Origin of the sequence: Heyndrickxia sp. NPDC080065 (genome assembly GCF_050281185.1) — a bacterium.
In the GTDB taxonomy this organism is placed as follows: domain Bacteria; phylum Bacillota; class Bacilli; order Bacillales; family Bacillaceae_C; genus Heyndrickxia.
In genome coordinates, this window is sequence record NZ_JBNNWS010000027.1 from 1 (window position 1) to 54898 (window position 54898).

52 protein-coding genes, 2 tRNA genes and 1 rRNA gene are annotated in these 54898 nt (G+C 35.1%); 3 read left to right on the forward strand and 52 right to left on the reverse strand.

The genetic code is table 11. From position 1 onward, the window contains the following. Nucleotides 1-336 precede the first annotated feature (336 nt). The 16 genes from lysS to spoIIE all read right to left on the reverse strand — a co-directional run bounded on the left by lysS (nt 337) and on the right by spoIIE (nt 18141). Complete coding sequence (lysS, locus tag ACQKP0_RS23145) at nt 337-1824, reverse strand: lysine--tRNA ligase (protein WP_427408182.1); 1488 nt, start codon at nt 1822-1824, stop codon at nt 337-339. 160 nt (nt 1825-1984) lie between these two features. Beyond that, on the reverse strand, nt 1985-2968 hold the full coding sequence (dusB, locus tag ACQKP0_RS23150) for a tRNA dihydrouridine synthase DusB (RefSeq protein WP_427408230.1): 984 nt from the start codon (nt 2966-2968) through the stop codon (nt 1985-1987). A 39-nt stretch (nt 2969-3007) separates the two neighbouring features. Then, the gene (locus ACQKP0_RS23155; protein ID WP_427408183.1) at nt 3008-3217 is read right to left on the reverse strand and encodes a helix-turn-helix domain-containing protein; all 210 of its coding nucleotides are present in this window, start codon (nt 3215-3217) and stop codon (nt 3008-3010) included. After that, nucleotides 3208-3696: a 2-amino-4-hydroxy-6-hydroxymethyldihydropteridine diphosphokinase gene (gene folK / locus ACQKP0_RS23160; protein ID WP_427408184.1), complete on the reverse strand. Its 489-nt coding sequence runs from the start codon at nt 3694-3696 to the stop codon at nt 3208-3210. Before folK ends, ACQKP0_RS23155 begins: the two co-directional genes overlap by 10 nt. Further along, nucleotides 3689-4057 carry a dihydroneopterin aldolase gene (folB, locus tag ACQKP0_RS23165; protein ID WP_427408185.1) on the reverse strand — a complete coding sequence of 123 codons (369 nt, stop codon included), beginning with the start codon at nt 4055-4057 and terminating at the stop codon, nt 3689-3691. The genes folK and folB overlap by 8 nt, the downstream gene beginning before the upstream one ends. Further along, complete coding sequence (gene folP, locus ACQKP0_RS23170; protein ID WP_427408186.1) at nt 4050-4883, reverse strand: dihydropteroate synthase; 834 nt, start codon at nt 4881-4883, stop codon at nt 4050-4052. The genes folB and folP overlap by 8 nt, the downstream gene beginning before the upstream one ends. A gap of 359 nt (nt 4884-5242) precedes the next feature. Continuing rightward, nucleotides 5243-6169 carry a cysteine synthase A gene (gene cysK, locus ACQKP0_RS23175; protein ID WP_427408187.1) on the reverse strand — a complete coding sequence of 309 codons (927 nt, stop codon included), beginning with the start codon at nt 6167-6169 and terminating at the stop codon, nt 5243-5245. A gap of 330 nt (nt 6170-6499) precedes the next feature. Further along, nucleotides 6500-7384: a peptidyl-prolyl cis-trans isomerase gene (locus tag ACQKP0_RS23180; RefSeq protein ID WP_427408188.1), complete on the reverse strand. Its 885-nt coding sequence runs from the start codon at nt 7382-7384 to the stop codon at nt 6500-6502. Nucleotides 7385-7399: 15 nt separating this feature from the next. Then, entirely contained in the window at nt 7400-8278 is an 879-nt protein-coding gene (gene hslO, locus ACQKP0_RS23185; RefSeq protein WP_427408189.1) for an Hsp33 family molecular chaperone HslO, read from the reverse strand. A gap of 13 nt (nt 8279-8291) precedes the next feature. Continuing rightward, a complete protein-coding gene (locus tag ACQKP0_RS23190; RefSeq protein ID WP_427408190.1) occupies nt 8292-9062 on the reverse strand; it encodes a type III pantothenate kinase in 771 nt (256 codons plus the stop codon). 453 nt (nt 9063-9515) lie between these two features. After that, nucleotides 9516-11525, reverse strand: a complete 2010-nt coding sequence (gene ftsH / locus ACQKP0_RS23195; RefSeq protein WP_427408191.1) for an ATP-dependent zinc metalloprotease FtsH — start codon at nt 11523-11525, stop codon at nt 9516-9518. A gap of 141 nt (nt 11526-11666) precedes the next feature. Further along, entirely contained in the window at nt 11667-12212 is a 546-nt protein-coding gene (gene hpt / locus ACQKP0_RS23200; RefSeq protein ID WP_427408192.1) for a hypoxanthine phosphoribosyltransferase, read from the reverse strand. After that, a complete protein-coding gene (gene tilS, locus ACQKP0_RS23205) occupies nt 12209-13633 on the reverse strand; it encodes a tRNA lysidine(34) synthetase TilS (RefSeq protein WP_427408193.1) in 1425 nt (474 codons plus the stop codon). The genes hpt and tilS overlap by 4 nt, the downstream gene beginning before the upstream one ends. Before the next feature lie 235 nt (nt 13634-13868). Continuing rightward, nucleotides 13869-14861 (reverse strand): protein kinase domain-containing protein, encoded by a 993-nt coding sequence (locus ACQKP0_RS23210; protein ID WP_427408231.1) that lies wholly within the window; start codon nt 14859-14861, stop codon nt 13869-13871. Next, complete coding sequence (locus tag ACQKP0_RS23215) at nt 14830-15567, reverse strand: VWA domain-containing protein (RefSeq protein WP_427408194.1); 738 nt, start codon at nt 15565-15567, stop codon at nt 14830-14832. The genes ACQKP0_RS23210 and ACQKP0_RS23215 overlap by 32 nt, the downstream gene beginning before the upstream one ends. Nucleotides 15568-15660: 93 nt before the next feature. After that, nucleotides 15661-18141, reverse strand: coding sequence for a stage II sporulation protein E (gene spoIIE, locus ACQKP0_RS23220; protein WP_427408195.1), 2481 nt, complete (start codon nt 18139-18141; stop codon nt 15661-15663). Between the two features lie 458 nt (nt 18142-18599). Between spoIIE and ACQKP0_RS23225 the strand changes: the two genes are divergently transcribed. Together ACQKP0_RS23225 and ACQKP0_RS23230 are read left to right on the forward strand one after the other, a co-directional pair. Continuing rightward, nucleotides 18600-18673, forward strand: a tRNA-Met gene (locus ACQKP0_RS23225). A gap of 61 nt (nt 18674-18734) precedes the next feature. Further along, nucleotides 18735-18806 (forward strand) — tRNA-Glu (locus tag ACQKP0_RS23230). A gap of 165 nt (nt 18807-18971) precedes the next feature. On the opposite strand, the gene ACQKP0_RS23235 is transcribed toward ACQKP0_RS23230, so the two are convergent. The 26 genes from ACQKP0_RS23235 to metG form a co-directional block, all read right to left on the reverse strand. Beyond that, nucleotides 18972-19382 (reverse strand): S1 domain-containing RNA-binding protein, encoded by a 411-nt coding sequence (locus tag ACQKP0_RS23235; protein WP_427408196.1) that lies wholly within the window; start codon nt 19380-19382, stop codon nt 18972-18974. Between the two features lie 74 nt (nt 19383-19456). Next, on the reverse strand, nt 19457-19861 hold the full coding sequence (locus tag ACQKP0_RS23240) for an FtsB family cell division protein (protein WP_427408197.1): 405 nt from the start codon (nt 19859-19861) through the stop codon (nt 19457-19459). Nucleotides 19862-20037: 176 nt separating this feature from the next. After that, complete coding sequence (yabQ, locus tag ACQKP0_RS23245) at nt 20038-20676, reverse strand: spore cortex biosynthesis protein YabQ (protein WP_427408198.1); 639 nt, start codon at nt 20674-20676, stop codon at nt 20038-20040. Continuing rightward, complete coding sequence (gene yabP / locus ACQKP0_RS23250; RefSeq protein WP_427408199.1) at nt 20673-20978, reverse strand: sporulation protein YabP; 306 nt, start codon at nt 20976-20978, stop codon at nt 20673-20675. Before yabP ends, yabQ begins: the two co-directional genes overlap by 4 nt. 252 nt (nt 20979-21230) lie before the next feature. Then, nucleotides 21231-21497, reverse strand: a complete 267-nt coding sequence (locus tag ACQKP0_RS23255) for an RNA-binding S4 domain-containing protein (RefSeq protein WP_427408232.1) — start codon at nt 21495-21497, stop codon at nt 21231-21233. 22 nt (nt 21498-21519) lie between these two features. After that, complete coding sequence (mazG, locus tag ACQKP0_RS23260) at nt 21520-22980, reverse strand: nucleoside triphosphate pyrophosphohydrolase (RefSeq protein ID WP_427408200.1); 1461 nt, start codon at nt 22978-22980, stop codon at nt 21520-21522. 14 nt (nt 22981-22994) lie between these two features. Beyond that, entirely contained in the window at nt 22995-24587 is a 1593-nt protein-coding gene (locus tag ACQKP0_RS23265) for a putative polysaccharide biosynthesis protein (RefSeq protein ID WP_427408201.1), read from the reverse strand. Nucleotides 24588-24918: 331 nt separating this feature from the next. Then, on the reverse strand, nt 24919-25455 hold the full coding sequence (gene spoVT, locus ACQKP0_RS23270) for a stage V sporulation protein T (RefSeq protein WP_427408202.1): 537 nt from the start codon (nt 25453-25455) through the stop codon (nt 24919-24921). 332 nt (nt 25456-25787) lie between these two features. Further along, on the reverse strand, nt 25788-29318 hold the full coding sequence (gene mfd / locus ACQKP0_RS23275) for a transcription-repair coupling factor (protein WP_427408203.1): 3531 nt from the start codon (nt 29316-29318) through the stop codon (nt 25788-25790). A gap of 329 nt (nt 29319-29647) precedes the next feature. Further along, complete coding sequence (locus ACQKP0_RS23280; protein ID WP_427408204.1) at nt 29648-29878, reverse strand: anti-sigma-F factor Fin family protein; 231 nt, start codon at nt 29876-29878, stop codon at nt 29648-29650. A gap of 73 nt (nt 29879-29951) precedes the next feature. Continuing rightward, nucleotides 29952-30509: an aminoacyl-tRNA hydrolase gene (gene pth / locus ACQKP0_RS23285; RefSeq protein WP_427408205.1), complete on the reverse strand. Its 558-nt coding sequence runs from the start codon at nt 30507-30509 to the stop codon at nt 29952-29954. Nucleotides 30510-30702: 193 nt separating this feature from the next. Beyond that, entirely contained in the window at nt 30703-31344 is a 642-nt protein-coding gene (locus ACQKP0_RS23290; RefSeq protein ID WP_427408206.1) for a 50S ribosomal protein L25/general stress protein Ctc, read from the reverse strand. Nucleotides 31345-31480: 136 nt separating this feature from the next. Next, the gene (locus ACQKP0_RS23295) at nt 31481-32437 is read right to left on the reverse strand and encodes a ribose-phosphate diphosphokinase (protein ID WP_427408207.1); all 957 of its coding nucleotides are present in this window, start codon (nt 32435-32437) and stop codon (nt 31481-31483) included. Nucleotides 32438-32455: 18 nt separating this feature from the next. Further along, nucleotides 32456-33829, reverse strand: coding sequence for a bifunctional UDP-N-acetylglucosamine diphosphorylase/glucosamine-1-phosphate N-acetyltransferase GlmU (gene glmU / locus ACQKP0_RS23300; protein WP_427408208.1), 1374 nt, complete (start codon nt 33827-33829; stop codon nt 32456-32458). Nucleotides 33830-34230: 401 nt separating this feature from the next. Next, entirely contained in the window at nt 34231-34524 is a 294-nt protein-coding gene (gene spoVG, locus ACQKP0_RS23305) for a septation regulator SpoVG (RefSeq protein WP_427408209.1), read from the reverse strand. Between the two features lie 297 nt (nt 34525-34821). Further along, a complete protein-coding gene (locus ACQKP0_RS23310) occupies nt 34822-35196 on the reverse strand; it encodes a RidA family protein (RefSeq protein WP_427408210.1) in 375 nt (124 codons plus the stop codon). Continuing rightward, nucleotides 35193-36041 (reverse strand): pur operon repressor, encoded by an 849-nt coding sequence (gene purR, locus ACQKP0_RS23315; protein ID WP_427408211.1) that lies wholly within the window; start codon nt 36039-36041, stop codon nt 35193-35195. Before purR ends, ACQKP0_RS23310 begins: the two co-directional genes overlap by 4 nt. A gap of 82 nt (nt 36042-36123) precedes the next feature. Next, complete coding sequence (ispE, locus tag ACQKP0_RS23320) at nt 36124-36990, reverse strand: 4-(cytidine 5'-diphospho)-2-C-methyl-D-erythritol kinase (protein WP_427408233.1); 867 nt, start codon at nt 36988-36990, stop codon at nt 36124-36126. Between the two features lie 343 nt (nt 36991-37333). After that, entirely contained in the window at nt 37334-37516 is a 183-nt protein-coding gene (locus ACQKP0_RS23325) for a small, acid-soluble spore protein, alpha/beta type (RefSeq protein ID WP_427408212.1), read from the reverse strand. 457 nt (nt 37517-37973) lie between these two features. After that, on the reverse strand, nt 37974-38234 hold the full coding sequence (gene veg, locus ACQKP0_RS23330) for a biofilm formation stimulator Veg (protein WP_427408213.1): 261 nt from the start codon (nt 38232-38234) through the stop codon (nt 37974-37976). A gap of 317 nt (nt 38235-38551) precedes the next feature. After that, nucleotides 38552-39430, reverse strand: coding sequence for a sporulation peptidase YabG (gene yabG, locus ACQKP0_RS23335; RefSeq protein WP_427408214.1), 879 nt, complete (start codon nt 39428-39430; stop codon nt 38552-38554). Nucleotides 39431-39548: 118 nt separating this feature from the next. Further along, nucleotides 39549-40433, reverse strand: coding sequence for a 16S rRNA (adenine(1518)-N(6)/adenine(1519)-N(6))-dimethyltransferase RsmA (gene rsmA / locus ACQKP0_RS23340; protein WP_427408215.1), 885 nt, complete (start codon nt 40431-40433; stop codon nt 39549-39551). After that, complete coding sequence (gene rnmV / locus ACQKP0_RS23345) at nt 40426-40986, reverse strand: ribonuclease M5 (RefSeq protein ID WP_427408216.1); 561 nt, start codon at nt 40984-40986, stop codon at nt 40426-40428. The genes rsmA and rnmV overlap by 8 nt, the downstream gene beginning before the upstream one ends. A gap of 158 nt (nt 40987-41144) precedes the next feature. Continuing rightward, on the reverse strand, nt 41145-42338 hold the full coding sequence (locus ACQKP0_RS23350; protein ID WP_427408217.1) for a ubiquitin-like domain-containing protein: 1194 nt from the start codon (nt 42336-42338) through the stop codon (nt 41145-41147). 222 nt (nt 42339-42560) lie between these two features. Further along, nucleotides 42561-43331, reverse strand: a complete 771-nt coding sequence (locus tag ACQKP0_RS23355) for a TatD family hydrolase (RefSeq protein WP_427408218.1) — start codon at nt 43329-43331, stop codon at nt 42561-42563. 637 nt (nt 43332-43968) lie between these two features. After that, complete coding sequence (gene metG, locus ACQKP0_RS23360) at nt 43969-45918, reverse strand: methionine--tRNA ligase (RefSeq protein ID WP_427408219.1); 1950 nt, start codon at nt 45916-45918, stop codon at nt 43969-43971. 599 nt (nt 45919-46517) lie between these two features. On the opposite strand from metG, the gene ACQKP0_RS23365 reads away from it, so the two are divergent. Next, complete coding sequence (locus ACQKP0_RS23365; protein ID WP_427408220.1) at nt 46518-46799, forward strand: AbrB/MazE/SpoVT family DNA-binding domain-containing protein; 282 nt, start codon at nt 46518-46520, stop codon at nt 46797-46799. Between the two features lie 170 nt (nt 46800-46969). Here ACQKP0_RS23365 and rsmI read toward each other — a convergent pair whose 3' ends face one another. From rsmI to rrf, 10 genes are all read right to left on the reverse strand, one after another. Next, a complete protein-coding gene (gene rsmI / locus ACQKP0_RS23370; protein ID WP_427408221.1) occupies nt 46970-47848 on the reverse strand; it encodes a 16S rRNA (cytidine(1402)-2'-O)-methyltransferase in 879 nt (292 codons plus the stop codon). Nucleotides 47849-47850: 2 nt separating this feature from the next. Further along, entirely contained in the window at nt 47851-48600 is a 750-nt protein-coding gene (locus ACQKP0_RS23375) for a tRNA1(Val) (adenine(37)-N6)-methyltransferase (protein WP_427408222.1), read from the reverse strand. Between the two features lie 408 nt (nt 48601-49008). Then, nucleotides 49009-49386 carry a DNA replication initiation control protein YabA gene (yabA, locus tag ACQKP0_RS23380; protein WP_427408223.1) on the reverse strand — a complete coding sequence of 126 codons (378 nt, stop codon included), beginning with the start codon at nt 49384-49386 and terminating at the stop codon, nt 49009-49011. Nucleotides 49387-49397: 11 nt separating this feature from the next. Further along, on the reverse strand, nt 49398-50219 hold the full coding sequence (locus ACQKP0_RS23385) for a PSP1 domain-containing protein (protein WP_427408224.1): 822 nt from the start codon (nt 50217-50219) through the stop codon (nt 49398-49400). Next, nucleotides 50212-51219, reverse strand: a complete 1008-nt coding sequence (holB, locus tag ACQKP0_RS23390) for a DNA polymerase III subunit delta' (RefSeq protein ID WP_427408225.1) — start codon at nt 51217-51219, stop codon at nt 50212-50214. Before holB ends, ACQKP0_RS23385 begins: the two co-directional genes overlap by 8 nt. A 53-nt stretch (nt 51220-51272) precedes the next feature. After that, nucleotides 51273-51602: a cyclic-di-AMP receptor gene (locus tag ACQKP0_RS23395; RefSeq protein ID WP_427408226.1), complete on the reverse strand. Its 330-nt coding sequence runs from the start codon at nt 51600-51602 to the stop codon at nt 51273-51275. 296 nt (nt 51603-51898) lie between these two features. Continuing rightward, nucleotides 51899-52531, reverse strand: coding sequence for a dTMP kinase (tmk, locus tag ACQKP0_RS23400; RefSeq protein WP_427408227.1), 633 nt, complete (start codon nt 52529-52531; stop codon nt 51899-51901). A 306-nt stretch (nt 52532-52837) separates the two neighbouring features. Then, nucleotides 52838-54271, reverse strand: coding sequence for an aminotransferase class I/II-fold pyridoxal phosphate-dependent enzyme (locus ACQKP0_RS23405; protein WP_427408228.1), 1434 nt, complete (start codon nt 54269-54271; stop codon nt 52838-52840). A gap of 162 nt (nt 54272-54433) precedes the next feature. Beyond that, entirely contained in the window at nt 54434-54637 is a 204-nt protein-coding gene (locus tag ACQKP0_RS23410) for a sigma factor G inhibitor Gin (protein ID WP_427408229.1), read from the reverse strand. A 167-nt stretch (nt 54638-54804) separates the two neighbouring features. Beyond that, nucleotides 54805-54898 (reverse strand): 5S ribosomal RNA (gene rrf / locus ACQKP0_RS23415); the annotation flags it as partial.

The following is a 54898-nucleotide window of genomic DNA, read 5'->3' on the forward strand; positions in this document are numbered from 1 at the left end:
CCAGGATCAAACTCTCCAAAAAGATGTTTGATATAGCTCATAAAAAGTTAATTAATTGACGTTTCGTTTTGTTCAGTTTTCAAAGATCAATCGTCATGTCGTTTTGTTAGCGACTTTTATATTTTACTATTTAAAATCACTATTGTCAACAACTTTTTTTATTTTCTTTTTAACACTTCGTTGTCCTTTTTGTGGGGCAACGAATAATAATATACCACCTTTTTATTCATGATGCAATAGTTTTTTTATAACAAAAAATATTATTCTAAAATACTAATATTCATTAAGAAAAAAAAGAGCTTCTACCTAGAAAATACAGGTAGAAGCTTATAAATATTAGTCGCGGTTTTTCATTAGCGGGAACAACAGAACATCACGAATTGATGCTGAGTTTGTTAACAGCATGACAAGACGATCTACCCCGATTCCAAGACCACCTGTTGGAGGCATACCATACTCTAACGCTTCAATAAAATCATCATCCATCATATGGGCTTCATCGTTCCCTTGCTCACGTTCTTTTAACTGAGCTTCAAAACGCTCACGTTGGTCGATTGGATCATTTAACTCTGTAAAGGCATTTGCATGCTCGCGACCAACAATGAAGAGTTCGAATCGATCTGTAAAGCGCGGATCTTCATCATTTTTCTTAGCTAAAGGTGATATTTCTACTGGGTGACCAAAAATGAATGTTGGTTGAATTAATTTCTCCTCAACCTTTTGTTCAAAAAATTCATTTACAATATGGCCATATTGCATATGTTCAGTAATTTCTACCCCATGATCATTTGCTAGCTGACGAGCTTCTTCAACAGTTGTCACATTCCAAAAGTCTACACCAGTAAATTCTTTAACTGCATCAACCATATGTAGTCGACACCACTCCGGTTCAAGATTAACTTCATATTCACCATACTGAATAGTTGTTGTTCCAAGTACCTCTTTGGCAATATGGGCAACAAGGTTTTCTGTTAATTTCATAATATCTTTGTAATCAGCGTAGGCTTCATATAATTCTATCATCGTAAATTCAGGATTATGTCTCGTTGATACACCTTCATTACGGAATACACGGCCTATCTCGTATACCTTCTCTAATCCACCAACAATTAAACGTTTTAAATGCAACTCAATAGCAATACGCATATAAAGTGGTATGTCTAATGCATTATGATGGGTGATAAACGGTCTTGCTGAGGCTCCACCAGCAATAGCATGCATCATAGGAGTTTCTACCTCTAAGTACCCCTGATTATCTAGATAACGACGCATCGACTGAATAATCAAGCTTCTAGTAATAAATGTACGTTTACTTTCATCACTCATAATTAAATCCAAATATCTTTGACGATAGCGTTGCTCAATATCTTTTAATCCATGAAATTTATCAGGAAGTGGGCGAAGTGATTTGGTTAACAATGTGAATTCTTTAACTTTAACAGACAGTTCTCCAACTTTTGTTTTAAACACTGTACCAGTTACGCCAACAATATCTCCAAGGTCAACTGTATCAAATAATTCGTATTGTTCATCCCCGACACTATCTTTCCGAACATAGATTTGAATTTGACCATTTAAATCTTGCACATGGGCAAAACCAGCTTTTCCTTTTCCTCTTTTGGTCATGATCCGACCTGCGATGGTTACTTGGACGTCTTTTTCATCCAACTCTTCCTTAGTAAACTCCTCATACTGCTCTTTAATGAGTTGTGTATTGTGAGTTCTATCAAAACGCTTACCAAATGGATCCATGCCTTTTTCCCGGATAGAATTCATTTTTTCTCTTCTAACCTGTAATTGGTCATTTAATTCTTCAAAACTCATTTATTGTCACTCCATCCTAATTATTAAAGCTTATCTACATATTTTCTTAATTATACTTTATTATTGTACACAATTTCACATTTTCAGACATCCTAAAAGAATAGTTTTTTACTTATGTAAGAAAAAACCACCAGTACTAACTGGTAGTTTACAATAGAAATTAACCAACTTTTATTGCACCCGACTCTACTTCTTCCACAAAATTAGATAGTAGTTCGACAAGTTCAGCGCGAGTATTACATGCATTTATGCCATTCCGAACCTTTGCATTTCCTCGCATGCCTTTTAAATACCATGCCGCATGCTTTCGCATTTCTCTTACTGCAATATTTTCATTTTTAAGGGATATTAAGCGATCTAAGTGTAAAATACAGACATCAATCTTTTCACGAACAGATGGTTGTTCTGCAAGTTCTCCAGTTTGTAAATAATTTACGGTACGATAGATCATCCACGGATCTCCAAGTGCTGCTCGTCCAATCATTACACCATCTACACCTGTCTCATCTAACATACGTTTCGCGTCTTCAGGAGTTTCCACATCCCCGTTTCCGATTACAGGAATATTTACTGATTGTTTCACTTCACGTATGATATCCCAATTTGCTGTGCCTTCATACATCTGAACTCTTGTACGGCCGTGTAATGAAACAGCTGAACCACCCGCACGCTCCACAGCTCGTGCATTTTCAACAGCAAATATATGATCTTCATCCCAACCTGTACGCATCTTAACTGTTACTGGTTTTTCAACTGCATCAACAACCGCTGAAACCATTTCATAAATCTTATTTGGGTCAAGAAGCCATCTTGCTCCTGCTTCACATTTAATAATTTTATTAACAGGACATCCCATATTAATATCAATAATATCCGCATTTGAATTCTTATCAACAAACTTTGCTGCTTCTACTAGTGTTTCTTTCTCCCCGCCAAATATTTGTAGACTTAACGGATATTCTCTATCATCTATATATAACATATTCATTGTTTTTTCGTTTTTATTAACGATCCCTTTATCACTAATCATTTCCGCACAAACTAATCCTGCACCGAATTCCTTTACTGTTAGCCGGAAAGCAGAGTTACAAACTCCTGCCATTGGAGCTAAAACGACAGGATTATCCATCTGGATATTTCCAATTTTAAGCGTCGGTTAATCCTCCTTTCGTATTTTTTATTTCTATTTTTCTGGAGGAGTTAGATCCTCCACTTCTATTCCAAGCAGATTTGCCACCTTTTCTAAAAAATCCTCAGTAGGCAAACGACTACCTCTCTCTATTTCTCCTAATATAGAAACTGATATCCCCAATTCTTTAGCTAGATTTTCCTGAGTATATCCTTTTAATTTTCGAAAAGCGCGAATGCGTCTTCCCCATTTATCTATCTCCATAACCGAACTCCTTCTTTATCAGGTATTTCGTCTAGAATATGATGCAACGGGGTTGTTGCACTTGGTAACGTAATAGTCGGATCTACTTCTAATAAAGGTACTAATACAAATGCTCTTTCAAGCATACGAGGATGAGGAACAACTAGTTTCTCTGTTTCAATATTTTCGTTATTATATAACAAAATGTCAAGGTCTATCGTTCTTGGTCCCCATCTAATTTTCCTAATTCTCCCCAATTCAACTTCTATGTTTAAACACTTATCTAACAGCTGTTCCGCGAATAATTCCGTTTCAACCTTAACAACAATATTCAAAAATTTACCTTGTTCAGTAAATCCAACAGGTTCAGTCTCGTAAATAGAAGAAATAGCTAGTATTTTTATGTCTCTATCATGATCTAGCAAATCACAGGCATCTTTTAAATACTTTTCTCGATCATCAATATTTGAACCAATTGAAATGTAGGCAATGTTATTCATTTATTCTTCTCCTTGAAATTTCAACCGCTACAGATTCATAATGTCCACGTATTGGAGGATCGGGTTTTATCATCTGAACAGTTACTTGATGAATAGTTGGGTAGGTATTTAAAATTGTGTTAGAAATTTTTTGCGCAACAGCTTCTAATAATTGAAATGGCTTTCCTTCAACAATATCTTTACAAAGCTCATATACTTCCGCATAACTAACAGTATCATTTAAATTATCGGATAGCCCAGCTTTTTGTAAATCTAGCTCAAGTGTTAGCGTTACACGAAATCGTTGTCCTAGTCGATTTTCCTCAGGCAAAACTCCGTGATACCCGTAGAACTCCATTTGATTAATAAATATTTTATCCATTTAGACCACCTTTACCGACTAAAACATCCATCATCTTCGTCATTCGACTTATTTCTTTCACATCATGTACCCGCATAATTTGGCATCCTTTTTCTACACCGTAGCAAACGGTTGCCCCTGTTGCTTCCATTCTTTCTTCAACCGGCAGATTCATAATATGACCAATCATTGATTTTCTTGAGGTTCCCAAAAGAACAGGAAACCCTAGGCCAACTAATTTATCTAGGTTTTTCATCATTTCTATATTTTGCTTAACATCTTTTGCAAAGCCAATACCTGGATCTAAAATAATATTTTCATCCCGAACCCCGGCTTTTTTTGCAATGGATATACTTTCAAAAAGATCTGTTAATACATCTCGGATAAAGTTTGTATAATCGAGGTTTTCTCTATTATGCATAAGGATGATAGGTACTTCATATTCAGCTGCCACATTTGCAATTTCAGGGTCTTTTTTTGCACCCCATATATCATTAATAATATGTGCGCCAGCATCAATGGCTTCTTTTGCAGTTTTAGCTTTATAAGTATCAACTGAAATTGGAACATTTACTTCTTTTGATAATCTCTTAATTATTGGAATTACTCTTGTAATTTCCTCATCAGCGTCAACAGGTGCATGACCTGGCCTCGTTGACTCCCCACCAATATCAATAATATCTGCACCATCTTCAACCATTTGTTTCGCTCGCCCAATCGCTGTATCTATATTAAAAAACTTTCCACCGTCAGAAAATGAGTCAGGTGTAATATTTAATATCCCCATAATTAATGTCTTGTTTTCGTAATCTAGCTGATGTGATCTACATTGAAGAATTCGATTCATTAATTGTTCCCCTTCCAACACTCGACAAATTCATTATAATTACAGTCTACCGCTTTAAAGTTACATTTATCAAGTGCATAGAGTAATTAAAAGGGGTTATCGGATAGGTTGTTGTTTTCGGATAAATTCTCAGGGCTAGAATAATTTAGTTACGTGCTCTTTTCCCCATATAATAATTCTTTTATTCAAATGGGACGATACATTAGAACCGGAAAAATCCTAGTAGATATTTACTTCGTAAAATCTTTGCCGATTTTTACTTGATGTAAAAAAAAACGAAGTTTACGAAAAGAGCTAATTAAAAAAAGGCAAACGGAGCTTCCGAATGCCTAGTGTGTTTTAATCTATATAAATTTTTTCTACTCTTCAAATTGATACAGTGCTGTACTCAAATAGCGCTCACCATTATCCGGGATAATAGCTAATACTTTTTTACCTTTTCCAAGCTCAGCAGCCACTTTTAACGCAGCATGAATCGCCGCCCCCGCTGAAATACCGCCTAATATTCCTTCTTCTTTAGCAACTCTTCTCGATGCCTCGAATGCCTCTTCAGTTGCTACATGAATAATTTCATCGTATATTTCCTTATTTAAAGTATCTGGAATAAAGTTTGCTCCAAGTCCCTGAATTTTATGAGGGCCTGGTTTACCGCCTGCTAATATTGGTGAATCTTTCGGTTCTACAGCAACTATTTTTATATCCGGGTACTTTTTCCTTAAAACCTCACCAGCACCTGTTATCGTTCCACCTGTTCCAATTCCGGATACAAATGCATCTAATTGCTCACCCATTTGTTCAACAATTTCTTTCCCTGTAGTTAATCGGTGAATTTCAGGATTTGCTTCATTTTTAAATTGTTGTGGCATAAAATAGCCGTTTTCTTTTGCTAACTCTTCTGCTTTACGGACAGCTCCATTCATTCCTTCGGGACCAGGGGTTAAAACTAAATCAGCCCCATATGCTCGTAGCAGGTTTCTTCGCTCTAAGCTCATCGTTTCCGGCATTACTAAAACAGCGTTATATCCTTTAACTGCAGCAACCATTGCTAGACCAATTCCAGTATTTCCGCTTGTTGGTTCGACAATTGTATCCCCTGGTTGAATTTTTCCTTCCTTTTCTGCAGATTCGATCATGGCTAAAGCAATACGATCTTTTACACTACTGCCTGGGTTCATATATTCAAGTTTAAGATACACTTCTGCTTGATTTTCATCTGTTAAGCGATTTAATTTAACAACTGGTGTTTCACCTACTAATTGTGCTATTGAATTTACTACACGTGCCATTTCCCTCACCTCAAATTCCGAGTATTTTTATTGGTTTAATTATTTCAAATTTACCACTCAAAATTTTAAAAGTCAAGACCAAAGCGTAAGCGCCTTGCTCATCGACGTACGGACTGGAGGGACTTCGACTGAGATAAAGGAAACACGATGAGCCAAAGGCGAATCGATGTTGACTTATCGTAGGGAGGAGTCCTGAAGTCCGCTAGTCGATAGGCGCTGGAGCTAGACGAAACCTCGCTCTTCAAAGTTATACACATTACAAATATTTAATAATTTCGCTGACCAATGAAAAAAAGACATAAGTCATTACATACTTATGCCTTAGTTAATCTATTTATCCTTCCCATAGAACCATTTAACTTTAGCTTCTTGCCAAAAGGATTCTGGTGTTATTGGTGTTTCTAATGATTCCAAGGCGATTTGTCTACGTATTTGATCTTTTACTTGATCAAACGAATAACTTTTTCCGTTAATTTTATCTTTCAGAATAATAATTGCATAATGATCTTTGTATTCCACAGGGCCGCTAACTTCATCAATTTTTAAAGAACCCACCGTTTTCATATAGTTCACAGGAAAAGAATGATTGGTTTCCGATACATAGCCAAGATCTCCACCTTGTGGACTAGTCGATGAATCAATAGATCTTTCCATAGCCAGCGCCTCGAAATTAGATCCACTATTTAATTCTTCTATAACTTTTTGAGCTTCATTTTTTGATTTCGCCACAATTTGGGAAATTCTATAAGTAGTTGGAATATTATATAACTGTCGATTATCCCTATAATATTGTTTTATTTTATCCATAGGGACGGTTACATCTTTTGTAATTATCTTTTCAAAAAGTATACTGGATTTTATTTTTCTTTTTAAAAGATCCTCGTTTTCAAATATTGCTTGGTCATTCGATTCAGAGACTGTTTTAATCATTAAAAGTTCCTGTTCTATCTCCTTTTCACTGACCTTTATTCCAAATTTTATCGCTTTTTGTTCAACTACCTTATCATCAACTAACTGTTGAAGTATCTCTTTCCCATACTGTTTTTCCATATCTAGAAGCCAATCTTCACGGGAAATCGCTGTATTGCCGACGGTAGCTACTGTTTCACTTATCGAAGAACTCGACTTTTTATCCCCTATTAAAAAATATGTAAGAGTAATAATATTAAGTAGAACTAAGCCAACAATAATAATTATAAGCTGTTTCTTCCCCAATTCCCCGCTCTCCCTTTAATTAGCTTCTTTAAATAATTCCTCTAGTTCTTCTTTGGAAAATAGGTATTTTTCATTACAAAAATGACATTGAGCTTCTGCTTTTCCATCTTCATTAATCATTTCTTCAATTTCACTTTTCCCTAAGCTAATAATAGCAGCACCAAAGCGTTCTTTAGAGCAATTGCACTTAAATTGAATTGGCATCGTTTCTAATATTTTCACATTGTCTTTCCCTAGAATGTTTTCCAATATTTCTTCCGGATTCAGCCCTTTTTGAATAAGCTTAGATATTGGTTCTGTAGATTGGAGTCTTTTTTCAATTTCATTAATAATATTCTCTTCTGTTCCTGGTAATAATTGAACAATAAAACCGCCTGAAGCAAGGATAGAATTATCAGGATTTACAAGTACTCCTACCCCCACAGATGAAGGAACTTGTTCTGAAGCTACAAAATAATAAGTAAAATCTTCACCCAGTTCACCAGAAACAATAGGAACTTGCCCTGAAAAATGTTCCCTTAACCCTAAATCCTTAACAACGGTTAAAGTACCTTCTGCTCCAACAGCTCTTTTTACATCGAGCTTACCATGTTCATTTAAGTCAAAATGTACTTGTGGATTCGTCACATATCCTCTGACATCACCTTTAGAATTACTATCGACAAGAATGGGACCAACTGGACCATTTCCTTCAATTTTGATCGTTATTTTCTCCTCGCCCTTTAACATAGCACCCATCATGACCCCTGCTGTCATCGCACGCCCAAGCGCAGCGGATGCAGTTGGCCAAGTGTAATGGCGGCGCACAGCTTCCCCAACTGTATCTGTACTTTTTACCGCATATGCACGAACTTGATCGTTATATGCTAATGCTTTTACTAAATAGTCGCCCATTATGAACTTCCCTTCACTCATTTGTATTTTTCTTGTATATTAATCGCAAGCCTTTTAATGTTAAAAACGGATCTACTATATCAATTGCTTTCGATTCACTAGCAATCATATTTGCATGACCACCTGTAGCAATTACAATAGGTTCCTTCTTACTGTTTGCTTTCATTCGGTTAACAATACCTTCAACTTGTCCAACATAGCCAAATACAATACCAGCTTGCATCGCTGCAACTGTATTTTTTCCAATGACTCCATCTGTTCTTGCAATTTCAATCCTTGGAAGTTTAGCAGCTTTTGAATATAAGGCTTCAGCTGAAATTCCAATTCCCGGTGCTATAGCACCACCTAAATATTGACTAAATTCATTAATATAGCAGAAAGTAGTTGCTGTACCAAAATCAACGATAATAAGCGGACTTCCATATTCATGGATTCCTGCTACAGCATTAACAATTCGATCGGCTCCAACCTCTCTCGGATTTTCATATTTAATATCTAAACCTGTTTTAATACCAGGTCCTACCACTAGAGGTTTAACATGAAAATATTTATTACACATTCTCTCCAACGTGTACATAATCGGTGGAACAACTGTTGAAATAATAATCCCATTAATATCTTTAAACTCTATTCCAACATGTTGAAACAATGATCTTATGACCATTCCGTATTCGTCCTCTGTCTTATGTCGGTTTGTTTCGACCCTCCAATGGAATTTAAGTTCATCTTTATCGTATACACCCAATACAATATTTGTATTTCCTACATCCAATACGAATAACATTTTCTCACCACTTTTATTAATGTAAATTACATGCCAACATCATACCACAATCTTTATCAATATGGCTTTGTTAAGATTACTCAAATCAGTTGTATTGTATATGCAAAACAATCTCTTTGCGTTAAAAACTAGCTGAACCCATATCATACATCGTTTATAAGCAACAACCACATTGATTAACAAAACCATCAACGAATAAGAAAAGCGCAAGCGCCGCAGCTCTAGCGTACGGATTTCGTAGTCTTCGACTGAGATAAAGGAGACACGGCGAGGGACGAGCCGATGTTGACTTATCGTAGGGAGAAGACGGAGAAATCCGCTAGCCGATAGGCGCTGGAGCTAGACACTGCAGACACTTTTTATATCTAATATCCCTAGTAAATTTTATACTTTCTTACCTTTAAATAAAAGACATCGATATTATATAATATCGATGTCTTTTTAAGAAATTATTTATTCTTTTGGATCTTGTTTATTTTCATGATCAGGAGCTTTCGTAGGTCCAAATTTCTCTGGACGATCCTCTTCAGTTGGTTTTTGAATATTCTCTTGTTTCTTTTGAATATTTACCTTTAAAGGATCAGCCGTTCCTTCTCTATCGATTGTTGAAGAATCAATTGTTGGAACCTTTCTATCAGGTAAAGTTCCATGATCATATATATGTCTAATTTGTTCTGCATCTAACGTTTCAACGTCTAGCAATGTTTCAGCAATAATCGTGAATTTTTCACGATTTTCAAGAATAATTTTTCTAGCTCGTTCATAACACTCTTTAATAATGTCTTGAATTTCAGTATCGATTTCATATGCGATTTTATCTGAATAGTTTTGCTCATTATTAAAGTCTCTGCCTAAAAATACTTGACCACCTTGTGTTTGGCCGAATTGTAAAGGCCCGAGCTTATCACTCATACCATATTCAGTGACCATTTTTCTTGCAATATTAGTAGCTCGTTGAAAATCATTTGATGCACCAGTGGATACTTCACCAAAAGTAACTTCTTCAGCAACACGTCCACCTAATAAACCGGTAATTTTGTCTAAGAGCTCCGGCTTAGTCAATAAGTAACGATCTTCTTTTGGAAGCATAACCGCATAACCGCCTGCTTGACCACGTGGAACAATCGTTACTTTATGAACCATCTCTGCTTCATCTAAGACAAGTCCGATAATAGTATGACCACTTTCATGATAAGCAACAATTTTTCTTTCCTTTTGGGAAACTACACGGCTTTTCTTCGAAGGTCCGGCAATTACCCGATCAGTTGCTTCATCGACATCTGTCATATCAATCTTTTTCTTATCTTGCCTTGCAGCAACCAATGCTGCTTCATTTAATAAGTTTTCCAGATCTGCACCTGAAAATCCAGGTGTTCTTTGGGCAATCGCTTTTAAATCAACAGAACCATCTAATGGTTTATTTCTAGCATGCACACGCAGTACAGCTTCACGACCATTTACATCAGGTCGGTCAACAGTTATTTGACGGTCGAAACGACCAGGTCGTAATAATGCTGGATCTAAAATATCAGGTCTATTTGTTGCAGCAACAATAATAATTCCTTCATTCGCACCAAAACCATCCATTTCAACAAGTAACTGGTTTAACGTTTGTTCACGTTCATCGTGACCGCCGCCAAGACCTGCACCGCGTTGACGTCCAACGGCATCAATTTCGTCTATAAAAATGATACATGGAGCATTCTTTTTAGCATTTTCAAATAAATCACGAACACGAGAAGCACCGACACCAACAAACATCTCAACAAAATCAGAACCACTAATTGAGAAAAATGGCACTCCTGCTTCGCCTGCTACTGCACGAGCTAATAATGTTTTACCTGTACCAGGAGGTCCGACAAGCAAAACACCTTTTGGAATTCTTGCACCAAGTTCAGCAAATTTCCGAGGATCCTTCAAAAATTCAACTACTTCAACTAATTCTTGCTTTTCTTCATCTGCACCCGCAACGTCACGGAAGCGAACCTTTTTCTTATCATCATTATAAAGCTTAGCTTTACTTTTCCCAAAATTCATTACACGGCCACCGCCGCCTTGGGCTTGATTTAATAAGAAGAAGAAAAGGATAAAAATAATGACAAACGGAATAATTGATGTGAAAAAGGACACCCAGCCATTTGTTTCTTTCGCTGGCATATTATTCACTTTAGTCCCCTTTGCAGTCGCTGCCTTTTCTATTCGATCAAGAGCTGTTGGACTATTCAATACATAAGTAAGAAAATTTGTCTTATCTTTATCGTTTAATACACCTCTTACTTCATATACGCCTCTTTCAGGTTGCGCTGAATAGTTCTTCACTTCCCCTTTTTCTAAATGGGAAATAAATTGATCATATGATAAATCTTTTGTCGGCTCATTGTTATTGTTAAAATAACTTACAATCCCAATAAGGACGAGAAATAGTAATACATAAAAGATTGTATTTCTAAATATTCTACTCATTCCTTACCTCCTCCCACGGTCAAAAAACTATATTCAATAGTATCATAGAAATTCTTAGCTTTACAACAATTTGCATTTTTAGTTAATCTCTAGGATGTATCATCGGGTAAAACAAATTTTTTTACTTACCTTATTTTAATCTTATTCTCCTTTGTTATACACTGCTGGTTTAAGTACACCTATATATGGAAGGTTACGGTATCTTTCAGCGTAATCTAATCCATATCCAACAACAAAGGCATCCGGTACTATAAAGCCTACATAATCTGCTTCAATATTTGCCTTTCTGCCAGAAGGTTTATCTAACAAAGTAACAATTTTTATGGACTTTGCTTTTCGATAACGGAAAAGCTCTACTAAATAACTTAATGTCAGTCCGCTATCAATAATATCTTCAATAATTAAAATATCTCTGCCCTCAACAGAAGTATCAAGGTCTTTTAGAATTTTCACTTCTCCTGAAGAAACCATGGATTTCCCATAGCTTGAAACATCCATAAAATCCATTTCCAAATAGGTATCCACTTTCTTTAATAAATCTGACATAAACAGTGTGGCACCTTTTAATACACCAATAGCCAAAGGAAACCGATCCTTGTATTCAACGGTTAACTGCTCAGCTAGTTCTTTCGTTTTTTGTTGAATTTCTTCTTCGCTTATTAATACCTTTTCAATATCTTGTTTCATTGAAATATTTGCCCCCTAGGAGATGTTTGCTTTATATAGTAATGTAAAATATAACAAGGTTGCTCAGGATTAGGCAAAATATCGTAAACGGATTTTTTTAAATTTGGAATCCATAATACATTGCCCGTGTGGTCTGTTACAATTGGCCACATTTCCCTTTTATCTAGTGGTATTTTTTCATCAATAAATATATCCTTCACTTTTTTTGTTCCATTTAATCCTTTTACCTTTATTCGATCTCCAGCTCTTTTGTTTCTAATAATTAACGGGAGGTGAATATCATCCAAACGTAAATAGATTTTTTCCTTTTGAGGTTGTGGGTCCAAAACCTTACCCTCTGTAAGCATTATGCTATAACCGTTTGGTAGGTTTACTTCTTTATTTAAGGATAATTCGATTTCGTATGTATTAGACTGCTTCTCTTTTTTAAAAGAGAATATGCATTTTTCATAAGATCTTCGCACCTGCAAACCTTGCGGAAGATCCAATTGTCCTGATGGTCTTCCGTCCCTAAGTAGTTTCAGAATAGCATCAGTATGAACAGCAGTTACAGTAGAAGGATTTTCATTGTAAAGATAGTTTAATATTAGTTTAATCCCTCTTCTTTGTAAAGGCAAAGGCATTTCAATAAACGATAAAGCATCTACCGTGATTTCATTTTTATTTTTCTTCCATAACTTATTCATTTTTATTAACGTTAATTCCTGCAAATAAACTTCATCTTCTAATATTTCTTCACTAAATCGTTGGAAATGTTCATGCACATGAATATTCTCTCTTTTCAAAAAAGGGAGAACTTTTAAACGGAAGCGATTTCTTGTATAATCTAGCTTTTGATTGCTTGGATCTCTTCGAGGATCCAAACCATAAAAACAACAATACTCTTCAATTTCCTCTTTATTCAAACAAAGAAGAGGTCTCACAATTTCTCCGTTTTGCATAGGTCTGCGGACAGGTATACCTGCTCTTCCTTTACCTGAGCTTCCACGAGTTAATCTCATCAATATCGTCTCTACTTGATCGTCTCCGTGATGGCCCAGTAAAAGTTTCTTGTGTTGATACTTAATCATTATTTCCTCAAAAAAACGATATCGAAATATTCTTGCCGTTTCTTCAAAACCTTTATTTAAAATTAGCATTTTTTCGTTAATATTAATTCTTGCTGATTCACATGGAATATTCCATTGATCACAAAGATTATGGACAAACTTAAGGTCATTATATGATTCCTCGCCCCTCAACATATGATCTACATGTACAGCTCTAATTGAAAGGTTATAATCAAACTTTTTTTGTACTAAATAATGGAGTAAAGCAATGGAATCCGGACCTCCTGATACACCCACTAAAACAGAATCCCCATATTCTAATAATCTGTTTCTTTTAATAAAATCAGCTATTTTTTTTTCAAACGATAGCATCTAAATTCGTTCCTTTTCACTCTTGATAGAAAACTCCAAGTGCCTTAATTAGCCCCGTCTGCTCTTCGGTTTCATTGGTATTTAGTTTTTAACATCAATGGTTCTGCACAATCCTTAAAATAAAATGTTTGATCGCTAACCTTAATTGTACCAAGCTTAGGTTAGGAATAAACGATATATTTGTGAAAGATTTGTTTAGAATTATATGTCCACAATAAATTTAAGGATAACTCCATTATAACAATTGGTTATAGATATATAAAATGTAAAGAAATGATACAATCATAATAATGCATGCAGTCTCAATTACTCGGGAAGCTTTTTTCTGCTTTCGTTTTTTTTGTCTTGTTTGCTTAATTGGTGTCATAGGTTGGGTAGAATTTTTAATATGCCCGGGATTTCTAGAGCTACTTATCCCAACCGAATCATTTGATAAAACCTTTAACATATCATTTCTCATTTCTAATGCTGATTTGTATTCCCCATTAATCCCCTTCAAAAGAACATTTTGATAAACATTCATTTCAGACTTTGCTAAAATGACCTTTTTCAAATATTCGATACCTTCACCTTTTTTTGTAAATCTTGCTGGGAAAAATAAGTTTATGATGACCATAGACACTGCAAACAGATCGTATGAAGGTTCTGCTTTCCTCGTTCCCGCCCCCCAGTAACCACGATCAAAAAATTCCGTGAACTCCTTTATTGCTCGTCCTTTTAGTGTAGTTCCACCTACATCTACACATCTTATTTTTGTCGGTGAATGAGTAATAATAAGGTTTTCCGGCTTTAAGTCCCCAAATACCCATCCTTCCTGATGAAGACGATGAAGGTCATTCAAAAGTTGCAACATTAAAACACCGGTCCAGGAATGCCCTTTCCTTTGAATAAAATCTAATAAATTTGGACCTTGAATATATTCCATGACATAAAAAGGGATCTTTGTTTGTTGCGTTTCCCAATCATCGATATCTAATAAAGAAGGTCCGAGGGTAGACCCTTGGACCTTTGCAAATGCTTTTAAAACATTAACCTCTGATGTAACTGACATCGTGTTATCACTCATTTTTAAAGCCACATAATCACTATGGCTTTTGGCCAAATAAACAACGCCATTAGCACCTGATCCAAGTTCCTTTACTAGTGTATAACGATGATGATGCCATTTCCCGGTGACAGATGTTCCAACAGGAAAATTATACAGACTCTTCAAAGTATTGTTCATCATCATTAGAAAGCAATCCCCTTAAAGATCGTTTTTTATTAAAATAAGCTAAAGCTTCTTTAATGGCTGGCCCTGTTGGTGTTATACCGCCAACACTAAGCTTTGAAAAAATGCTTGTTAAGGATTCGAGTTTAGGCGTCCAATCCAGCAATTTTTCGACATCTTTCCTTTTCCCGGGAAATACAAAGACAGAGAATTGATTATTTCCCATTCTTGCATTTAAGCTTAAAGACAGATCCAACAAGGCTTCTTTAACGGTTTGCAGCTTATGCTTCATACTAGCACTAGTATCGACAAGAACCAACAAATTTAGATCTACTGTTTCACCTAATTCATCTACAACCTCCATCACTTCTCCTCTTTGCTCAGGTGGAAGCTCATCCATTAAAACTGATTTCCCTAAAATTTGTTGCAGTTCTTTGTTCACCACTCCTTGAAGAGTTTGTGTCATCGCCTTTCTTGTTACCATCTGAACAGTCTGTGATAACGTTTGCGAGTAAACAATTTGACTGACACCGCCTCCAGACATAGCAATGCCTTCTATTTCGTTCATTCCTTTTTCATCAATCACATCATTTTCCATTACCCCTATCACGTTGACAGTAATTCCTTGCTCATTTGCCAATGCTGCCATTGCCACTGGATCTTCACCTTGATTCGAACATCCGTCAGTAATTAACAAAATCTGTTTCAACGTACCAGTTTTCATAGGTTTCCCCTCCTACTCATTCTTGATCATTATCATTAATGAATCATTTCTACCAACCATCTTCGACGATAAGGAGGGATTTTATACTAATCTTTAAGAAATCTTTGCTTTTCTTTTTCCTATAGGAATAGCTGCCCATTTAGGAGTGTTATGCTCTACTTTAGCCACTACAATCGTCATATCGTCCTCAATCATACCAGACCGAGTTCGAATAACTTCCTCCATGATTAAGTCAGCAATTTCTTGAGGATCTTTTGTTTCGATCTCACGTATTTTCCTTCTCATCCATAAATCGTAATTTTCTACATGCTTCGGCCCTTCAAAAATTCCATCGCTCATCATGATTAAAAGATCTCCAGCCTTCAGCTGCTCTGAAACAACATCTACATCAAACTCGTGTATAATCCCCATAGGTAAATTACTAGACTCAATTTTCATTACCTTATTTCCACGTTTTATATAACTAGGTGTAGATCCAATTTTTAAAAATCTTACACTTGCATCCTGAAGATCAATCATCGCTAAATCCAGTGTTGAAAAGATTTCGTCGGTTGTTCTTAATGACAATATCGAATTAACGGATTTAATAGCCACCTTCTCTTCAATTCCTGACTGCAGAATGGTTTGTAGAAGGCGAAGTGTTTCATTACTTTCATGATGAGCGCGTTCCCCATTACCCATTCCATCACTAATAGCAACAGCATATTTCCGTGTTCCTAAATCAATGGTTGAATAACTATCCCCAGAAACAAAACCTCCTCCTTTTGCTGCATGTGCAACACCCGTTTCGACGACAAAGCTTTGCGCAGATCGGAAAGTTACATAACAGAATCCATTAGAATATGGGGTACATTCTTCTTTTTGAACGATAATGGTTTCTCCCAAAATATCAGAAAGCAATGGCGCAATAATCTTTTCACTTTCCCCATGGCCGTTACAATAAGGGACCGTCATATCTATATCTACATTTCCAACATTTAAACTATATATCTCGACTTGCTCAATATCTAAGCCAAAATCCTGAAGCGCGTCTAATATCATTTCTTCTTGCTTATGATGATTTTCTCGTTCACGTTGTATTTCTTTTGCAAAATCCCCCATTACTTCTGAAACTCCGCGTAATTGTTCTGCTACAAGCTTCCTGCTCTCCTTCACTTGTAGTTTTAATTTTTGGTTTGCCTGAAAAAATGTAAGCTCCTGAAGAATAGCATCTTCTACCTTTCTTGATTTTGCGCAATGTTTATCAAATTCCCGATGAACTCTTTGTGGAATAGCTCCCTCTCCTTTTTCCGTTTCATGGATGACCTTTTTCATTAAGTCATATGTCTTATTAAAATTTTTAGCCCAGCAATGTTCTTTTTTAAAGCAGCTTTGGCATGTCTTTTCCGTTACATTACTTAAGAAATAATCTAATTCCCTTTCTTCTTGATCATGCTCTCTCCACTGGTCATATTGGGAAAAGCTTTTTGAGAGAGCTTGGAATACGGATGAGAATTGCTCAACTCGATGCACTGTAATATCTCGAATCTTCCGAATGTATTGTTGCTGTTCATGGGCATGTTCATTTGTTCCGGGTATGTGTTTAGCAATCTTAGAGGTTAAGCTTTGAGGAGTTAAAAATAAAAGAAAGATAGCCACAGCTGATTCATATAAATTGACGACTAATGGAATTTTACTTTCTCCATACATACCAATAAGTAAAGTAGCAATAAGTAGACCCATGGCTGAACCAATTTTTTTCCCTTCTTTTAGAAGACCACCTAGTAAACCTGAAAAAGCAAGCAAACTCATTTGGTAAAAGCTCGAAACATTTGCCAAACTAAATATCAGCCCAGTTACTACACCTACTGTAGAACCAACTGTTGCTCCTGCAACATAGGCGAAAAGAAGAACTAAATAACGTGATAAAATGTGCTCAATGGACAAATCATACATGGACCAGCCAATCGTACCGGTTAAAACAGAGGCTAACAATATGATTAGACTAACTACTTCTTCAGTCTTAAGTGTTTTTTTTCTTTTTCTGAGTGATAAAAATGGAATACTCTGCATAAAAATGAGAGTAAGTATAAAAGTTAGACTAGCTTCCACAGCAGCCATCATACCATCATACATAGAAATATTTTGCAGGTGCTGTATGTAAAAGAAACCGCATTTAGACACGAAAGAAATGGATAGTACATAAAAGGGGATCACTTTCATTTCATCTTTATGAATCCTGCCAAATATTTTAAATACTATTAAAAAGAGAATGCCAGATATAAGAGTATAGATTGCATTGCCCATCGAGACTGTCAGTGCCCCAGCTGCTAAACCAATTAAAACAATGGGAGCCTTTTTCCTTCTCATCATGTAAACGGAAGCAAAAAACGGCAATGAAAAAGGGGTTAAGTGAGATAAAATTAACGCTCGGCCTAATAAAAATCCAATTAATAATAACGCGACACCCTTTTTTAGAAATATTACTCCTAGCTTCAGTTGAAGTCGCTTTATTCCTTCGGAAAATTCCATTTTTGTTTCCTTTAAAGTTACATTTCGGCCCGGCTCAATAAAGCTGTGTTCCACTTTCGCCATATTTTAAACACTCCCTCATTCATTTTCTTGTTTTTCATTATAAAATGGACGAGCTTAAAACTTTGTCAAAATAGAGGGGTGAATTAATAGAAAAGTTCGACTACTTTCAGCGAAAACTTTAAAAACTAAACAAGATTTGAAAATCACGCAAACAACTTTGATAGTGTGCAACATTGTTAAATGAGTGATCTAATGTGTCTACATTTTGTTAAAATCTCAATATACAGAATTAACTTGGTCATCACAACACTATATATTGAATTGAAGAGTCTATTATGTATCTTTTGGATCAACTACTTTAATCTTTTTCAAATTCCATGTACTAAGAAAAGATCTCAAAAAATGTTATATTAGGTAATCGATTTTTGCATAATCCTACAAAATCCACAAAAATATATTGACATAATTTAATTCCCTATGTAATATAAACATTGTGCTTTAAAAGACACAACTCATTTGGCGGTGTAGCTCAGCTGGCTAGAGCGTACGGTTCATACCCGTAAGGTCGGGGGTTCGATCCCCTCCGCCGCTATAAGAAGTCTTTCAAAATGTAAGAATCCAGATTACATAATTAATTAACTAGACCTCCACGTGGCCCGTTGGTCAAGCGGTTAAGACACCGCCCTTTCACGGCGGTAACACGGGTTCGAATCCCGTACGGGTCATAAATTAAAAGTTTTAAAAAAGAAATTGGTGAATTCGCCAATTTCTTTTTTTGTCATTTTTGGATGATAAAATATTCGTTTATTAAAGAAAACAGGCAGGACTGATATACAGTCCTGCCTGTTTTACATTAAACCTGCTATATATATATAGGAATAGACAGCAAGTTAGCCTCGTCTAGCACCACGGCCACCACGTTTTGATTCAGTATTACGCTTTAATGATGACAATCGATCCTCGCTATCCTTTAAGAAGCGAGCCATTTTTTGCTCAAAGTTTTCCCTTGGGCGGTAATTATTGTTTGGTTTGTTTTGGCGTTGTCGATGTGGTTGGCTTTGAGCTTGCTCTTTCGCTTTACGTATGGAAAGTCCGATCTTACCGTCCTTCTCAACATTAATAACCTTTACTTGTACTTCATCGCCGACTTTTAAATGTTCATTGATATCTTTAACATAGTTATCGGCTACTTCACTAATATGAACAAGACCTGTTGAGCCTTCTGATAGTTCGACAAACGCTCCAAAATTTGTGATGCCTGTTACCTTTCCTTGTAACTTGCTGCCTACTTCGATTGACATAAAAAATTTTTTCCTCCTTAAAAAGATAAAAAATAAACCTTACTCTATATTATAGCCAACGTTAAAAAAGGGTGTCAATAAGACAAATCTTCTTCTTCATTCTTCTCTTTAGGCTTAGGAATATTAAAAATGATTTCCCCATCATCGGAGAGGAAATACTCACTTCTTGCGAGTTTTGCGATATATTCTTTATCATTTAACTTCACTACTTCATCCTGTAACAGAGTGCGCTTTTTATCTAATTTAGCCAATGACTTCTCGAGCTTTGCTTTTTCCCTCTTTTTTTCCGTAAGAAGATCGTTTCTAGAAATGAGTGTAGATGTCAGGAAATAAAAAATGGTACTCGTAAGTATAACAAATAAAGTTAAACGACGAAATAGCAGTTTTCTTCTCCTTACTAAGGCTCTTTCTTTTACTTGCTGCTGTTTTATATAATTATTTTCCATCGGCGCAATATTTTTCCTTGCCCTTTCACCCATCTCTAAACCTCCTTTTTTTCAAAGCTCCATCAATCATAATTATTAAAAAGTCTTGCTGCGAGGCATGCGGACAGCTTTTTTCTATGAATGGATATTCGACTGAACGCGTGTCTCGTAGCTTTTATTATAACAAAAATATAGTATATATGAGCATCTTTTCATAAACTAGTTGTTTTCTATTTATTCTTAAAGATTTTGAAAATAAATTTAAAACCTTGTATACATTTATTCGTTCCTTTTTTTACATTACCTTCAATAATTTTAGAAAACTTTTCGATATATTTTTTAATTGATTTCGGGAAAACTCGCCAGCAAATACGTCCTCCCCAAATAATTGGTTTAAATAAAATCTTTACCAACAATAATAACACCTTAAGAATAGTTTTTACAAGGGCATATAGACCTTTTCCTATACCAAAAGTAATAGTGATCAGCAAAAGCAGGATCCATTTGATTGGGTTGTATATTAGAGTTTTAAATAAATTGATTAAAAATTTAGTAATGGTTACCGTAAGATATATAATTGTTTCTAACAATTTTAGATAAGTAGTTTTCATAAGTGCTTGATAGGCTGCAAATCCGCAAACAAGGGCTACAAAAATATAAAATCGAATTTCCCCAAAATTAACTAAAAATAAAATATAAAAAATAAGTAGACCTTGTAATAACCAAAATAAAATATCATTAACAAAAACGATCCAGCGTTTTCTTTCCCCTCGTTTTAAAAATCGATTATACGTATCAAGGGTGGCACCAAAAAAGCTTCCCATGGAGATCATGGCAAGCATGGTATAAAATTGGGTCGCCAAACTCATCGGAATATTTTGCTAAAGAATCCTTTAGCTTTCTCTCCATGATGATCATCTAAATACACTAGATCGAAAACCTTCCCTTTTATTGATACGATTCCTTTATCGACATCGAGGTTTTTCATTTGCAAATTTTGCCCGCGGATAGCTAAGAATCCCATGACTGTTTCCAGCAAAAACTCCTCATTATCAAAACTCTCTACTTGTTTCACTCCTGTAATGTCTAAAAGTTTTCGACCTCTCATCATTACATCATGTTCTTGAGAGGACGTTTTACTATTTGCCGAGCTATCATAATATTGATTCAACATACTCCCCCACTTTCATTACCAGTTCATAATTAAGTCTCTTTTAAATGCCGTTGCATTAGCATCATAAATAACTGTTTACATGTTTTAAATGTAAAAACTCTTAATGAAAAGCTGCCCGAAACCTAACCAAAATTGAAGTAATAGCAACAAACAATTAGAAGACATCCATATTGAACAAGCTTTGTATATGTGTATGACAAGCTATATAAAAAAAGAACTCCCTGATGTAATATCAGAGAGTTAGATCGTTTATTGATTCACGTCAAGGCGTTCTTCTTTTATTATAGAAAACATATTAGCTGCATCCTCTTTACGAGTAGATTCTTGGAGATTTAAAATTTTTACCGTGACGAGTTTTTGGCCAAATCGAACATTTAACTCATCTCCTACTTTTACATTTGAGCTTGCTTTTGCTGTTTGACCGTTAATCGTGATCCTCCCTTGATCTGCCACTTCTTTAGCCAAGGTTCTTCTTTTGATTAACCGTGAAACCTTTAAAAATTTATCTAAGCGCATAGTTGACATTTATATCACCTCATTACAATCCTTCTTTTTTTGCTAAATCCCAAAATCGATCCAATTCTTCTAAATTAAAATCTTGAAAGGTTTTACCGCTCTCCTGCACTTTTTCTTCAATATAAGAAAAACGTCTTAGAAACTTTTGATTAGCCATTTCAAGCGCTTCCTCTGGATGAATGGATAAAGCCCGAGCTGAATTAATCACCGCAAAAAGCAGGTCACCTAGTTCAGAGAGCTGATTTTCTTTATTTCCATTCGTCATTTCTACTTCAAATTCCTTTATTTCTTCATGAACTTTTTTCCATGCTTCAGTTGCTTCATTCCAATCAAATCCTTGTTTAGCGGCATATTTTTGTATGTTATATGCACGTATAACCGCCGGAAGACCTTTTCCCGCCTTGTCCATTATGGATGTGTGAATCTTTTCTTCTCCCTTTTCCTCCGCTTTAATTTGATTCCAGTTTTTCAAAACATCCTCCGTATTCGAAACAATAGTATCCCCAAACACATGTGGATGTCTTCGAATCATTTTATCTGATAGACTCTCGATCACATCTTCTATCGAAAACATACCTTCATCTTCACCAATTTGAGAATGGAGCATCACTTGCAATAGAACATCGCCCAATTCTTCAATCATATGGTCGATGTCATCCTCTTCAATTGCCTCAAGTAATTCATAGGACTCTTCAATAAGATATTTCTTCAGGGAATGATGGGTTTGTTTTTTATCCCATGGGCATCCATTTGGTCCACGTAATGTAGCAATAATTCCCTTCAATGCCGTAAATTCCTTTAGTGATAATGTTTTCATTGGAGGTACATAAAGACTTGTTAAATTGTTTAATGTAACTTGTCGATCTAATTCATATAAAGGAACCTTTTTTAGTGATTCTTCAGCGCTGCCTGCAGCGGTTACAATAATGACTTCATATTCATCTGGGTACTTTTCCATAAGTGTTAGTTTTACATCTGATGCAACAAGGGCATCATAAACTTGACCAATAATAAGATGCTGATTTAAACGGAGATCGTCTTTTTGTAAAGCTGTTCCATCTAAAAGCTGGAATCCTTCAATGGGATCCGCTTTAACTGCAGTAAAAAGGGCATCAATAAAGCTCTGACCTCCACCAATTTTGATACCAATATTTTTCCTAGGACCTTCCTCCAACAATAATTGTACAGTTCTTTCAGCAACTAAAGGATGCCCTGGAACCGCATAGACAATCTCTTTTGCTTTTGCTGCATCTAAAAGAAGATTCGTGATTTCCTTATAAATATCCTCAAATTGATCATTCTTTTCATATACATCGTCAAAACTCGCAAAGGTAATTTCCTCCTTCTCGAATTCTTGAACAATAGGATGCTCTTTCGTACGTAAATATAAATCTGTTGTATTCTTTAATGTTTTATAAACACCTAATGGCAGCTGATCTAGATCGCCAGCTCCTAATCCAACAATAGTAATACTTCCGTTCATGTTTTTTCCTCCGTTTATTTAAATCTCATTCGAAGCAGAAATTTTCCAAAAGGTATATTATTCAATTCTCTTTCGTTTAGAAGGTTAAAAGTTCCAATCATAAATAAATAAAGAGCTCCCCCGACACAAACCCCGCCTAAAGCATCGACAATACTCCAAGCTCTTGTTGTTAAGTGGAATAATTCAAAAAAACTTGTCCAAGCTCGTAATATAATGGCCATTAAGAACGCACATATAAATATTTTCATATAAAATAGACCAGATAATAATTTTATCCCTATACACTTGAACTTATAAATACATAAACCGAGAATCACCATTAAAGCAAGTATAGTTGAAATGCTTGCTCCCATCGTACCGAGCTTTTGAACCAATACATAATTCCCGATAAATTTGCAAAAAACTCCAATAATAATATATTTTGCAGGAGCCAGTAAGTATCCAAAACCTTGGAGGATACCTATCATAGTTAAAATCATTGAACTAAATAAGACAGATATAGCAAATACTTTTAGTACATCAGATCCTTCATTATTCGAAAACAGCATCGTATTCGTTGGCTCCATTATACAAATCATTCCAACCGTAGCCCCTAATCCTACAATGATACTAAATTTTATCGAAATATTAACTTTTTCAGCAATAGCATATTGACTATCCTTCCTCCTATTAGAAGTTAACACAGGGACAAGTGTTAAAGAAAACGATGTAGCAACTACAGTTCCTAATTGAATCAATGGCTGTCCGCGGTCAAAGACACCTTTAAGCTCCATTGCCCGTTCTATTTCAACACCTGACTTAATTAAAAGGGTAAAAATATTTAATGCATCAACAAATTGAAATAAAACTAACAATGCCCCGCTTATACAAACAGCTAAACCCTGTATTAATAGTTTCTTAGCCACTACTTTATACACGCCTTTAAATTTTAGTGAGGTTATCTTTTTTCGTTTGTTTCGTAAATAAAAAATGAATAATACTAATAAAGCAGTCAAGCTTCCTATAACAGAGCTGAGGATTGCATTGCTGCCAACTTCATATAGGGAAGCGCCTTGCTTAACTAAAATAAAGGATATTAAAAGAATAAGGGTTACCCTAATAAATTGTTCCTGTACCTGAGAAACGGCCGTCGGAAGCATTTCACCCTTTCCTTGAAAATACCCTCGTATCGTTGAAATAAATGGCATAAGTAAAAATGAAAATGCTACTACCTTTATAAGAGGAGCTAAATTAGGATCCCCCATCCAAGTTGATATAAGGGTAGAACCGAAAAAGACGATAGAAAAAAAGAACAATCCCAAAATACCTAAAACAATGAATGAAGCTTGAACAATATGATGACTATCAAGCTCTTCTTTTGCCTCAGCATCAGCAACCATTTTAGATATAATGACAGGAAACCCGTACGTTGCTAACGCAATGGCTATCCCGTATATTGGATAAACTTGCTGATATATGTAAAATCCAATATCACCTACAATATTTTGAAAAGGCACCCGGTATACTGCGCTCAATATCTTTGTAATTGTTGCAGCTATCGTTAAAATAAAGGCACCCTTAAGTAATAATCTTGAATCATCTGAAGGCACTGTTTTTCGACCTTTCATCTTTTATTTAGGCTCTTTTCTTATATTTTGTTGCTATTTGTAACAAAGTAAAAATCAGCAGTAGGATTTTTACGGTTGTTTTTGCGTTTTTATAATAAGTATGGGATGAAGAAAAGAGCACGAAACCAATTTAGTTAAGTATTTGAGCTATTTACGAAAAGCAACAATCTTTATGAAAAGAGCCTTTATTTAAATCTTTAGTATTATAGCATACCCTAATATATAGCGCCTGTTGATTTAAAGTCCAATAAAAAGAAACGAAGCCTTCGCTCCGCTCCTTAAACTTACAACTATTTCTTTTACGTAATTAATATGTCTTGATTTTTCAGGTTTATTGTTCCATTTGTCTTGCTAAAAATCCTGCAGCGGTTTCTGCTGCTTTTTGTTCTACTTCTCCAAGAGTACGATCTTTTGAAAAAATGATGACAGCTCCTATAGGATCACCATTTGCAACTATTGGAGATATCGTATAAGAGGATAGATCCTCGTCCACCCCTTCAATTAGTTCTACTTGTCCTTTTTGTGTAACAAGCTGAGGATTTCGGTCTTCCATAGCTTTTTCAACTTGTGCTCCGATGTTCTTATTCAAATAATCCTTTTTCGACCCTCCTGCAACCGAAATGACCGCATCCCTGTCACAAATTAATATTTGACAGGCTAGACTGTCATACAATGCCTCGGCGTATTCTCTTGCAAAATCACTTAATTCACTAATAGGCGAGTATTTTTTTAGAATGACCTCTCCATCACGATCAACAAAAATTTCTAACGGATCGCCTTCACGAATGCGAAGAGTTCTACGGATTTCCTTTGGAATAACCACTCTTCCTAAATCATCAATTCGACGAACAATACCAGTTGCTTTCATCTTATGTTGCCTCACTTTCATCAGATGATTTTTTATTAAGGCTCTTTTCTTAAACTTTTTGAGGAAAAAAGTACATTTCCTCCTTGTTGCTTCTGAATCGGAAATTATTATAATACAACATCAAAACATATATGCTGAAGCATTTTTCTAAGAAAAGATGCCCCGAAGCCAAGCTGCATTAGACTTTTATAATTTTTCCGAAATAGAAACATTATTAGCGAAAAAAACCTTTAGCAATGTTTAATTGCCATGGATACTAATGAATCTTTTACCTTTGTTGTCATTAGTATCTTTCATCTTGGAAGTTCTATACATAAAAAAACAGAGGAACATTACCTCGCATGTTCCTCTGTTTTTGCTGCTTCTTTCAATTCGTTTATGATTTCATATGCTATGTGCAGCCACTTTTCTTGGTCTAGTCCTTTAGTAGTTAAAGTGATTTTCAATTTATTTCCATCCATTCCAAATCCTACTGAACGACCATACTTATTTAATGCATTAACAACTTTTGGCCCATCTATATTTTGGGTCCCTTGTTCCGAAATTAGTATTGTAATCTGTTGCTTCACTTGTTTCATTGATTCCAGCAAAGCATCTGATCCAAGAACCTTAATCTTTGCAACCGTAAATAAAAGTCCAACTTGAATAGGGTAATCACTAAAGCGATCGACCATTTCCTCTCTCAATTCTTCTACTTCCTCGAGAGTTGTGATGCCTCTAAACCGTTTATACATTTCTATTTTTTGATGTCCATCACCAATATACGTATCTGGAATATAAGCATCTAATTCCAACTCTACTTCAAAAGAAGGAAGAGACGTCTGTCCTTGGCCTTTTCTTTCCTCGATAGCCTCTTTCAGCATTTGAGAATACAGATCAAATCCAACAGAATCAATAAATCCATGCTGCTGGGCACCTAAAATATTTCCTGCCCCACGGATTGATAAATCACGCATAGCGATTTTGAACCCTGAACCTAGCTCTGTAAATTCTTTAATAGCCTGTAATCGTTTTTCTGATACTTCCGTTAAGACCTTATCTTTTCTATAAGTAAAGTATGCATAAGCAACCCGGTTGGATCGCCCTACTCGACCACGTAATTGGTATAGCTGAGATAAGCCCATTCGATCAGCATCAAATACAATGAGCGTATTTACATTTGGAATATCTACACCCGTTTCAATAATCGTAGTAGTGACTAGAACATCATATTCACCTTCTAAAAAACTTAATATAACAGACTCTAATTCCCCCTCAGACATCTGACCATGAGCATACGTTACTCGTGCATCTGGTACGAGGGATGAAATTTCTTCTGCCTTTCTTTCGATGTCCTCTACTCTATTATATAGGAAATACACCTGTCCGTTTCTTGCTAGCTCACGCTCGATTGCTTCCCGAACTAAATGCCCATTGTATTCCATCACATATGTTTGTACAGGAAAACGGTTTTCAGGTGGCGTTTCAATAACAGATAGATCTCGAACACCCAACATCGACATGTGCAGGGTCCTTGGAATTGGGGTAGCAGTTAAAGTTAAAACATCTACATTTGTTTTCAATCGTTTAATTTTTTCTTTATGTGTAACACCAAACCTCTGTTCTTCGTCGATAATTAATAATCCTAAATCATGATATTGTACATCTTTTGATAATAGACGGTGCGTTCCTACAACAATATCCACTGTTCCACTTTTTAAACCTTTAAGTGTTTCAGTTTGCTGTTTTTTCGTTCGAAAACGACTTAATAATCCAATATTTATCGGATAGTCCTGAAAGCGCTCTTTAATCGTCTCATAGTGCTGCTGCGCAAGAATAGTAGTGGGTACAAGAAAGGCAACTTGTTTTTCATCCATAATCGCTTTAAAAGCGGCACGAATAGCTACCTCTGTTTTTCCGTAACCAACATCTCCACACAATAGCCGGTCCATCGGCCTTTCTCTTTCCATATCGCGCTTAATTTCCTGAACAGACCGGATCTGATCTTCTGTTGGCTGATATGGAAAAGATGATTCAAATTCTCTTTGTAAATCACCATCGGGAGAAAAAGCATTTCCTTTTGCAGCTTCCCTTTCTGCATACAATTTAATTAAATCATCCGCTATATCTTGAACAGATGACTGAACCTTTTTCTTCACACGCTTCCATTCACTGCCGCCTAGTTTATAGACTTTAGGCTCTTTACCTTCTGAACCGACATATTTTTGCACCAATTCAATTTGTTCGACTGGAACATATAATTTGTCACTGCCTTGATATCGTAGATGAAGATAATCCTTATGAATTCCGTTAATTACCAGTGTTTCGATTCCTATATATTTTCCTATTCCGTGATTTACATGGACAACATAGTCTCCGACCTTAAGTTCTGAATAGCTTTTAATTTTTTCAGCGTTTGATAGTTTTTGTCTTCTTGTTGTTTTTTTCACACTTTTATTAAAAAGCTCTTCTTCTGTAATCACAGCTAACTTCATCATGGAAAGTTCAAAACCAGTATTTAAACTTCCTTCCATCACCTGAAGAATATTTGGAATAACCCGTCCCTTATCTTCAACAATTGCAGCCTCAATTTCATAATCCTCTAATACACTATGCAGCTTCTTTACTCGGTTTTTATCGCTGCCAAGAAAAACAACCGTATATCGGCCCTTTTTCCAGCGATCCACTTCAGCCTTTAGTACATGCATTTGTCCATGGAAGTTTTGCATTGGTCTACATGCTACATTAAGAATATTTTGCGGGCTAGTATTAGGTATATGGCGTAAAAATAAAGAAATATAGATACGAGAAAGATTGGTTTGAGCTAAAAGCTTTGTTAAACTATGTGAAATTTCAATCCCATGGATAATTTGTCCTTCTTCTAACAGGGCAGTAAACCATTCTGCCTCTTCATTCACTAATCGATCGTTTATTTCTTGAATTCGACTAAATTCATCAAAGATTAAAATTCCATCACCGGATACATAGTCTAGTAAACTAGCAGGTGATTCATAGGCTAACGACAGATACTTAAAAAACTGCTCTGGTTTTTGGCCATTACGAAGAATTTCAATATCATACCCAATATTCTGAACTAAAAGCTCCTTGGATGTATCCATTTTTATCTTCTTCAAAGTATTCGATAAACCTTTTTCAAGCTTGTCAGCAACCAATGATAACTGTTTTGAATCTATTGGTGATTCAGTTGCCGGTCCAATTATTACCTTTTCCATTTTCGTAATGGATTTTTGATCCTCGATTGAAAACGTACGAATAGAATCAATCTCTGTATCGAAGAGTTCAATACGTATAGGGTTGTTTTCTGATAATGGATAAATATCCAATATACCCCCACGTAAGCTAAATTCCCCTGGAGCACTTACCATTTCATTTCGATTATATCCGATTGTATTTAATGTTATTAAAGTATTTTCTAAGTCAATATCTTGACCTATCGTAAATGAAAGCTGATAGTTTTTCCAAATGTTTGGTGAAGGGAGAATTCTGCGTAACCCAGCCAGTGGAACAATCACAACCCCTTTTGATTTGGAAGTTATGAAATTAAGGGCTTCTATTCTTTGTCCCTTTAGCTCTGGGCTTGCAGTTCCAATCTCAGCTGCTATCAGTTCATTTGTAGCATATAAATAAAGCACTTTTTCATTAATAAATTGCTGTAAATCATCATATAACTTTTGAGCTTGAAGAAGGTTATAGGTTACGATAATTACTGGTTTATCTACTTGTTGATAAATGGATGCAATAAAAAGTGCTCTTGATGATCCAGAAAGTCCGGCAACAAGCTGCTCTTTTAATCCCGCTCCAATACCTGTAATCACAGAACCCACTTCATCCTGCTGTAAAATAAGTTGCTGTAAATCTTTCAAACTAAAAGCCCCTCCCTATTAGAAAAGCGCAAGCGCCTTGCTTATCGACGTACGGAATGGAAAAATTGGCAATAAAATTTTCCTTGGAGGGACTTCAACTGAGATAAAGGAAACACGATGAGCCTAAAAGGCGAATCGATGTTGACTTATCGTAGGGAGAAGTCCTGAAGTCCGCTAGTCAATAGGCGCTGGAGCTAGACAAAAAAGACACACTTTTCGTAATTTATACCTTTAAAAATTTTATTATTTTGTTACTATTTTAGAAAAGCGTAAGCGCCTTGAATCTTTTTTTAAACAGAAAAATGCTTTGGACTTCTTCTCCAAAGCGGTTAATGAATCAAATAATCATATTCATGTAGGTTTGGATTTTTTTCAAAAGCTTCTTGACAATCCTCACATATTGAACGGATATGAATATTTCCATTTGACTCATAGGAAACCATTTCCTGTCGCTCTTCATTTGTTAAAGCATGAATGCCTACTTTTTCCGAATGTATCGATTGATGATCAATACTCCCCATATTCATACCACAATGACGGCAGAAATAATGTATCGCCATATAGGGGCCTCCTTATAGATCAATACTTTTCAATTAGTATTAACCCATTTTTAAGGAGTTATTCACTAAGTCATTAATTATAATGATTCATTACCTCAAGAAAAGGTTTTTTAAGCCATTCCTCACAAGCATCTGCACTTTTTTGGATCGTGGCTTGAATTTCTCCCCATTCATCCTTCTTAAACTTTCCTAAAACATAATCAGGAACCGACATCCCGTTGTCCGGTCGATTAATTCCGATTCGTATTCTGTTAAAGTTTTGTGTGCCTAGGTGTGCAATGGTCGACTTAATCCCATTATGGCCACCCGCACTACCTTTTTGGCGAAGGCGAACTTTTCCAACCGGTAAATCTAAATCATCAAAAATAACAACAAGATCATCTATAGAAATATCATAATAATCCATTATTGGACGAATACTTTCACCAGATAAATTCATATATGTGAGTGGTTTTAACAAAATGAATTTCTCACTAGTATGGTTGACCACTGTATATAATCCTTTAAATTTTGTTTGATTAAATGAAGTTTGAAAACGTTTTGCTAATTCATCAACCACTTCAAATCCAATATTGTGTCTTGTTCTATCATATTGTGAACCGGGGTTTCCTAATCCAACAATTAATTTCATTTATAATAACACCTCAATTTTACTATACCATATAAAACTGACCATCTCTGTGATAATTCAGTCTCATTCTTTTTACACTTATGGAACACTTAAACTTCTTTATATTATATTATGTATGATGGCATGAATAAAAGCCAAGTAAAAATAAACATTATAAAGACGTAACCCGAGTGGTTACGTCAATTAATTAAATTTATTCACTTTCCTTCTCAGCAGTTGTTTCTCTTCCTTCTAAATTATCAGGAATACCTGGTTCCTGTTCTTCTCCAGTGCTTATTTCCTCCTCTTGTCGTGGCGCTAATACAGACGCGATCGTTAGTTCATCCTCTTGAGTAATTTGATACGAAAAGGTTCCTTTGATATCTGCAACTGAAATTGTATCTCCTACCTGTAGATTAGAAACATCTACTTGAATGGACTCAGGCAGCTCATTTGGCTTTGCTAGTACAGACAATTCATGAACTGGCTGCTGTAATACGCCCCCATCTTTCACTCCTTGGCATTCACCTACTAATTCTACTCTAACATTGGCCTCAATCTCAGCTTCCATATCCACCGCTAAAAAATCGATATGAATGATGTCTTTTTTAATGCTGTCTTCTTGATATGCATTTAATATAACATTTCGCTTATCCCCATCAACATTAAGAGAAATTACACCATTTCTCCCTGTTTCACGAATGACCTTTAAAAAGTCTGCTTCACTCACATATATAGGCGTGTTTTCCGCCTTATACCCATAAATTACTGCAGGAATATTTCCCAGGTCCCGCAAATTTTTCAATTCGGAGCGCTGCTTATTTTCACGCTTCTTTGCTTCAAGTGCAGTTGCCAATGATCAATCAACCTCCTTAAGTTATGTAAAGAGCTTCTTAAATATCATTCCCCAAACATTGAATGCTCTAAACATATAAGGTCGATCTCAAAATAAAAGAGGCTGGCAAATACCAGCCTCAAACTTCAATATAATATTAATCAAATAGTGTACTAACAGAAAGTTCCTCATGTACACGAATAATTGCTTCTCCAAGTAATGGAGCAATTGAAAGTTCTACAATTTTATCAGATCTCTTGTCCTCAGATAATGCAATTGAGTTAGTAACAACAAGTTCTTTAATTCTTGAATTATTAATACGTTCAATAGCCGGACCTGATAATACCGGGTGGGTACAGCATGCATATACTTCCTTCGCACCATTTTCCACTAAGGCATTTGCTGCTAGTGTAATTGTACCGGCAGTATCAATAATGTCATCAATTAATATAGCAATTTTTCCTTCAATATTTCCGACAATATTCATAACTTCAGCAACATTTGGTCTTGGACGACGTTTATCAATGATAGCAATTGGTGCTTTAAGTCGGTCAGCCATCTTACGCGCACGAGTAACACCACCATGATCTGGAGAAACAATTACGATATCTTCTTTAAAGTTTTTCTTTTTAAAGTAATCAGCTAAAATTGGTACACCCATTAAATGATCATTTGGAATATCGAAAAATCCTTGAATTTGTGGTGCGTGTAAGTCTAATGCAATAACCCTTGTTGCACCTGCTGTTTCAATTAGGTTAGCAACTAATTTAGCTGTAATCGGTTCTCTCGCTCTTGCTTTACGATCCTGACGTGCATATCCATAATAAGGCATCACGATATTAATAGTTTTCGCCGATGCGCGTTTAAGTGCATCAATCATGATTAGAAGTTCCATCAAGCTTTCATTCACAGGTGCACTTGTTGGTTGAACAACATATACATCACACCCACGAATACTTTCTTCAATATTAATTTGTATTTCTCCATCACTAAAACGAGTGACAGAACATTTACCAAGTTCTACTCCAACTACTTTCGCAATCTCTTCTGCTAATTTATGGTTTGAATTTAAACTAAAGATTTTTAAGTTAGGATCAAGATACTGGTTAGACATTGATTGATGGACCTCCAATTATTGATTGTGTTTTAATTTATTTACATAATTTTCTTTATTAACTTGTCGGGCACGTGCGATTGACAATGAATCTCCTGGTACATCTTCTGTAATTGTTGACCCAGCAGCTATATATGCATTTTTACCAATAGTTACAGGTGCAACTAAGTTTGAATTACAACCTACAAATACACCATCTTCAATTTTTGTTAAATATTTATTTTTACCGTCATAATTTACAGTAATCGAGCCACAACCAATATTAACATTGGACCCAACTTCTGCATCTCCAATATAGCTTAAATGTGAAGCTTTGCTGCCTTTTCCGAAACTTGCCTTTTTTATTTCGACAAAGTTACCAATCTTCACATCATCATCAATATTTGAATTTGGACGAATATGTGCGAATGGACCGATTTGTACATTTTCCCCGATGGCACTATTGTGGGCTACTGAATGACGAACAGAAGTCCCATTTCTGATTATACAGTCTTTTATCTCAGAATTTGGTCCAATCATACAATCTTCACCAATTACTGTTTGTCCTGATAGAATTGTTCCTGGATAAATTACTGTATCCGCACCAATCGTTACATCAAGTTCAATATATGTTTGCTCTGGGTCAATAATTGAAACGCCATTTTTCATATGGAATGTATTAATACGCTTCCTCATAATTTTTTCAGCATTTGCCAGTGCAACCCGGTCATTCACACCTAAAGTTTCTTCCATATCGTTTGTTTGATAGGCTGAAACAATTTCACCTTGATTTTTTAATATTTCAATTACATCTGGTAGATAATACTCACCTTGTGCATTATCATTTGAAACTTTTTTTAGTGTAGAAAACAATGCTTTGTTGTTAAAGCAAAATACACCCGTATTTATTTCTTTCACTTTTCGTTCCTCTTCAGATGCATCTTTATGCTCAACGATTCTTTCAACAAATCCTTCCTTGTTACGAATTAAACGGCCGTATCCTTCAGGTTGATCTGTATATGCTGTTAATATCGTTGCCACTGCCTTTTGTTCCTCATGATGATTCATCAATGCTTCAATAGTCTCAGCTTGAATAAGAGGTGTATCACCACAAACAACAACTGTCACTCCATCTTCTTCTGCTAATTCTTTATCTGCCTGAATAACTGCATGTGCAGTTCCAAGTTGTTTTTCTTGAAGGGCGAAAGTTGTTTTTCCTTCTAACTTTGCTCTTACTAAATCAGCACCGTGGCCAATAATTGTGACCATTTTATTCATTTTTAACTTGCTAATTTGGTCAACAACATGCTCAACCATAGGCTTTCCACAGACTGGATGCAAAACTTTATAAAGCTTTGACTTCATCCGAGTTCCCTGACCCGCAGCTAAAATAACAGCAAATCGATTTGTCATATTTGGTCCCCCAATAAACCTTTTTATCCATAACAAAATATATCCTAAATTAAGCATGATTTCAAGGAATCCTTAAGATATACATAGTTTTGTCAAAATAGGAAGAAAAGCGCAAGCGCCTTGTTCAGCTGGAGCTGGACAATAGAAAACGAAGGCGACTGATATGGTGGTAATATTTGAGGATCAATAAAGGCTATTTTCGTATTACTACTACAATTTAGTATAGTGGCTAACAACCTAATATATCTAGGATTCATGGCATCTTTTCGTGGGAAATTCGCTAAACCTTTAGAAACATGTAGGTATTGTAAGGTTTACGATTCAAAAGCTACTAAGCACGAAAAGTGCCTTAATAAAAAAAGAGCCTTACTTTTTGGAGTAGGCTCTTGCTGCTTTTTCTATTAGGAAGCTCCGGCTTCTTCAAACTCTACTTCTTCTAACTCTCCTAATCGGTGATACTCCACTAATACAGACTCTTGAATTTTGCTTCTAGTATTAGAATTAATTGGATGGGCAATATCTCTAAACTCTCCATCTGGAGTACGTTTACTAGGCATTGCTACAAATAATCCATTATTACCGTCAATAACACGGATATCATGAACAACAAATTCATTATCTAACGTAATAGAAGCAATCGCTCTCATTCGCCCTTCTGTATTAACACGGCGTAATCTTACATCTGTTACTTCCATCTTTGTTCACCACCTTTTCGCATAGATAGAATCTAGTTAAAGTATTCAACAGATTTTGATATATTCCTTCTTAAATTGTAAAATTTTTTAAAAAATTTATAGGACTCTTTGATTAATCCTTCTAAATTCATTGCATATTAATCCATTATCGTCGAATCGAACACTTTTCATACTTACTATGAAAATATTTTTGTTTGATTGTTTCAAGTAACTTCTATGTTTAATAACCAAATAACAAAGCCTATTATAAAGATACTTAAAAAAAATAGGCCATTCTATAATGACCTATTTTCTCGCCTATTTTACTAGTGCAATTACCTCAATTTCTATTAAAACATCCTTTGGCAGTCTAGAAACTTCTACACATGATCTAGCAGGCTTATGCTCTGAAAAATATTGACCATAAATTTCATTAATAATAGAAAAATCGTCCATATTTTTAATAAATACAGTTGCTTTCACAACAGTTTCTAAGGAAGCTCCAGCTTCTTTTAAAACTGCATCTAAGTTTTTAAAAACTTGATGTGTTTGTTCTTTTATATCTTCTGATACTAAAGTACCATCTGCTGTTAAAGGTATTTGCCCCGAACTATAAAATACATTGTTTACGACTATTCCTTGAGAATATGGACCAATTGCAGCAGGTGCATTTTTCGTTGATACAATTTTCATTGAACATCCCCCTTTAAAAATTCTTGATTTCTCACAAAATAGTTCCCTTCTACTACTTTGATTTTCTTTTCTTTTACATCTACATCCATTAATTTAACTAAAGATACATAATCATCCACTAGTCTTTCTTCGGCCTCTTCAGACTCCAACAACACCGCAATCCCAGCTAAAGATGCATTAAATTCATCTAAAAGGTTAACCATTCCATTTACAGTTCCCCCTGCTTTCATAAAATCATCAACAATGAGAACTTTAGATCCTTCATTTAGACTTCTTTTTGAAAGCACCATGGTCTGGATTCTTTTAGAAGATCCTGAAACATAATTAATACTGACAGTCGACCCTTCTGTTACCTTACTATCTCTTCTAACAATGACTACCGGTACGTTCAAATAGGCAGCTGTTGCATGTGCAATTGATATTCCTTTCGTAGCGACGGTCATAATGACATCTATATCCTCTTTTGCAAATGCAGAGGCAAGTAGCTTTCCTACTTTACTTACTATTTGAGGGTCACCTAATAAATCTGTAAGATACAAATAACCTCCAGGCAACAGTCGGTCAGGGTCTGCAATTAATTGGCATAGCTCAGTAATAAAGTTCCTCGCATCTTCTTTATTCGTATTAGATATAAACCTAACACCACCTGCAGCACCAGGAATGGTTTGAAGTGTACCAATTCCCTGCCTTTCGAAGGTTTCTTTAATAATTGCTAAATCTTCACTTATAGAAGACTTGGCAGACTCATATCTTTCTGAAAAAAATGTTAGTGAAACTAGTTCCTTCGGACGTTCCAGTAAATAATGGGTCATATCGATTAGACGTTCACTACGACGAAACTTCATATTGCACCTCCCTTAAATCCGAATAATTAAGAATAATATATCATTAATGTACGTTTTTTGTCTATCTATGATTCATTCATATTTATTCAGAAAATCGATCCCCTAGCATACGGACTGCAAATACTTGATCACAAAAACCTCTTAATCCGTTATAAATTCTTTGGAGCCTAGAATCATATTGAACAAGACCAAAAACAGTAGGGCCACTACCACTCATAAGAACAGCATCAGCACCGAAGCGTTCCATTTGCTCTTTTATATGTTGTACCTCTGGATGAGTTTTTAGTGTTACAGTTTCAAGCACATTTCCCATTTCCTTGCAGATTGCCTCATAGTTTCCATTATAAATCGCATCTATCATTGCATTAGAATTAGGATGACGAATAGTAGTCAAATCTAAATTACGATATACATCTGCAGTAGAAACACCTATCGATGGTTTCGCAAGGATAACCCAACAATTCGGTGGTGCTGGCAAATGGGTAATTTTTTCTCCTCTCCCTTTTGCCAATGCTGTTCCACCGTATACACAAAAAGAAACATCAGAACCTATTTCCGCACCAATTTCTGCAACTTCGTCTAGTGTCAGTCCTAAATTCCAAAGCTGGTTCAATCCACGCAATGTAGCTGCTGCATCACTACTTCCGCCAGCTAAACCTGCTGCTACTGGAATAGCTTTATCAATTGTTATTGAAACACCTTGTTTAATCTTAAATTTTTCTTTTAAAACCTTCGCAGCTTGATAGGCTAAATTACGTTGATCGTCTGGAACAAATCGATTCTGAGAAATAATACGAATCTTATCTTCCTTAATTTCCGATAATCCGATTCGGTCAGATAAATCGATTGTCGTCATAATCATTTCGACTTCATGATACCCATCCGAACGTTTATTTAGTACATCTAACGTTAAATTTATTTTAGCCGGCGCTTTAATAAAAATCGTCAATATTTTCACCCACTTTAATCCGACAGTAATATTCACTATTTTACCACAAGGCTCTTTTCGTAAACTTTGTTATTTTTATAATCAAGAAAAAATCTCAAAAGATTTTACGTAGTAAATAACTATGAGATTTCAATTTCTATTCGAAAACAGCCTACTACAAACAATAATTGCCATATAACTCTTCACAAGTATTGTATTTTATCATTTTCAATCGATCTATGGAAGGTTTTATTTTTTTCCTCAACGGGCTAGGCGCTGAAGCTGGACAAACAAAAAGACCGAGTTATCAACTCGGTCTTACGGCATGTAATTGTTTTTATCGTCCTGAGCTCGAGTAGTCTTATTAGGAATTTCTATTGCTAGCAAGTTGTTGTTCAGCTATTTCAATAGCGCGTTTTACCATGTTCCCTGCATCTCTTGCTTTAATACCGCCCCATCCCTCTTGCTGGACAACATCATAAAAACCTAAATCCTTTGCCAACTCTTCTTTAAACTGATTAGACATAATCCCTCTTCTTCTGCCCATTATGAATATCCTCCTTTAACATGCCGTATTAAATAGTATGTTCTAACCTATAGTATTTAAAGTATTGATATTAATATTGCTATCATTTTATAGGTGGATGTTTTTCGTAATATTTGTTGCGATTTCGTATAACTTCTTCCCTAATGTTTTAAGCTGTTATTAAGAATTTCTATTCATATGCAACAAGGTTTAAGAAAAGAGCCTATGGTAAGAACAAAAGCGTAAGCGCCGCAGCTCTAGCGTACGGATTTCGTAGTCTTCGACTGAGATAAAGGAAACACGGTGAGGTAGTTCACGAGCCGATGTTGACTTATCGTAGGGAGGAGACGGAGAAATCCGCTAGCCGATGGCTGCTTGCGCTAGACGTAAACCACGCTCTTCATAAAGTTATTCACTGTACGAATATTTCATAATTTCCTAAACAAACAAAAAGCAGTAAACATAATGTTTACTGCTGTCATAATATTATATTTCCTGTTGTTTCATCATAGAAGGTTAGTTGGACCGTTTCAGTAAGCACATCTGCATAGCTGTAAGAAACTCGTTCAAACGAGTTTTCATCTTGATCTAATTCAATGACAAAAACTGATGGATAAGTTTCTGCCAAAATACCCGAACGTTCAATTGTTTTTCTTCGTCCACCATTAGCTTTTAACATTAGTCTTTTTCCCAAGTTGGAATCGAGGGATCTCTTAATGTCAGTTAATGTCTTTGGCATTTCGCTCCACCTCACTATGTAATAGTGTAACACATTATGTGAAAAAGGTCAAATATAAATTATTTATTTTATCAATGAAATGAATGTACTGTCAACAATTTTTCTTCAACAAATTGACCGATTTTTTTACAATGGGCTTTTTTCACAAAAAAAATTAACCTTTACAATAATAATTTTTCCCAGCAAGCAAAATAATATGTATGAAACTTAAATTCCGTTAATTAACTCTAATGGGTTAAATAGGAGAATAGAGGGGGTACTCCCCTTTTTTGTTCAAAGGAAAAGCCCTAATGGTTCATTCATTAGAGACTTTTCTTTCAGTCCTCTATAACAGGCTTATAAGGCATTCCCGTACGGAGCACGCCTTTTGTTTCAATGCCTCCTAAACCTTTTTCTCCTGTTAACGTATTACGTAATACATCCCATACGTTCACTTGTTCCATAAAAGATGTATAACTTATTTTCGCTACTATATAAACTGGATCAAGAGCATGGATGTTTACTCTTAGAGGGGAACTGGCAAAATTTGCACCTGCGTATATCAAAGATTCAAAATGAGATTGACAGGCTCCTGCAAAAATGATTAATTGATCTAAATGTGGGACTACTTTTCTTGCTTCAATCACAGTCTGGACAAAATATTTTGAATGCCTATAAGCATTTATATCCGTCTTTTTTCCTTTTGCCTTTGAATACGAATCATGACCAGTAATAACCAAAATATCAGGTCGATATTTTTCAATTAAAGCTCTAATCCGAAATGGCATATCTTTTTCATAGCAATGCACTCCATAAACCTTTACCCCAATTTTCTCGTATAAATCAATACATTTTTTTAAATATGACGGATCCCCATCAAGGTGTAAAACACGCCCTGGAACATGGAAATAATTGAATTCCTGACTATATCCGTTTGTTGCTTCATATTCTTGCCTTTGTCTTAATAAATTGATATCCTGTTGAAACAATTCAAATGATTGAGCTTCTAATGAACGAAATTCTTTTGTTATTTTTGAGCGTTCCTCCGGATTAATAATGACAAGGTCATTAAATGGTGCATCTGCAATCAAGCGATAATCCTCACCATACAAAATGGCCGTTTCTACTCCATCATTGTTTTTAATATCTATTACTCTAAATAATAAATCACATTTATACGATTTTCGTCCCACAATTGAATTGATTGTCACATCCATGAATCGTCAGCTCCAATGAACAGCAAAGTCTTTAACTTATACCACTAGGCTATGCAAAAATATAGAAGATGTGCAAAAAGCCCCTCAAGTATAAATTGACCTGAGGGGCGAATATGAATCATTCTTTTGTTATAATCGAGTACAAAGCATTGCTGAGTGAAGCGAATTCTTCTATAGAAAGTGTTTCGCCTCTTCTTGTTGGATCAATATTTAATTGCTCTAGCGTGGTCAAAATTTCCTCTTTCATAGCCTTGCCATTTGGAAGTTGACTGGTAAGATTATTTAAAATAGTTTTTCGCCTTTGGGCAAATGAGGCACGTGTCACTTGAAAAAAGAACTCCTCATCCTTTACCTCTACAATAGGTTTTTTATGCAAAGTTAAACGGATAACGGCAGAATCGACATTCGGTTGCGGCATAAATACTGTCTTAGGTACAACCATTACCGTCTCCGCTTTTGTGTAATACTGGATTGCTATTGATAATGAACCATATTCCTTTGTACCTGGTTTCGCTCCTATCCGGTCCGCTACTTCCTTTTGAAGCATGACAACTATTCCTCTTAGGGGCAATCGCTCAGTTAAAAGTTTTATTATTATTGGGGTCGTCACATAATAAGGAAGGTTTGCCACCACCATAATATCCTCAATATCTTTAAATTCCTCTTCTACAATGTCACGTACATCCGCTTTCAAGATATCTTGGTGAATAACTTTGACGTTATCATATGGTGATAAAGTATCCTCTAAAATAGGGAGTAAACGTTGGTCAATTTCAAATGCCAACACTTTCTTACTACTTCTCGCAAGATGCTCTGTTAATGCTCCAATACCCGGGCCAATTTCAATCGTGCCAGTAGCTTTTGTTAACCCTCCATACTCAGTAATATTCCTTAAGATATTGGGATCAATTAAAAAATTTTGTCCTAAACTTTTCTTAAAGGAAAAACCATGCTTTTGTAAAATTTCCTTTGTTCTAACTGGTGTTGCTATATCTTTATGCATTTTTTTCCTCCTGTAAAACCGATTCAAGTGCATTGACAAAAGCCTCTTTACTGATTTGAAACATCATTAATCGTTTATGCAGCTGTTTTCCATTCGTATAACCAATTTTCAGTAATTCCCCTAATCTTTCTCTTCTAGCTTTAGATTTATCTCCACCGATTAAGCCTGCGGTCACTAAGTCTTCTTGGGTGATCACCTCAACGATATCATCTTCCATTGTATGTGCCTCTTTCAGTGCCTCACGGATCGCCTCAGGGCTTGCATGCTCCACCCCGATTCCTTTTCCTGATATAGGTTTTGCATCCCTTTTTTTAATAAATGCATGCTTACATCCAGGGACTTGGTCTGAAACTATTTTTCGAATCCGTTCTCCTGGATAATCAGGGTCTGTAAAAATGATAACCCCTCTTTTTTCTTGAGCTAGCCTTACCTTTTCAATTGTCATATGTGAAACGGCTGAACCATTTGTTTCAATTGTATCTGCATTAACAGCTCTTTTTATAGCTGTTGTATCATCTCTACCTTCCACAACAATAATTTCTTTTATTTTCATTTTACCTCCAAAATAATGAAACATTTTTGTAACAATAATCGTCTAATATTATAAATCATCTATATTATAATTGAATTACATCATAAAATACAAAGTTGCAAAGTGAGAGCGGTACTGCCGAAACCAAAAAAAGCAGAGGAATATCCCTCTGCAATAACCTAATTTAGAATTCGAATTTTCACTTGTTTTCTCCCCCAACGATAAGCTTGGGATTTATTTGAGAAAAACACATCGATAATTTTACCATTTATTGCACCACCGGTATCGGCGGCAACAGCATATCCATATCCTTCAACATATACCTTTGTTCCAAGAGGTATGAGACTTGGATCAACAGCAATGATTTTTAGATTTGGATTAGCACGTAGGTTAATACCTGTTGCTGTCCGGCCTGAACACCCATTACAATCTGCTGTATATGCAGTAGCTGTCACAAAATACTCTTTTCCTCCTGGTTCACCACGAGAAACTTGAGCAGTCACAATTTTAGTTCCTACGGAAACAATTTTATCTTTGCTTTCTTTTATCGTTTTTTCTCTTAAAAGTTTTCGATCAACTTCTTTGCCGTTTTCTTTTGTGATCTCATATTCTTTTCTTACCAATCCATTTTCACCTTGCTGTACAACCTTTTCTTGACCTTGAAGTAATTTTGTATCTTTTTTAGTTGTAACCGCATATTCAATTGGTACTTCCACAACATCGCTGACTTTTTTAACTCTGATTACTTTGATAACATCTTCTGGACCAACTGTATGTTTTAGATCCGGCTTGGTGCGATCTAATTCTTTAAGTTTGATTCCCTGTTGCTTTAAAAAGTCAGCGACAGTAGTCGAAGTTGACCAAACCTTTTTCTTATTACCACCATCATTTAGTGTAAGTGAAAAAGCCTTTGAAATATCAATTCTCATATTTTCAATGATATTTTGATCTATTTCCGGTCTTACTTGATCATAATTACCAAGTTTAATATTTTCATCTTCAAGTAAGTCCTGAACTGTATCTACTGTCGTCCAAATCGTTCTGTTTTTACCATCGAGTGTTAAATGGACTTGTTTAGCTGGTTCCCAGACAAAGGATAGATTATCTTTTACCTTCGTCTCAACAGGTAAAGATAAATAATCTTTTGAGTGTAATTGAATATCTAAATCTTCTAAAATATCACCTATCGTATTTGAATGTGTCCTAATTTCTTTCTTTTTCCCATCAAGTGTCATAGCTACTGTTTTTTTCGTAGTTTCATAGGCAGTAAACCCTAAAACAGCTACAAAAACTAGGGAACTAGTAATAACAATAGTCAGTCTTTTACTACTCATTGTCTTGGAAAACAGGCTTTTCACATGCTTAAAATTCATGAAAACGAAACGCCTCCTTCTCTCCGTGAGATTATATAGACTATCTTGCCGACTGTCAACCTAATAGAATTTTGGGAAACGTATTTCCTATTATGCATAATATCCTCAAAATTGAAAAGGGAGACTTATCGACATTGTTAACCTATGAGAAAGTTGAGACATGTAGAACTTTTTGTTTTTTTATTATATTAGACAAGCTCCCAAAATATTCGACAATTTCACCTATAACTTTATGCCGAATAATCTTTTAGCATTCTTTGTTGTTTGATTTGCTACTTCCTCCAGCGATACGTCTTTAATTTCTGCTATTTGTTCAGCAACTAACTTCACGTAAGCTGGTTCATTTCTTTTTCCCCTATAAGGATGAGGAGCTAGATAAGGACAGTCTGTTTCTATTAGAAGATGACTTAAAGGAATTTCTGCTGCAACTTCCTTAGGTTTTTTTGCATTTTTAAAGGTGACTGGGCCGCCTAAAGAAATATAAAAATTCATATTGATACAATCTTTGGCTACTTCAACACTTCCACTAAAACAATGCATAATACCGCCTACTTCTTGCGCATCCTCTTCTTTCAAAATATCCACGATATCCTGTGTAGCTTCACGATTATGAATAATGATTGGTAATTTCACCTTTTTTGCTAATCTTATTTGTTTACGGAATACTTCCTTTTGTATATCCTTTGGTGATTTATCCCAATGATAATCTAAACCCATTTCTCCTAAAGCAACTACTTTTGGATGCTTTGTTAATTCTTCAATCCATATTAAATCTTGGTCGGTCATATCAATCGCATCTACGGGATGCCAGCCAACACTTGCATAAAGAAAATCATATTTTTCCACAAGTTCAATTGCTTTAGTAATTGTCGGCCGATCGAAGCCTACCACAACCATATTACTTATCCCATCTTCTCTAGCGCGGCAAATAACTTCTTCAAGATCTTGTTCATATTGTGTATCATTAAGATGAACATGTGTATCAAATAACATTTATTCTTCTCCTTATCCAATCTTATTTTATAATAAAAACCGTACACAAGCTTTTCACTCAATTAACATTTGCATTACATTTCATTAGGGAATATTTCACTGCTAAATGGTGAAAATAGTCAATTCATAGTAGAACATATCTATTCAATATTCGACAAACCTTTGTTATCATTCAAATACCAAATAACAATATTTCATTCTAATAAAGGGAAATACAAAGAACAAAAGCGCAAGCGCCTTGCTCATCGGCGTACTGATTTCGTAGTCTTCGACTGAGATAAAGGAAACACGGTGAGGTAGTTCACGAGCCGATGTTGACTTATCGTAGGGAGGAGACGGAGAAATCAGCTAGCCGATAGGCGCTGGAGCTAGACGTAAACCTCGCTCTTTATAAAGTTATCCACAGTGCGAATATTTTATAATTTCCTAAACGAAAATTAAAAAAGAACTCCCTCTTTCATATCTTCAACATTATACTTTCTCATTAAGATAGCAATTATTATGGAAATAATATTATCCTAAAATAATTTTAAAAAGAAAATAACATAGAGAATCACGTCGAAAAATGTTCCACGTGAAACATCTCTATGTTATTTCGATGAAAGTCTATATATTAAATACGGTAATAATATTACATTTACTTTACAATTGATCCATTAGGAAGACTCTGATCTACACTTGCAATAGAAAGCATCCCATCTTTAGATCCTGCCAAAATCATCCCTTGAGAAAGTTCTCCTCTTAATTTCACAGGTTTCAAGTTAGTAACGCAAATTACTTTACGTCCAACAAGTTCTTCTGGCTTATAGTACTGTGCAATACCAGAAACTACTTGTCTTTTTTCGAACCCTAAATCTAATTGTAGCTTTAGTAACTTATCCGCTTTTTTAACGGGCTCAGCATTGACCACTTCTGCCACTCGAAGCTCAACTTTCATAAAGTCATCAATTGAAATTTCACTTTTTTCTTCTACTTTTTCAGGCTCTGGTTTTTTCTCTGGTACACCAGCCATCTTTTCTTTAATAAAATTAATTTCTTCCTCTAATTCAAGTCGAGGAAAAATAGGCTCTCCTTTTTCAACTATCTTAATTCCTTCTGGAATAGATCCGAACGTTTTAAGACCATCCCAATTTCTCAAATCTTCACTCTTCATGTTTAATTGTTCGAAAATATTCAATGGCGTTTTTGTTAAAAACGGCTGTAGTAAAACAGCAATCCTACGAAGTGATTCTGCTAAATGAACCATTACCGCTGCAAGATTATCTCGTTTGCTTTCATCCTTTGCTAAAACCCATGGCTGAGTCTCATCAATATATTTATTTGTTCGGCTAACTAATTCCCAAATAGAAGCTAAGGCAACTGAAAACTCCATGTTTTCCATCGCTTCTTCATATTTTTTCACTGTCTCCATGTTTACTTTTAATAAATCTTGATCAAAAGGATTTGATGATCCATTATACGTTGGAATCACACCATCAAAATATTTATTGATCATTGCAATTGTTCGATTTAATAAATTTCCAAGATCATTTGCCAAATCAAAATTTATTCTTTCAACAAACCCCTCTGGAGTAAACACTCCATCAGATCCAAACGGAACTTCTCGAAGTAAATAATAACGTAAGGCATCTAGACCATACCGATCAATCAATGTTACAGGATCTACAACATTCCCTTTTGATTTTGACATTTTCCCATCCTTCATTAATAACCAACCATGGGCAAAAACTTTTTTAGGTAAAGGTAAATCTAATGCCATTAGCATAATTGGCCAATAAATCGTATGGAAACGAACAATTTCTTTACCTACAAGATGAACATCTGCAGGCCAATACTTTTTAAACTTGGAATCGTTATCTGTTCCATAGCCTAGTGCTGTAATATAATTAGAAAGAGCATCAATCCATACATAGATTACGTGCTTAGGATTACCAGGTACTTTTACTCCCCAGTCAAATGTTGTACGTGAAACAGCCAAATCTTCAAGCCCAGGCTTAATGAAATTATTAATCATTTCGTTTTTTCGTGACTCTGGCTGGATAAATTCAGGATTTTCTTCATAATATTGAAGAAGCCGGTCCACATATTTACTCATTTTAAAGAAATAGGATTCTTCCTTAACTTTCTCCACAGGTCTCCCACAGTCAGGACAATTTCCATTTACTAGTTGACGCTCAGTGAAAAAGGATTCACATGGGGTACAATAAAGCCCCTCATATTGATCTAAATATATATCTCCCTGTTCTAATAGCTGATGAAAGATTTTTTCGACTATTTTTTTATGACGATCCTCAGTTGTACGAATAAAATCATCATATGAGATATCCAATTTATTCCATAGTTCACGAATCCCAGAAACGATATTGTCAACATAGCTTTGTGGTGTTACACCATCTTCTTCTGCTTTTCGTTGTATTTTTTGGCCATGTTCATCCGTTCCAGTTAAATACATTACATCATAGCCACGTAGTCGTTTATAACGTGCCATTGCATCTCCGGCTACAGTTGTGTACGCGTGACCTATATGTAAATTTCCACTTGGATAGTAAATTGGGGTTGTAAGATAAAATGTTTTAGCCTTCTCCATTATTTTGTTCCCACCTTATTAAAATATATGCTTTGTTAATGGTTATTGTTGATAAATGACCTGTATGGTTTGTGTGGAGCGATTTCCTTACGAAGTAAAACTAGCTGAACTCATACCATACAGGGTTTTATTTGAAACAACAACATCGCTTAACAAAGCTAAAAAATAAAAAACACTCTCACCCAATGGACGAGAGCTTATTAATGCCAAATTGGGCAAATCAAATCGGTTCCTTTATAAAGTCAGCATAACCTCTTATATCATCAAAATATACCTTTATTTTCGCTTTTCTGCAACTTTCAAAACCGAAATTCATTGAGTAAAAGGAAAATCCTCCTATGAAAAAAAATGAATTTTGTCGAAAAATATTTTACCATTGTTACTTTTTGTAAAAAAACTGATAATTTTCAAAAGAAAATCTTCTCATAAAGGTCTCTAAAATCCTTGTATATCAACAGTTTAATAGCTTTAAGTTTAATATTTTCCTAAAAATAATTATTGACGAATATGGGAATCGTTGGTATGATAGATTCAGTTATAAAAAATATGTCGAAAAATGACGATTATATTTAATTGAGAAAATGAGAGGAGAAACAAAAATGAAATCTACTGGTATTGTTCGTAAGGTTGATGAATTAGGTCGCGTTGTTATTCCTATTGAACTTAGACGTACTCTTGGAATCGCTGAAAAAGATGCATTAGAAATTTATGTAGATGATGAAAAAATTATCTTAAAAAAATATAAGCCTAGCATGACTTGTCATATTACTGGTGATGTTTCTGATGATAACGTTCAGTTAGCTGGCGGAAAATTAGTTCTAAGCCGTGAAGGTGCAGAACAACTAATCAAAGAAATTCAAAGTGCATTTCAAAATAAATAAGATACTATTTAAATAATCGTATTTTTTATATGTAAAAAGGCATCTCAGTATTTGATTAGAGATGCCTTTTTTTAAAATGTAAGAAAGTATAAAATTGACTAATGATCTTAGACATGAGAAGTGTCTGCTATGTCTAGCGCCTTCTTAATTATTCTTTGCTGTAAAAAATCCTACCCATGATGATATTCCTGATAAACATCTCTTTTTGGTAAGTTTCGATCCTTAGCTACCTGTTTTATTGCTTCTTTTGTTGTAAGGTTATTTTGTGAAATATAGTGGTCTATATGGTCAATAACACTCAATGAGGTCCACCAGATAGATTCTGGATTCATTTCATCTGTTTCTATAGATCCTTCTACAATGATACAAAATTCTCCTCTAATTTCATTACTTTCAAACCATATTATTATTTCTTCAACCGATCCTCTTATAAATTCCTCAAACTTTTTTGTTAATTCACGACAGAGAACAACCTTTCGATTTCCTAGTACATCATACATGGCTTTCAAAGTTTCTTTTAAGCGATGAGGAGCTTCATATAAAATGAATGTAGATTTTTGTTTACTTAATACTTCTAATTCAGACTTTTTTTCCTTTTTTCCTCTCGGTAAAAATCCATAAAAGTAAAAAGGCTGCGGATTTAAACCTGAAGCAATTAATGCTGTAAGAGCAGCATTGGCACCTGGCAATGGGACAACAGAAATATTTTCATTCAATGCAGCTGCTACTAAATCATAACCGGGGTCAGAAATAGAAGGCATCCCAGCATCACTAATTAGCGCAACTTTTTCACCAGATAGCAGTCGCGATAATATCTGTTTTGAACTTGTTTCTTTATTATGTTCGTGATAACTAGTTATAGGTGTATGAATTTCAAAATAATTACAAAGTCTTCTTGAGTTCCTAGTATCTTCCGCAGCAATAAGATGTACTTCCTTTAAGATTCGTATCGCTCTGAATGTCATATCTTCTAGATTACCGATGGGAGTTGGAACTAGATACAGTATTCCTTTATTATTTTCTTCAAAAAAACTTTTTTGTATCTGCATCTTCAATCCTCCTTCTTCCCAAATAGTATTTCTTGAACTTCTTCTGTATATTGGTTTTCTTCTTGATAAATAAATAATGGGGGTAATACTTTTAAGTCTCGATTTCCATCCTTTATACCTTCAACAAGTATTGTATTTGCCTCTTTACCTTGCTTCGGATACACAAACCGAAGGCGCTTTGGCTCAAGTCGATATTTTCTCATTAATGTTAGGATGTCCATGAGTCTCTCTGGTCTATGTACAAAAGCTGCCTTTCCACCTTGTCGTAATAATTTACTGCTGACCATTATTACATCTTCAAGTGTGCATAATATCTCATGCCTTGCGATTGCAAAATGCTCGTTGACATTTTTTTCACTTCGTGGCGGCGTAGAAAAATAAGGTGGATTACATGTTACAACATCAAATTTCCCTTTTCCCAGTGTTTCAGGTATTTTCTTTATATCTCCATGAACCATTTGTATTTGTTTGTCTAAATCATTGTAATGAATACTACGAACGGCCATATCATAAAGTCTTTCCTGAATTTCAATTCCCGTGATGGAAGCTTTCGTCCTATTACTTATTAATAATGGTACAATACCGTTTCCAGAGCATAGATCAATAATATTCCCTTTTTGAATAGGTAGGTAAGCAAATCTAGCTAAAAGGACCGCATCTAATGAAAAAGCAAACACCGAAGGGCTCTGAATGATTCTTAAGTTTTCTGCAAGTAAATAATCAAGTCGCTCATCATCTCTTAGCTCAACCATTTTTAACCTCCATCTACGTAATTATTAGAAAAGCGCAAGCGCCGCAGCTCTAGCGTACGGATTTCGTAGTCTTCGACTGAGATAGAGGAAACACGGCGAGGTATTTCAGGAGCCGATGTTGACTTATCGTAGGGAGAAGACGAAGAAATCCGCTAGCCGATAGGCGCTTGAGCTAGACAGAAACTATACTGGATAAAAAATTTTTTTAGTAAAAAGTTTTATACTATCTTAACCTTTAAGAAAAGCGCAAGTGCCTTGATCAGCCTCGGGCAAAAATGTTCTATCATTTCCGATAAAAAAGCCTCCCTAGTATTAAGGAAGGCTGCATCAATCTTTCATTTTCCTATTGTACAAGTATACATTTTCTTAAAAGGTTAATAAAGTATTCCCATTTAAAAAACAATCTACTTACTTTTTATTTAAAAATGAAAGACAAAACAAACAATCTTCATCTTTCCTAGGACTTCCAAAATGAACATTACAAATATGAAATCCTTCTTGATAAAGTCGAGCTAGGTTATCATAACCCTCACCAATATCAAGATCTTTATGATTAGAATCAGCTTGATCTTTTTTTCTTTTACTTTGGTGCGAAGAACCTTCTTGGCTTATGGCATATTCTCCATTATCCAGTCGGCGACGCAAATGCTCGTTTTCTAATTTTAATGAATTATTTTCCTCAATCATTTCAGCTAAATTTTTCTTTAATTCACCTAGCTGTTGATATAGGTTTCCTATTTGAACTTCCATACTACTGACTGAATCGAAGAACTCTTTTTTATCCATAAACGACACCTCTACTCCATGGCTTGGATCGATACGGCATCTTCATTTAATAATTCATCCATTGTAAATTCTAAAACGCGTTCTTCAAGCTCTACTTGTAAAACACGTTCTAAAATGTTCAATCCAACAACTTTCCCCATTCCAAAAGGTGTATCAACCGTTTCTCCTACATCAGGTAATATTTCCTTAGCCGATTCGTACTCATCATTTTCATATTTTAGACAACACATTAGTCTACCACACAGGCCGGAGATTTTAGTTGGGTTTAACGAAAGATTTTGATCCTTTGCCATTTTAATAGATACCGGTTCAAAATCACCTAAGAAAGTGGAACAACATAACATTCTCCCACAAGGTCCAATTCCACCAAGCATCTTTGCTTCGTCTCTTACACCAATTTGCCGTAACTCAATTCTAGTACGGAAAATAGATGCCAAATCTTTTACAAGTTCACGGAAATCAACACGCCCATCCGCAGTAAAATAAAAAATAACTTTATTTCGATCAAATGTATATTCTACATCTACCAGCTTCATGTCAAGTTGATGTTCAATAATTTTATCACAGCAAACTTGGTACGCTTCTTTTGCTGCATTTTTGTTTTCCTCAACGATTAAATGATCCTTTTGATCAGCAATTCGAATAACCTTTTTAAGAGGGAGAACAACATCATGTTCCTCCACAGTTTTACGGTTTGTTACTACCCTTCCAAACTCTACTCCTCTTACTGTTTCAACAATAACGGAGTCATTTTTTTGAATTGAGAGATCTCCCGGATCAAAATAATAAACCTTACCGGCCTTTTTAAATCTAACTCCTACTACATTAAACAAAGGTAGATCCCCCCTGCAATTTTAAGACCAGCTGTTCCATCAATAACTGAGGATTCATATTTCCTTGTAATTTTCGTTTCGCCTCTAATATGAGGGACATTTTCTCCGCTAAATTTAATGGCGAAAACTGAAGCATATCCCCTTCAAATTGTGTACGCTGATCTGGATATGTCAATTGTTTGTCTCTTCCTATTTGTAATGTAAGAAGATCTTTATAAATAAACAATAATAGATCTAACCCTTGATCTATTTGACTCTTTTCCTTAAAGTGATTATACCAGTCCTCTTGTAATTCAACCATGGCAAATAATGAGCCTTTCTTTAGGACTTCATATAATTTTAACACTATTTTTCGAGCTTGTGCAAACCACTCATCCTGGTATAGCTCCATAGCTTCATATGGATCATTTGTTAAATGAGCTAATAGTGGTGCAATAGTTGGAGAAATACCATCCTTAAGCAGTCTCTCTTGCAAAAAATCTAATGATAATGGCTTAAACGAAACAACTTGACATCTTGAAAGAATCGTAGGTAATATTTGCTGTATTTGCTCTGTGATTAAAATGGCTGTTGTTTGAACATTAGGTTCTTCCAAAAACTTCAGCAAGCTATTTGCAGCATTCGTTGTCATTTTATCTGAATGAACAATCATATAAAGTTTTTTCTTAGATTCTACACCGGATTTGCTAAACTCTTGCTGTAGATTTTTTATTTGCTCTTTTTTTATAGACAATCCTTCCGGCTCAAGGAGGTGAACATCTGGATGACTTGAGCTATTAATTCTCTTGCAATTACTACATTGCTCACATGGATTAATATTATTGATCAAATCCAGACAAAATAGACTTTTTGCAAAAAGCAAGCTGACCTCTTTCTTATTTAAACCACGTTCACCTTCAAACAAATACGCATGGGCCACACGATTACGCAATATACTATTTTTCAAAACTTTAGCTGCTAATGGTTGAACTAATTCAAGCTCATCCCAGGTTAATGACAATATCCATCACTCTCTTACGTATATAAAATATTTTCAAAATAGTTATTCTTCCTTTAAAAATGCTCGAAGCGTTCAACTGGGAGTACAAAAACCGTTGCACCGCCAACCTCTACTTCAACCGGATATGGAATATATGAATCTGCATTTCCTCCCATTGGTGATACAGGTGCCATTAGCTGTTCTCGAGATTTACAATTATCTTTAATAACCTGCAATGCCTTTTCGACACGAATATCTTCCGTACCAATCATAATTGTCGTATTTCCGGACTTAAGAAAACCACCTGTACTTGCAAGCTTTGTTACTCTAAAATTATGTTCAACCATGGCATTCATTAAACGAGCACTATCCTGATCCTGTACAACAGCAAGAATTAGTTTCATAAAACTCCCCTCCCGATATAATCACTTTCAAAAATTTTTTCCATTTTAGCGTTCAAAAAGCGGACTTTCTCTGTAGATGGTTATTAGACTTCGGATAGCTAAACACTGGAATTAAAATGCAAGATATTCGAAGCAATATTTCCAGGCCTTTTGAACAACCTCTTATAGTATGATGTTTATGTTATTATATCATTTATTTGTTATATATGTATTTGTGTTCAATCCTAAATAATCCTTCTAAAAAAAAATAATACCTTGAAGAAATTTTCCCCAAGGCTGTAACATTAAATCTAATATTATCTTTTCGATATTAGATCTTCTACTTTTGACTTAACTTCTTTATATACACAATCTAATGATTTACTTGCATCCACTTCAAAAATTCGATTTGGAAATCGATCCAGCAACTGTCTAAATCCTTCACGTACTTTTATATGAAAATCCATTGCTTCTAAATCTAAGCGATTTACTTCCCTGCCGTTATTTTCTTCAATTCTTTTTAACCCTAACTCTACATCTATATCGAAGTAAATTGTTAAATCAGGCATTATCTCTTGAATTGCAAACTGATTCATCAAATAAACTTCATCGATTCCTAACCCTCTAGCTACTCCTTGATAAGCTAATGAACTATCTATAAAGCGATCACACAGTACAATAGAACCTTGCTCTAAGGCTGGGATAACCTTTTCTATTAAATGCTGTCTTCTTGCAGCGGCATATAATAGTGCTTCTGTACGTGGATCCATTTTAGTATTTTCTTTATCTAAAATGACCTTACGTATTTGTTCAGCAATATGAATTCCGCCAGGTTCACGAGTCATAACAATATTTAGACCCTTATCCTTTAATTCCATTCCTAGCATATTCAAAACAGTCGTCTTTCCAGCCCCTTCAGGACCTTCTACAGTAATAAATAATCCACCCATAATAACCTCCGACAATCCAATTCAATCACATAGGCACTTTTCTTATACTTTTTAACTTTGAATCGAAAAATATAAATACATTATCAAAGCATAGGAGAAGAAATATTTCCAATGAAAAGATGCCCCGAAACCAAATAAATTTAAGATTTTACACGATGTACGAAACAGCAACAATTTTTTTAAAATAGCCATTACAGATGTAGTTTAGTATACAACATCTCTTAATTTTATTTAAGGCTAATTTTATTAAAGATTTTCTATTTAAAAGCAGCGAATTTTCAGAAAAAGGTCTTTACTTATTCAAATTTACTCCTTAAAAACAGCAATCTCCTCTTTCATTATTCTCATAGATTCGTCTTGGAATTTTGCCTGTACTCTCATCAATCCCTTGATCAGTTTTATTTTTTTATTAGTAATCATTTCCCCTGGTAAAATAATTGGAATTCCTGGCGGGTATGGAATAATCATTTTTGCTGCAACCCGATTAATAGCATTATCAAAGGAAACCCATTCAAAAGGTTTATCTTTCATTTCATCATATGACATCATCAAACAACTAATATTGTTTTCAGTTTCAATGAATACTCTTTTTATTTGCTTTTGATGAGGTTTATTTTTTCTTAAAGCCTGTTTAATTCTATCAATTGCTTCCCTGTAGAAATAGACCATTTCCTTTTTTAACAGAGGCAGTATCATTACTACTTGATAAGGATCAGCCATTTCTGTATAGACACCCTCATCTTCTAACAGTTGTTGAAATTCAAAGCCTGAATAGCCCTCGTATCTAACCAATACTTTTAGTGGGTCTTGGCCGTAAATAGATTCAACTACTTTAATTCCCTCTAATCTACTTAAATCATCAATAAATTGATTTCTCTGTTTTATTGTATAGTTCATATCTTCATGACTAAATGTTGAAATAAAATAACGAGCAAAATCTAAAGATGCCATTATTGGATAGGAAGGACTGCTTGATTGTAAAGCGGAGTAATAGTATTCCACTTTATCTAAAGAAATAACATCACTATTAATATGTAAGTATGACCCCATTGTCATAGCAGGAAGCATTTTATGTGCAGACTGAACAATCATATCAGCACCTAGATCAATTGCAGACATAGGAAATGGGCTGCCTAAACGAAAATGTGGTCCATGTGCTTCATCAACTAACACAATCCCATTGTGCTGATGCACAATATTAATAATTTCTCTCAAATCTGCAGTCATTCCATAATAACTTGGATAAGTTAAAATACATCCCTTCGCATCAGGATATTGAATATATGCTTCTTTAATACCTGTTGAATCAATACATCCAGGAACTAGGACCTGTTCATCAATTGCGGGTGTCAAAAATATTGGATTTACATTTGCAAGCATTAACGCATTCAAGATAGATTTATGACAGTTTCTTTGAACAAGAACGCAATCTCCTTCTTTAAAGGCAGATAGCACCATAATAAGATTGCCTACCGTACTGCCATTAACTAAAAAATAACTCTTTCTTGTCCCATAATAATTTGTTAATAATTGTTGAGCCTCTAAAATTGGTCCACTTGGTGAGTGTAAATCATCTAAGCCAGTTAATTCCGTAACATCATACTTCATAAATTCCAAAATATCCGTAGTAGCCTTTTGAAATAAAAATCCGTTCTTATGACCAGGAACATGAAATGATATTGGCTGTTTGTTAAAAAAATTCACTAGGGACTCGTAAAGAGGAAGTCGATTTTGATTCATAACAATTACCTCGTTCATTTAACTTACTTTATTGTACTATATTGACATAGAAAAGAGTTGTCCTAAATGTGAAAACAATGGTGAGGAAATATAATATTTTCAACATTACGACCTGAATAATAGTTATGTATAAAATAACCAAGCATATGACAGGATGCTTGGTTAGGAGAATATTTCAGGTTTAGTAACTAATTTCAACTGATTAATAAAAAATCTATATTTGGGATCATTTATATCTGTCTGGATAATATCCTTTTCACAGTCGGAACAAATAAATGAAGTATAAAGATGAAATCCTCTTTCCTTAGACTGGTCACAAATGATACATGTTTTCCTTATATTTTCTTTTACTGGCATAATATCCATTCCTCCACCTCCATACATTTATTTTTCCCTATTTTCCGTTTTGTATGCAATATTATTAATATTTAAAAGAGACTGATATACAATCTTATTTAATTGTATGACTTTAATTTTTTCCACGTGTTTGTTTACAAAAAAAAACACAGAGTGTTCACTCTGTGTTTTAGCTTGCCTGGCAACGTCCTACTCTTGCAGGGGGAGAGCCCCCAACTACCATTGGCGCTGAGAAGCTTAACTTCCGTGTTCGGGATGGGAACGGGTGTG

Coding starts and splice junctions, on each gene's coding strand:
- ACQKP0_RS23325 (WP_427408212.1), bottom strand. CDS start 37,516: ATGGGCAGAAGAAGAGGGATTATGTCTAATCAGTTTAAAGAAGAGTTG.
- ACQKP0_RS23365 (WP_427408220.1), top strand. CDS start 46,518: ATGAAATCTACTGGTATTGTTCGTAAGGTTGATGAATTAGGTCGCGTT.
- ACQKP0_RS23255 (WP_427408232.1), bottom strand. CDS start 21,497: ATGCGCTTAGATAAATTTTTAAAGGTTTCACGGTTAATCAAAAGAAGA.
- pth (WP_427408205.1), bottom strand. CDS start 30,509: ATGAAATTAATTGTTGGATTAGGAAACCCCGGTTCACAATATGATAGA.
- hslO (WP_427408189.1), bottom strand. CDS start 8,278: ATGGGCGACTATTTAGTAAAAGCATTAGCATATAACGATCAAGTTCGT.
- ACQKP0_RS23155 (WP_427408183.1), bottom strand. CDS start 3,217: ATGGAGATAGATAAATGGGGAAGACGCATTCGCGCTTTTCGAAAATTA.
- tmk (WP_427408227.1), bottom strand. CDS start 52,531: ATGGGTGGATTATTTATTACTGTAGAAGGTCCTGAAGGGGCTGGAAAG.
- rsmI (WP_427408221.1), bottom strand. CDS start 47,848: ATGCAGATACAAAAAAGTTTTTTTGAAGAAAATAATAAAGGAATACTG.
- cysK (WP_427408187.1), bottom strand. CDS start 6,169: ATGGCACGTGTAGTAAATTCAATAGCACAATTAGTAGGTGAAACACCA.
- ACQKP0_RS23235 (WP_427408196.1), bottom strand. CDS start 19,382: ATGTCAATCGAAGTAGGCAGCAAGTTACAAGGAAAGGTAACAGGCATC.
- ACQKP0_RS23350 (WP_427408217.1), bottom strand. CDS start 42,338: ATGAATTTTAAGCATGTGAAAAGCCTGTTTTCCAAGACAATGAGTAGT.
- folB (WP_427408185.1), bottom strand. CDS start 4,057: ATGGATAAAATATTTATTAATCAAATGGAGTTCTACGGGTATCACGGA.
- folP (WP_427408186.1), bottom strand. CDS start 4,883: ATGAATCGAATTCTTCAATGTAGATCACATCAGCTAGATTACGAAAAC.
- hpt (WP_427408192.1), bottom strand. CDS start 12,212: ATGAAACAAGATATTGAAAAGGTATTAATAAGCGAAGAAGAAATTCAA.
- ACQKP0_RS23405 (WP_427408228.1), bottom strand. CDS start 54,271: ATGAATCAAAATCGACTTCCTCTTTACGAGTCCCTAGTGAATTTTTTT.
- ACQKP0_RS23395 (WP_427408226.1), bottom strand. CDS start 51,602: ATGAAACTAATTCTTGCTGTTGTACAGGATCAGGATAGTGCTCGTTTA.
- ACQKP0_RS23215 (WP_427408194.1), bottom strand. CDS start 15,567: ATGAAAACTGGTACGTTGAAACAGATTTTGTTAATTACTGACGGATGT.
- ACQKP0_RS23210 (WP_427408231.1), bottom strand. CDS start 14,861: ATGATGAACAATACTTTGAAGAGTCTGTATAATTTTCCTGTTGGAACA.
- ACQKP0_RS23375 (WP_427408222.1), bottom strand. CDS start 48,600: ATGGTTGAGCTAAGAGATGATGAGCGACTTGATTATTTACTTGCAGAA.
- mazG (WP_427408200.1), bottom strand. CDS start 22,980: ATGAACGGAAGTATTACTATTGTTGGATTAGGAGCTGGCGATCTAGAT.
- yabG (WP_427408214.1), bottom strand. CDS start 39,430: ATGGATGTGACAATCAATTCAATTGTGGGACGAAAATCGTATAAATGT.
- tilS (WP_427408193.1), bottom strand. CDS start 13,633: ATGCTATCGTTTGAAAAAAAAATAGCTGATTTTATTAAAAGAAACAGA.
- spoVT (WP_427408202.1), bottom strand. CDS start 25,455: ATGAAAGCAACTGGTATTGTTCGTCGAATTGATGATTTAGGAAGAGTG.
- ACQKP0_RS23410 (WP_427408229.1), bottom strand. CDS start 54,637: ATGGATATTATGCCAGTAAAAGAAAATATAAGGAAAACATGTATCATT.
- spoVG (WP_427408209.1), bottom strand. CDS start 34,524: ATGGAAGTAACAGATGTAAGATTACGCCGTGTTAATACAGAAGGGCGA.
- ACQKP0_RS23265 (WP_427408201.1), bottom strand. CDS start 24,587: ATGAAAGGTCGAAAAACAGTGCCTTCAGATGATTCAAGATTATTACTT.
- ACQKP0_RS23280 (WP_427408204.1), bottom strand. CDS start 29,878: ATGGCGATACATTATTTCTGCCGTCATTGTGGTATGAATATGGGGAGT.
- yabA (WP_427408223.1), bottom strand. CDS start 49,386: ATGGATAAAAAAGAGTTCTTCGATTCAGTCAGTAGTATGGAAGTTCAA.
- metG (WP_427408219.1), bottom strand. CDS start 45,918: ATGGAGAAGGCTAAAACATTTTATCTTACAACCCCAATTTACTATCCA.
- ACQKP0_RS23190 (WP_427408190.1), bottom strand. CDS start 9,062: ATGTTATTCGTATTGGATGTAGGAAATACAAATATTGTATTGGGTGTA.
- spoIIE (WP_427408195.1), bottom strand. CDS start 18,141: ATGGCGAAAGTGGAACACAGCTTTATTGAGCCGGGCCGAAATGTAACT.
- veg (WP_427408213.1), bottom strand. CDS start 38,234: ATGCCAAAGACATTAACTGACATTAAGAGATCCCTCGATTCCAACTTG.
- ACQKP0_RS23295 (WP_427408207.1), bottom strand. CDS start 32,437: ATGTCTAACCAGTATCTTGATCCTAACTTAAAAATCTTTAGTTTAAAT.
- purR (WP_427408211.1), bottom strand. CDS start 36,041: ATGAAGTTTCGTCGTAGTGAACGTCTAATCGATATGACCCATTATTTA.
- ACQKP0_RS23355 (WP_427408218.1), bottom strand. CDS start 43,331: ATGTTATTTGATACACATGTTCATCTTAATGATACACAATATGAACAA.
- ACQKP0_RS23240 (WP_427408197.1), bottom strand. CDS start 19,861: ATGGGTGAAAGGGCAAGGAAAAATATTGCGCCGATGGAAAATAATTAT.
- folK (WP_427408184.1), bottom strand. CDS start 3,696: ATGAATAACATTGCCTACATTTCAATTGGTTCAAATATTGATGATCGA.
- yabQ (WP_427408198.1), bottom strand. CDS start 20,676: ATGAGTTTGGCGACCCAATTTTATACCATGCTTGCCATGATCTCCATG.
- ftsH (WP_427408191.1), bottom strand. CDS start 11,525: ATGAGTAGAATATTTAGAAATACAATCTTTTATGTATTACTATTTCTC.
- ACQKP0_RS23310 (WP_427408210.1), bottom strand. CDS start 35,196: ATGAAAATTGTATCAACGAAAAATGCACCTGCTGCAATTGGTCCATAT.
- rnmV (WP_427408216.1), bottom strand. CDS start 40,986: ATGAAAATAAAAGAAATTATTGTTGTGGAAGGTAGAGATGATACAACA.
- rsmA (WP_427408215.1), bottom strand. CDS start 40,433: ATGCATAAAGATATAGCAACACCAGTTAGAACAAAGGAAATTTTACAA.
- lysS (WP_427408182.1), bottom strand. CDS start 1,824: ATGAGTTTTGAAGAATTAAATGACCAATTACAGGTTAGAAGAGAAAAA.
- glmU (WP_427408208.1), bottom strand. CDS start 33,829: ATGACAAATCGATTTGCTGTTATTTTAGCTGCGGGTCAGGGAACTCGG.